Consider the following 57,671-nt stretch of genomic DNA (forward strand, 5'->3'; position numbering starts at 1 on the left):
TTCGATTGCCCTGGTGCGTTGCGCCCGCGCGCGCGCGATGTTGCGCGGCGGCGAATTCGTGGTGCCGGACGACATCAAGGGCTGCGCCCTGGCCGTGCTGCGCCACCGCGTACGGCTGGCGCCGGAGCTGGACATCGAAGGGCTTTCGGTGGACCAGGTGCTGGGGCAGTTGCTCGATCAAGTGTCGGCGCCAAGGTTGTGATGAAGGCGTCTGTGCCAGGCGTGCTTTTTATGCCAGGAATACCTTCTATGGCAGGAATGTCTTCTGTATCAGGAATGCTTTTTGTGCCAGGAAAATTCTTTGTGGCAGGCATGCTTTTTGTGGCGAGGGAGCTTGCTCCCGCTGGGCTGCGAAGCAGCCCCCAAGTTCTATCTGACACACCGCAAGGGGACGCTGCGCGTCCAGCGGGAGCAAGCTCCCTCGCCACAGGAAACCTCACTGCAGTAAATTTCTTTGCCAAGGCCAACATCTCCTGCAAGGGCACGCCCCCATGAAACCCTCCCGCCTGCTGCTCGCCTGGCTCGCGATCCTGCTGACCGTCGGCATTGTGCTGGGTGCACTGCGCGCGCTGGGCATCGCGGTGCCCTCGACTTTGCTGTCGATCCACTGGGGCTTGCTGTTGGCGCTGCTGGCCCTGTCGATACTCGACGCGGTGCGCGTCCGGCGCCTGCCCTCGCCCCGAGTCCAACGCCATTTGCCCGGCAGCCTGGCCCTGGGCCGATGGAGCGAAGTGCGCCTGGACATCCGCCACGACCTGCCCCAGCCATTGGAAATCGAGATTTTCGATCACGTGCCCAATGGCCTGGACTTCGAACAACTGCCTGTTTCAGCACAACTACAACCCGGCCGGCTCACCCAGCTCGGCTACCGCGTCCGCCCGCTCAAGCGCGGGCACTTCACCTTCGAACATTGCGAAATCAACCTGCCCAGCCCAATGGGCCTGTGGAGCGACAAACGCCTGATCGACGCGCTCGACAGCACCCGCGTCTACCCGGACTTCGCCCGTCTGTACGACGGCGAACTGCTGGCGGTGGACAACTGGCTCAGCCAGCTCGGCATCCGCCAGCGGCAGCGGCGCGGCCAAGGCCAGGAATTTCATCAATTGCGCGAATTCCGCGAAGGCGACAGCCTGCGCCAGATCGACTGGAAAGCCACCGCCCGCCACCGCACGCCCATCGCCCGGGAATACGAAGACGAACGCGATCAGCAAATCATCTTCATGCTCGACTGCGGCCGGCGCATGCGCAGCCAGGACGGCGAGCTGTCGCATTTCGATCACGCCCTCAACGCCTGCCTGCTGCTCAGCTACACCGCCCTGCGCCAGGGCGATGCGGTGGGCCTGAGCACCTTCGCCAGCGAACAGCCGCGCTACCTCGCCCCGGTCAAGGGCACAGATCAACTCAACGTGTTGCTCAACAGCGTCTACGACCTGGACAGCAGCCAACACCCCGCCGACTACCAGGCCGCCGTCACCCAACTGCTCGCCCGGCAGAAACGCCGGGCTCTGGTAGTGCTGGTGACCAACCTGCGGGACGAGGACGATGAAGAACTGCTGGCCGCCGTCAAACGCCTGGGCCAACGCCATCGCGTGCTGGTGGCAAGCCTGCGCGAAGAAGCCCTCGACCGCCTGCGCCAAGCGCCGGTGCACACCGTGTCTGACGCGCTGGCTTATTGCGGGACGGTGGAATATTTGAGTGCGCGGGCGACGTTGCATGAGCGGTTGAGTGCCCATGGGGTGGCGGTGTTGCAAGCTCGGCCCGGGGAGTTGGGGGCCGAGCTGGTGACGTTGTATCTGGGGTGGAAGAAGGGTGGGAATTTGTAGGCAACAGACGGTTCAGTCGTCATAAAAAATAAAGCACTGTCCCGGTAGCCATTGCCCAAAGCCAATGGAAGTGATCAAACATAACGTCAGGTCTTGCTCAAGACAGTGCCAGAAATTGGGGGAGACGGGGAAATCTCTCTGAATAAGGGCATCAAGAATTGCAACGCAAACGAATAGTCTCGCACCGTGTTGGTTGAAACAGTCCACCTCAACGGACTGCTCCCCCGCTCCATTACCAAAAGTTCTCCCAACGGCGGATCAAACACCAGGTTCTCGGACTCACTTCCCCGCACGTATTTAAGACAGACCTGGGCATCCGGAGCACCCGCTAAAAAACTGTCGCCGTATTCCAGCTCTATCGTGATCTCGACGGGAGCGGATAGAGTGAGATACGCATGGGGCCATTCTACAAAATGCCCCTCCACGAAAAGACTGAAGTGCCGAGGCCAAAAATTTTCGCTATTGACCGTTATCACCAGACTGGCTGATTCCCAACCAAACTCCCCTCGCACAGACGCACTCAACGTGCAATCGCCGCTCCTTGGCGGTATCACAAAGGTAATCTGAGCCTTGCCCTGCGCATCCGTAACAACCGGTTCCAGCACGACACCTTTGAAAAACCAGTGCACCCGCACCCCTTCGACCAATTCACCGGTAGTGGCACTGACCACCACGGCCTCGGCGGTGATCTCTTCTCCCGGCTCACCTTCAAGCCTATCGCTGGTCAGGCTTTCAATCACACAGGGCTCGTTCACATAGTAATCGAACGTCACAACTTCGCTGCCCCCGGCGGAGCGGGCCGTCACACTGCCCGACCCGGCTGCCGCTGCGATGAAACTGATACGAGCCACGCCATAAAAGTTCGTCGTTGTGGCGGCAGACTCCATCGTTTCATCGGTGCTTTCCCATGACACCGGGACCCTTCTGGCCGGCTGTCCCGTCAAAGCACTGATCAAGGTAACTTCAAACGACAAGGTTTCGCCCCAGTCGGCGACCTTTCCTTCCTGACCGCTGCTCGCCAGGACCTCCGTCGGCTCTTGGCTCCCCAGGGAAAAAGCATTCAACGGCGAACGCGCCAACAAGCGCGAGGCCGATAGCTGCAAGTAGAACGCGGCGTCGGTCTGCCCACTGGAGAGGAAGACTGACAGCTCCTCCTTGTCGTCCCAAGACCGCTCTATCCCCAAGCCCACCGGCTCGAACACCAATCCCGTCTCCAACTCGTGGGCGCCGCTCATCCCCAGCACCAGCCTTTGGTCGAGCAACGGACTGCCTTGCGGAACGCTGAGTGTCAATTCCGTTCTGTCCGGCAGACGAGGGAAGAATGCCTGATCCCCCCAAGGCCGTTCGCTGTTCGAAAAACTTCGCACCTTCAGGTCAAGCCAAGGATCTTCCTCATGGGCGTACACGTTAAACGTGTGCTTGATCTCGCTCCCGTCATAAGGATTGCGCACCAACGCCTCGACCTCATGGTCTCCCCCCGACGATGGCTGATAGTTGTGTTGGGCAATGCCGTCCGCCGCGCTCAGGGAGGATTCGCCATCGTCCCAAAACACGCTGACACCGCTCGCTGGTTTGCCAGTGAATCCCGATACGTAGCGCAGGGCCAACCGCGCGCTTTCGTCGTTGCTCAACACTGGATCAAACGCGACCTCATAAGGCGTATCGAGCCTGACCAGGTTGTGGCCCAGGTTCACCTCCAAAGCCGAGGGTTGGGCTAGCTCGCCAACGCCCAGGAGATTGATCGTCCAGCGATGCTGCGCGGCAATGCTCGCGCTGGTGAAATCGCAGTGAAACCGCACGCCGCCAGCTGTCATGGCGGCAGGCTCCGACAACGGTGGGTTGATGATCCAGTCCGAGGGCAAGCTGGGCTCCACGGTGGTTTCGAGCAATAACCCATGCAAACCGCCTAGGTTATTCAGGGGTACGACCGTCAGGTCGTGGGTCGTGCCGATGCAGGGATACAACGTGACATCGGCGTCCCAGTTTTGGGGCACCTGGTCGAAGTACAACTGGACCTCGGCACTCAAGTCGTCCGGGAGCAAACGAAACGCCAGGTCCAGCGCCTCCATATCGTCCGATATCACATGCAAATCAAACACGCCGCTGGTTTCTGCCACCGAAGCTTCGACGCTCCATTGCGCGCCAGCTTCGGTAATGGGAATCGGGATTTCCATATCGGCAATGCCTATCGACTCTGCACTGGCCAAATCTTGCCAACGCAGGGAAACCTCTTTGCCGATCAGAGAACTATCGGCCGCGACCTTCAGATGCAATTGATACGTCTGCCCCATTCGGCAAACCACACCCGCGCCCACCCGCTCGACCGCAACTTCATCGAGCATGAAACTCGCCGTGCTCCATGCACTGGTCGGCAATGTCTCGATCGCAAACTCATGCGCCAGCGCTGAGTCGCCCTCTTTGGGATTGACCCGTGCCACCAGGGTGTAATCACCGTCTGCCGTAGGTCGATCGACCACGCTGGCCCAGCCGCTCGCGCCGGTATAGGTGCGCTGTATTCCTACAGAGGTTTCCCACTCCACCGGCACATCCGCGACGGGCTCTTCACTTTGGTCCACCACCTGCAACATGCACCAGACGTAGTCTTGCTCATCCACCACCGGCACCCGGTTGGCTTCGCGGACGTCACCGATCTGGAGTTCAAGACCGTGGCGGGCCAACAACATGTGGTTTCGTACCGAAGGCTCCTCCAGGTCGGCGCTGACAAGGCGCAATTGGAACTCGTCGTTGTTCCCTTCTGCGGAAACCAGAGTCCAGACTAATGAAGTTTCGATAGGCACTTCATGTTTAAAGTCAGGCGAGACCGTGACGCCCATCAACGCAGGGTCGCTACCGTCATACTCCAGCCAGACACCGCCCCCGAGCAAAGGGCTGTCGTGGGGAAATATCACCTCGATTTCATACGTTGCGCCACGCTCAGGTCGGCCAGGCTCTTTACCCCAAGGAAGTGGGGTGTCCCTATCGGGGAACTTGACCAGCACAGCCTTCAAGGGATCTTCGTCATGGGCTCGCACCGTGAATGCGTGCGCTGCATGACCTCCGGCATGGAAGAGACTGTCAACGCGGGCCTCTATCTCATGCGTGCCCCCGATAGTGGGAGCGAACACGAATTCGGCGTAGCCGCCGGCATCGGTATGGCTGATACCAAGCTCCTCCTCACCCAACATCCAGGACACCGGATGATTTTGCATGGCCCCGCCGAGGTAATACGATTTCACATAAACGCCAATCGTGACCGACTGATCATGCTCGATCACTGGTTGGTGGGCCGGTTCCCTAGCACTCTCTACCAGTAACCGATGGTGCCCCAGCGACACGGCAATCTCATAAGGATCAGCGTGGTACTTGCTGTATATCGATAGGTTGAAATGCAGCGTGTCATTACTGGTGGGCGTCGGACAGTCGGCCAGCCACACCTCGTCGATCGATTGGGTTTCATCCCAGTCTGGGTCCAAGACCACCATTTCCTCAGGGTTGTCCAGGCTCCACAACAACACTTCGGTTCCAGCCCATGGGCTATCCGCCGCGAGCTCGAAGGATATTGGGTGGCTTCTATCGCCCGTCGCACCGTGACAAAGGTAAAGGGTGGGGTTGCCATTGACAGCGTGCACCTCGCCATCGTTGACGATGTGGGTGAGTTCAAGCGGTTCAAGTTCAAGGTGGAAATCGATCCGGGCGATGATGAGATCCGTGCTTTGTGTGGCCGTGGAGTCACTCTTTATTTCAAATTCGAACTGGTCGCCTTGATCGACATCAAACTGTACCAGCGAGGTGCAGCGTGTCAGCTCCAGTGCCAGAGGTTCGCTATCGCCCATGCGGCTGCCCGTCGGCGGCAGGGAGATTTCCAGGCAGTCCTCTGTGTCGATCCGACGTAGAGAAAAAGTACCGGCGGCATCGCCACGGTTTCCGTAGAGAAAGCTCAGTGTGTATTGCGCACCCGTCGCTTGCGTTGCAGGGGCACATACCTGTTGACGCAATGGTGTCCCTCTCCAGAGAGAACAATAGTAGATGCTCTGCCCCTCCCATTGGCCCAATTTCCTAGCAGGGGGACTGCCGAAGTTCCAATGTGCAGACGTCTCAAAATGCCCATTGAGGCAAATATTGGTCCGGGTGTTGATGGGTTCCTGGCTCATTTTTCACCTCTTGCGCGGGCGGTGTAGTCTTTCACGTACGTTTGGACTCGGCTGGAAAAGGCCGGCCCGCCCGTTTTGGCGGTGTACCGGATCTTCACGATGACATCAGTGAGGGCCTGCAACTGTTGTTCCGCGCGTGGTTGGTCTGCCCATGGGAAGGCCAGCGTCCATCGAGACACGGCCCCGGTGTTTTCAAAGGGGTTGCGCAACCCCTCCTCGGGTCTCAACGCAGCCATGCCGAAATCGTCCACTCCGGTGGAAACGGCCATGTGTTCACCGCTGCTGACGTTCAACAGTACGTCGGGGGGGGCAATCACGACGTCGTCTTCATAGAAATATTGCAACGACTGAAGCGAGGGATTGATGGCCGTCGCGCTGCTGACCTGCGTCAGCGTTGCACAGACATTTTCATGAGGGCCGAGCAACGTCGGCAGGGTGACGTCCACCGCGCTGATCTGGCGGCAATAGTGGTTGTGATAATCACGGTCATACAGCAACTGAGACAGGCTGAAATTCAACACACCGCTTTCGCGCAGCTGTTCCAGTGCGCCGGCCCAATCATCAGCGTCGTCTTGATCGTAATCGTCGAACAATTGGCGCAGAGACACGGTTTTGACCAATTCGAGGCGTCGCTCGTAGCGCAACAGATAATCGGCTTCCATACGGAGCAAATCGAGCCGTAGCGCATCCCCGGCGGTCAAGCCGTAATGATTGTCCAGCCAGGCATCGGTGCGTATGTGGGAAAGGCCAAACTCCGCCGTCTCCAGCTGCAAGGCTGTTTGCGCGCTGAGGCACAAACTGACGACTTGATCATAGGCCTGATAATGGAACGTCTTGCATCGCCCCAGGTACCAGCGATACAACTCGACACTTGTAGTCCGGGTAAGCAGGAAGTCATAGAGCACCTGGGTCTGGGTATTGGTTTTTAGGATGTACTCCAAATTGGCTTGCGCCGCCGCGACCGCATGTTCCTGGGCGATGATATTGTCATCGATCATCACCAGCTCAGAGGCTGCCTGATCTCGCGCCAGGGCCCATTCTTCACGTCGCCGCCGGTAGCTTTCCGAGGTTGCATCCTTCTCGGCGTCGCTGCGCACCACGTCGGCCCCGATTTGAAACCCAAAAGCTACGGCTCTGGGAAGGCTGCCAAGCTGATGCCCGCCGTTGGCCAGGCCGAACACGTTGGGAAAAGCATCGATGACTGCCGCAGCCATGTGGAAACCCGTGCTTACCGCCGATAAAGCCTTGGCGGAATCGAGGTCCGACATAACCTTGTATTCCGCACTGGAAATATTATCCAAGTGCAGCTTCGCGTAGTGGGCGCGGCGCTGTTCCGTGATCGCGCGGCTGCTGTGCAACGCCGCCAGGCTGGCCCTTAGCTGAGCGAGGTTTTCCTCTTGCATGGCTACGGTGAAATCGCCCAGTTCGGTCAGGTGGCGTTGCTGCAACAATTCCAGGTCAACGCGGTCTTGCTGTTCCAACAAGCGCATCACTTGATTACCGCACTCTTGCAGATATTGCGTGGCCCGCATGGCCGCATCGAACAATACGCGCCAACGGAATGCTGCCACACGCAAAGGCCCGCCAATGGGCCTGACCGGACCAACACCTCCTGCCGCAAGATGACCGAGCAGATCGGAAGGATTGATCGTGCTGAACAGCTCGACAGACATCGGCCGGCCATCGATGGTCAGGTTATTGCGCAGGTTGTACATGCGTTGGGCCGGCAGGTCATAAAGCTGCAACACTCGCTGGCTCACCGGCAAGCGGAAGCGCTCCGTACCGATCAAACCGTAGTCCTCGAAGAAGCGGGTCTTGACCGGTAGCCACCCTCGCTCCACCGTCACCTCGCGTTCAAACGCCTTGAGCGCGGCACTGTCTTGCAGCTCCTCGACCAGTTCATCCAAAGTGGCCGGCGTCCATTGGCTGAGAATGCGTGCATGCGGTGGTTCGCCCATCAGATTTTTCGCACGCAAATACTGCAGCTTCGCCGCAACCAGGCTGTCACGCGTCAACTGCCGGTACAGCCAGTCCCCCCAGGCCAGCAGGTTATCGACGTAGTCCAGATAGATCAGCATCTGATAATGCCGCGGAGTGGAATAGGCAATCGCATCCGGATCAGTCGGGCCGTTCGCTTCGCATCCCACCCCGGTTTCGTCGCTGTCCACACTCAATGGTCGGCAACGCCAATAGCGCCGTTTCGGGTCCGCCAACCGACCGCCCGAAGCAGCGGGGGCCTGGGGATCGAATATGAAATGCAACCATTGCTGGGCTTCGACGAAACGGTCTTCATCCTTGAGCCGTGTCGCCACCAGATGAGGCAAATGAAAGAACAGTTCCCAGAAAAACAACCCATTGGCACCGTCGAACGGCCCGTTGGGCTCGTCTCCTCCGGGTATGGGCGGCTCATCCGGGAACTGGGTGTCCCAATCCAGCACTGCATCGATGGAGACATTGGAACGGGTCACCAACTCTGCGCCGATCAGCGTGTTCAGGCGTACATACTCAAGCGTCAGTTCCGGATCGGTGAGATGCAGGAACTGCGCGCCCCTAAGGTTAGTCTTGAGCACTTCAGGAAGAGGAGGCTCAGCGGGAGCGCCGTTCATGCTCAGCTTAAAGGTTTTTGAGCCCTCGCCCTCCGCTTCCACGGTAATGGTTGCCGTCACATTATCGAAATTGGTGTGTTGCACACAAAGCCAATCAAAAGACCAACCGCCATTCGTGGAGGCGTTCTTTTTTTGCGGAGGCGGGTCGTTTGCTGAGGTATCGCACACCGTTAACGTGAAGTCCTTGGATCCTCCCGTCCCACCCAAGGCCAGCAAAGGGAAGTGCCCTTGTATATAGAGGTGCTGATTGTTACCTGGCATCTGTTTCACAAACGCTTTAAGCGTCATTTTTTGCATCAGGGGGGTCGCATCCGATGAAACGCTTTCGGTCAGGCTGGGAAAGTCCGCCGGCGCGATCCGTTGCTGAAGTGTCTGAGGCTTCAAAAAGCGGACCATGGCCAGATAGTCCATGATCGGATTCTCATCGGGCACTTTTCGAAACAGCGCATCGCGGGTCTCATAGATTTCCACCGGATTAGCTTGTGATTCCTCCAAGCCTTCCATCGCATTGGTCAAATGCACCGCCAGCCGGCCCTTGGGGTACAGCGGGTCGTCGTCATCTCGCAACATCACCGCAATCAGCCGAAAGTTGACGCTGATGTCTTTATCCCATTGCGAAAGATGCAACTGGATGGGCGGCGACCATTGCCCGCCCAAGTTGATGAAGGACACCTTCAGTTCCAACTCATAGGGTTTTTGCAGCTGGTTACCGTCGGACAACGCCGGTCGCCACTCGGCCCAGACCAGGCACAAGCGCCCCCCCCAAAAGACCAGACGGCTGTCGAGGACTTGCACATCGGACTGAATGTCTACCGGTTTCCACTCACTCCAGGCAGCCGGGTTTATCGCCTTGGTGTCCTCCTCCAGCTGGACGTCGGCCTTACGCCATAGGTAGCGATACGGGGCTATTCGCTCCCGTCCGACAAAGTAATAATCGGCACTGCGAACGTTGTGTCCATCGACATAACCATTGAGCACGTCGATATTGCATACGTCTTCGAAGGCGCGCAGGTACTGCTTAATGCCCAGTTGCACCGAGTCGGTGGTCAGGCGCGTCTGGTTGAGGTTGTTCTCAAGGGCCTTGAACAAGCTGGTCTTGCGAATACGCGCATAAGGGGTGATGTAATCCTCGGGCATACACTTGAGCAGCTGGCTCGCGGCCCATAGCGGGTATTGGCTGGCGATGTCCCAGTCTTTTAGGTCTTTGCGGTCGAATTCACGGTTGATGTAGCCCGGTTCGAGCTTTTGATACACCGCATGTATGTATTGTTGAAAACAACTGGCCGCTTCGGCGACCTTGGAGGTTTTGACCTGATGGTTGTCCAAGGGGTCGGTACGCAGCCACTCCAGCAAGTCGTCTGCTGTTGTAATTCCCCCCGGAATAACTTTATTGGCTTCCTTGTCCTCAATAGCCTTGATGCCTAAAGCAAATTCGATCAACGCGTCGCGACGCAACACGGTAGCCCGGGTGACATTCTGCGTTGCCATATTCGTCTCCTTATAGATCGGCGTCGATATTGTCGGGACGCCCACCGCAGTCGTTGATCGAACGTTGGTTCACTCTTTGAAAACGATGGGCTGGAACAGCAACCCAGCCCCCCCGAGATCGTAGTCAACCGTGGGGTCAACCGTCGCCGCTTCCAAGCTGGTAAACGTAACCTCTGTCAGCCCTTGCGCATTGGTTGAAACGTAGATGGGCAGCCCAGTCACTGGGGGGAGTCGCCACGTTACTGGTGCATTGACAATCGGGTTGCCCCGTCTATCGAGCAGTTGCGCTCGCAACGTCACGTCATTGCCGATTTTTTCTTCGGTGATGAGGAAGTCAGTTTCCACAATGTAAAATTCGATGCTGGCCGAGTCGTGCACCAAATTGATAATGACCCCCGGCTGTGGCTCGCGAGCATCGAGTCGATAGCTGATGACATCGCGCCCCATCGCAGTACCGGCACGCACGGTGACCCTGACGAGACCGTGCTCATTGGTCGTGGCGATCGGGGGCTCGACGGAGCACAGCTTGGCGCTAAAGTAGACATTGACGTTGCGCTGCGCCTCTCCTCCCTTGGTCACCGTGACGGTCAATTCCGTCGTTTGTCCGCTGTTGGCAACCAGCTCGGTGGGGCCTTCGATTGAACAGTCGACCGTCACCTCGTCGTTCACGGCGTCGATACCGTACAACGGCGATGACCGTTTTGGATCAGCCAGGACGGCCGCGACTTGCTCGGCCACGGTTTGATACGCCTCGAACCTTGCATCGGGAACCAGTGTGCCGAGCTTCAGCGTGGTCAAGGCATCGAGCGTGCTCTCAAGGCTGAACGCTCGTAGGCGCGTAAACAGATCGAAGTGCTCAAGATTGCGAATGTAGCCTTGCTTGGGGTTGACCCGAGCAGCGCAGGCGCGCACCTCTTCGACGCTCCAATCAAACAACTCGGCGAGCAATTGGGCGGTATGCTCCTGTACCAAACTGAGCCCGTGATTCGCCAAGTTATCAGGCAACTTGTTGACGAGCTCCAGATAGCTGAGCAACTGCGATTCGTCGGTCTGGCTCAGCGCCACGGCTCGGTTGTAAACCGTCAAGTAATACAGCGCACTTGGCAGGAAGGGGCTGGTCCCGGGAACGTTTCCAACACCGTCGCCGATGTTCAGGTACAAGGCCAGAAACTCGGGGCTCAACTTCAGCCTTTTCGCAACTTCACTGCGTTGTGCGAAGCCATCGAGCATACCGAGGAACGGATCGCCCGGCACATCCTCCTCTCGCGCAAATATCGCCGACGGATCGACTGCCGTGGTGCGACCCCAAATGTATGAAAGTACCCTGTGCACCGTTCCGCCCGACCAACTGAGTACCTGCAGGACCAAGGCCGATGCTAAACCGCTAAAGACGGCCAGGCCTTCCCGAACCACTGCCTGTTGGCCGGCACGACTGCTCAGTAACACGCCCAGGATTTTCTCGACGGTCTGCTGATTGCCCTGCCCGATCAATTGACCGACGACCAACTCAACCTGCTCCCGCGCATAGGTTTCGTAAGGCGACTCGTCGGTTTCGGCCCTGTGGATGACCAGTCCATCTCGATCAGCCAGACCCAGCAGGTGATTCGTCCATTGCCGCCCGTTGGACAATGGCTCGACACCGGCCATGTGCAGCGCCGCCTCGGTAAACAGGGACGCCGAAAGCTGCGCGCGAACCTGTTCGAAGAGCCGGCTCTGCACCTGGGAAGGCTCGGAAGGATCAAGCACCGACCTGACCTGCTCCAGCGCCCAGGCTTCGTCCAGCTCACTGTCGGCACACCAACGAATCCATCCCTCCAGGCGCTGAATCTGCGTCAGGGAATCCGGAGACTGCGCCAGGGAATCTGTGTTGATGTATGGCCGGCCAGCCAGCGCACCCTGCCAACTGTCGCCGCTCAGCAAATCCAGTATTTGCGCCGCTACACTCGGAGCGATGCCCAATACCTGCGGTAGCCTCGCCATGCGGTAGAAACTTGAAATAACGGCGAGGCTGCGCTTGAGCTCGCCATGGGCGCGTTCAATCAACGGCGCCAGCGCGAGATAGGTCGCCAGGTCGATATTCAAGCCGCTGCAGATGCGCATGACCGTGAAGGCGTCAGCTTCCTCGGCCGGTACCAACTCGAACTTACTGTCGTCCAAAACCAAGGGAGGAATCGCCAAGGTGTCCGGGTTGAACACCCGGTCAAATTGCGACAGCTCGGTACCGCGACCGTAAATCGAAACGGCGTCCAGGAAGGCTGCAAACTCTTCAGCCGTGCAGTGATAGCGTTCCCGTAACCGCTGAAACAGCCCCATGGCCCGAACCGTGTTGGATGTCATCCAATAGCTGGGCGCCGAGGTGTCTCTAGACGTAGGGTCTAGCTCCGCGCGGATGATCGCAATGAGCAATGCATCGGTTTCGTGGCTGGGCAACTGCATTGCGTTGTCCAAGCGGATTTTGCGGTTGAGGCGATCGACCCTGTCCTCCGAGTAGTTGCGAATAAAATTGAGTGGCTCGATTGCGCCGTAGTCAATGCTCATTGTGTTCGCCGGCCCGTCGTTGACAAACACCGAGCCTGCATGTCCAGGCGTCACCAGGTCATCTTCCCGTATCACATGCTCAGATACGGTTGTGGCGAACAATTCAACCGATAACAGAGCTTCCAATGCCGATTGATTGAGTTTGGTCCTTTGGTTGAAAAAATAAGCCTGGTTCAGATTCAGCGGTTCAACATCCAGCAGCCCGAAATTGGCTTTATAGAACGCCTCCTTTTCATCGTTGGTGTCGTTGTCGTTTGGGAAATGGCGATCTTCCGTCAGGATCTCTCGCAAGCCAGGATTAAGTCGGGCAGATTGAATCAGCGCATTATCGGCTGTCGCTCCCCAAGGCAACTCTTCCCGCAGGAAATAAGGTGACACCGGATCACACATCTCCACGACCGTCCCCACGGACATGCCCAGATCCCGAGCAAACTCGTCCAGTGATGTCCAGGGGTGGTGATAGGGCAGTCCGTTAGGGTAGCGACGCTCGCTCAGCGTCCTGTCGATATCAGTGCTCTGCCCCAGGGAGTCCTTGATCGATGCTTCCAGCACGCCGCTGACCACTTCCACGGATGACACAACACCATGGACGGCCACCGGATCGATGCTCATACGGCCGAGGTCGACCCGTCGGGTGTAGAGGGGGTAAGCCTGTTCGGTAGGCCTAAAGCGTTGTTCAGACCAGTGTTTGAGCCATACCGTATAAGCCACCGGAGAATGGATGGCTTCGATCGCATCCCACGGGCACCTGGCGCCAAATTTTGGCTTGAAGACATCCGCATAGGTCGGCCCGTCGACCAATGCCAAGAGCCCCTGGCGCAAGTGCGCGGGGAGTGGTTCGTCAAGAACCAATTGGCTTTCGATGAAGCGGCGCAGCACCCAAGTAGCCAAACCGTTGAGACGCAGTGAGATGGCTTGGGCGTCGTCAATGTCAAGCTCATACTCGCTCACAAGCCCCATGATGCCTTTACGCGCCAGCGCACAAATCGATCCGCCGTCGTCAAGATACTGGTCAAGCGCAGCCAATTGTCGAGTGTTCTGCTCATCGGCCAGCGGTGCATAAAAACTCTTGGCAATGTCTACCGGTGAAGCCTTCATCGTAGTGCTTCCTTTCGATGGGGTACGAAAACCCTCCAGACCTGTTTCGGTGGTCTTGTAAGGGTTATTTGAAGGTCAAAGAGACGGCGCATCTACTGTCAGATCTGACAGTAGATGCGCCTTATCACGACTAACCGATGTCCGGCGCGTCCTTGGCCTTCTCGACACGTAAGCTATCGCCCCAATCCGAATCGTCCTGCCGGGCCTTGAACCAATGAGGGCCGATGTTCAGCGTCACGGTAGGCGAAGCTGTCCATCGACTGTCGGTAACGGGAAGGTCTGCGACGACAATCTCATGGCTGTCATACCAGTGGGACAACTCAATGGTCTTGCCGGAGTCCCCCTCGCCTTCGAACAGCGGCGCACCCGCAAACCAGTGCCCGGCCGGCGGTGCCGTAAAGAGGGGTGCTTGGGAAAGCAACCGCACCGAATGCCCCTCGCTCCAACCGGATTCATACCCGTCACACTCCTGCCGTACGACCCAGATTTGCTGGCCGGCCGGTTTGTCGGCTCGCACCTGGAGCGACCAGGTGCGGTTCGCTTGCACCTGTGTGCGACCCAGCGGAGGGTCGAGTGCATCGCTCCACGCCACCTCGACCCAGTCGCCGGTAAAACCGAACCCGGAAATCGTCACCGTCGCGCCGGTGTGTTGTTGCAACGCTGGCGACTCGACCACGGGAATTGCCGGCACGGTGATGAACTCACGGTCGAGGAAATCCGACTCCTCCTTGCTGGCGCCAAAAATTTGCTTGGCGCGTAGAACATGCTTGCCCACTGGCAATGGGGACTTCACGTTGTACATCCAGTAGCCGTTGTGACTCGCGGCGCTTGCCGTTCCCAAATAGCAGCCGTCGAGCCACAACTCGACCTTTGCCGTATCGAGTTCGGATGCCTTTCGGGCATACCCATCGATGATAGAGCCTCGAGGCGCGTTGCCGCCGGGCTCGGGATGTTCGATGGTGGGTGGAAACAGGATCACCGTAAAGCCAACTTGCTGACTGCGAGGGGGAGACGGTAATAGGTTGTATTCCTGAACGGCTATCACCTGGCACGGACCAAATTGAAGATCCTGCGAGATAGTGACTGACCATTCGTTCGCTTCTACGGATGCCTGGCCTAGTTGCGCCTCCGACACCGCGTCAAGCACGCGCATGATCGCCCCGGGCACCCCGCCGGTGCCGTGAACGACAGGGTTGTGGTCCACGTCCACATCGATGGGAGCCGTGATGACCGGCGTCAAGACGGCTACATTGAAGGATCTCTCAACCGGAACGGAGGTCTGCAGGTTAATGGTCTGCGTCACGCTGACCAGATAAGGGCCGGGCATGAAGGCCTCTCGCCGGGTGAAGGACCAGTCTGTACCGTCAACGATCGCCGGATAGGGCGAATCGGGATCATCTTTAAAGCTGAGATTCACTTGCGCACCGGCCAGGCACGTACCGGAGAAGTTCGGTTCCAGACCGTTATCTCCCACATTTACCACGGGTGGCGGAGCAGGAAGGTCCAAGGTAACTTCGACAGTCGGGAGCGATGGCACGCCCTTGAACACTTGACGGGCTACAATTTCATAGCTCCCCGGAGGCCACGCAGCCGTTGGCGTATAGCGCCAGTTGGTTTCATTGACACTGATTTCACCGATCTCAGGCGTCACAGGTCCCGCGACGTGCAGTTCGATGTACGTAATATTGCTGCCCCAAGTTCTGCCGGTGCCGGAAAACTCCGGCTTGCGATCCTGGCCGGGTTGAACATATAGCGTCGGTATCGGAACGGGGATCGTGACCGGCACGATGTCAGCCCAATCAGAATAAATCCGGCCGCTCGCCCCATCGGTAATACTTTGCCGGATGTGCATCCGGTAACTTTCGGGGGGCTGGTCGCGCCAATCGATCCGCCATGTACCCGAGGCTACGTCAGTATTATCCTGCGGTGTACCGTTACCCTGAATATGTAGGTCTACTCTGGCACCGTTGTACCCGGTGCCCGAAAAGCTAACCGTATTTTCGCTGGAGTAGTCCACTTGTATATCGGTCAGTTTTGGTGGCTTTATCTTGAATGCGACTGGATTGCTACGGTCCGATATATCAACTGAATCTTTTTTTAGGCTGACTACCAGTGACTCGCCTCCAGGCGTCACCCTAACCTCACAGCTCCATTCATTTGCTGTTACTCGGCCGTTCCCGACCTCCGTACTATCATCACCCAGGTAACGATAAGCATGGATAAAGGTGCCTGGGACTCCACCGGTGCCTGACAAAGTAAACGTTTCGCTTTGGGGGATTGATGGGTCCGGTCCAGTGATAACAGGAGTCCCGGCTCGGACTCTTACGGTAACGGCAGTTGACAATTCTGAAGATACATCGCCGAAATATTGCCGAGCGGTAAGTGTGTTAGACCCCCATGGCAAATCGACGGTCAGCACTGTGTTCCATTCACGGTCCGTAATATTAGTCTTATTACTTACTGCGTCATTACCTCTGAAAACCTACACCGTCGCGCCATTTTCACCGGAGCCACTTACCCTCGGCCGCTGTCCGACTGTTTCGCCATTACCAGGCGCGGAGATAGTGGGTCCTGGAAAATGAACTGTGACATTGACGGCAGGAATCCAAGGCGACCATAGGCCAGCGTGTAGCTGCCTGCAAGTGATAGGAACACGCCCAGGATGCAGGTATTGGAGCAAAGAGGCTCTCCAGGATCCATTAGTTACAGTGACTGGATCAGCGAGCACTTGCCCTGACCCTTCCCTATGTATATGGATCTCGGCTCGATGTATACCGGTGCCGCTCATTTCAAAGTTTGGTAGAACTGTTTGTCCGTCCCGAGGTTCGTTCATTCTAGGCATGGGAACTTTGTATTCAACCGTAACATCTCCTGTGAGATTGACGTCGCCTACATTATCCCTATCGTAAATAAAACTAAAATCGACAAATACCGAACGCGCATTACCCTCTACCCTTTTGGTGCGTGGAAAATCATGCCATTGCCCGTTTTGATTACCTCCTTCATGTAGGATCTCCTCCCAATCGGTGTCGACTTTAGAGACAAGTCGCGGATGAATATTTCCTTTTTCTCGTCCATTGCCTAACGCCCAGTACCGCAGGGTATTTACAGTACAGCGAGCTCCATCGTCAGACCAGACAACCTCAACTTCGAGAATCGCATAATAGTTCCCATTTCTACCTATTATTTGATGTATAGATAGCAGGCCTTCATCACGGACCACTTCCGATGTAACAAGAGCTACCGTCTCATTTGCTGATGCGCCTTCAGCTTCGTTATTTTTATCGTCAGTTTCCATGGTCAAACTCCACCTTTTTCGACAGGGAGATATGAACGCAGTAAACGTGACGCTCGCCCCCTCCCACACCTGACAGATCTGACAGTCCCGACCAACGGCAACCCCAACCACGCCCAACCGACTACACCTCCTTGCGCAACGGACTACACATCCGCCAGAATCCGCCGGCTTGTGCGCCTTGGCCTTGCCCCGTAACGTGATTCGCGTCGCTGACCTCTCAGCGATCGGGTTTAGTCGCTCGGCGGTAGATACGGTGTGCACAAGCGTCATCCAGTCGGGCAGCCCTGTCCCGCACTCGATGGTGGCTGTTCGCAGGGCGCCTTCGGGCGCGCCGGATTTCGTGTCTCCGCCGGTCGACTAACCTGCGTCCAGCCGCCACCCACATTCGTTTAGTCGCGAACCGGGTGGCAGCACCATTAACGGAGACCGAACATGATCAAACCAACCCCAAATCCCCCAAAACCTGCTCCCCGCAAAACCGTCGACGAGCAAAAGCTCGACAAAGCCGCGAAAAAAGCCCTCGACCACTACCTGAAACCCAACCCCACCCAACCAGCCAAAAACCAACGACAACTGGACTGTTTCATCGTCGCCCCCGACGCCGACCCGGAAGGCTTGCTGGTACACAGCTACGAAACCTTCTGCTCGGTGAGCACGCTGATCCTGGATTTATCGGAAGAACTGGAAGGCGCCCCGCGCAACCTGGCGTTGGCGATTCATCAGATGGGCGAGATGGGGGTGTTGTTGCTGGAGAAGTTGTTGGATGGCGAGGCGAAGGTGCTGCGCTGATAGCAACGCGATACATCGGGCGATGAAGTCCCCGTGGCGAGGGAGCTTGCTCCCGCTGGACGCGAAGCGTCCCATGCGGTGTGTCAGTTGATAACCAGGGGCTGCTACGCACCCCAGCGGGAGCAAGCTCCCTCGCCACAGGGGTTATCGCAACGCGGTAGGGCTCACGCCGATTCTGGTAGCTGATAGAAGCTGAAGTACTGCCGCAATGCGGTCACCAGTTGTCCGTATTCCGGCGGTGCCCACTGCAGGCTGAAGCCCGCGTCGAAATGTTGCGGTGTCACGTCCTCGCGGCACCACAGGCAATGGGCTTTCAAACGGATCTGCTGCTGCGGTCCTTCCTTGGCGGGCAGTTTGAGGCGCAGGTCGAAATCCGCGCCGATCATCAAGGGCAAATGGCTGATGAGCATCAGGCCGTTTTCCGAAACATTGCCCAAAAACCCAATGGGTTTGCCGTTTATGCCGTTGAACACCTCAAGGCAATATGCCAGCTGATGTCGTGCAATCTGCCGCTCTTTGTACATGTGTTGTATCACTTTTTGAGTAGCCGATTACCCGGCCAATCCAGTGCTTCGGAACGGGCTCATCCCTGCCCGCTCTCCCCGACCCCGATGCCAGACACTCGCATACTGGCTGGCCAAATGCTACCGGTGACAGGTGACGCTTCGAAATTAGAGTTCTGGCTCTATTCACGATTTGTACAACTATAGCCCAAGCGGGAGCATCGGCCAGCCGGATTCGATACCAGTCATCGGTCGACAACTGGCTCGCAGAAGGGTTTCGAATAAATCAAATTCAGAACGACGTGGGACGGATCGCCGAGGCGCTGCGGGTGGGGTAATGACCCAGGCTCTGTAGGGTTTCGAGCCGGGCTCGGGCGCGGTAGGCGTACTCGCTGTTGGGGTATTGGGTGAGGATGAACTGGTAGGTTTGCGCCGCGTCGACGTAGAGCTTCTGCCGCTCCAGGCACTGGCCGCGCATCATCGAGACTTCCGGCTGCATGTAGCGACGGGCACGGCTGGCGCGGTCGACTTTGGACAGCTCGAGCATCACCTGCTCGCAGTTGCCCCGCTCATAGGCCTTGTAGGCCAGGTTCATGTGGTGGTTCATCGACCAACGGGTGCAGCCCGTGATGCTCAGGGCCAGGGCAATAAAAAGCACGAATCGCATGGGGAGGTTCTCCTGTCTTGAGCTCTGTATCGACCTGGCGGGGAAAATCTTCAGCACGAAAAACCTCCACGGTGAACACGTGTGTGGCGAGGGAGCTTGCTCCCGCTGGGCTGCAGAGCAGCCCCGGATTTTTGCGGTCGCTACGCAACCGAGCGGGAGCAAGCTCCCTCGCCACAAGAGCGATGTTCGGCTTAAGCAGTTAAAGGCGCAAAAATTTTCAGGAATGTTCATTTCGAAAAAGAAACGAATAAGTAGTGCATATGAACAATGACTACACCCAAAGACCATAGTAGCCTTCGCTGGCGCTTGAACTTGAGGAGTCTTGCATGTCCGTCCGTCGCACCAAAATCGTCGCTACCCTTGGCCCGGCCAGTAACTCGCCGGAAGTTCTCGAACAGCTGATTCTGGCTGGTCTGGACGTTGCCCGTCTGAACTTCTCCCACGGCACCCCCGACGAGCACAAGGCTCGTGCCAAGCTGGTACGTGACCTGGCCGCCAAGCACGGCCGTTTCGTTGCCCTGCTGGGCGACTTGCAAGGCCCGAAGATCCGTATCGCCAAATTCGCCAACAAGCGCATCGAGCTGAAGATAGGTGACAAATTCACCTTCTCCACCAGCCACCCGCTGACCGAAGGCAACCAGCAGGTAGTCGGCATCGACTACCCGGACCTGGTCAAGGATTGCGGCGTGGGCGACGAACTGCTGCTCGACGACGGTCGCGTGGTGATGCGCGTCGAGACCGCCACCGCCACCGAACTGAACTGCGTCGTGACCATCGGTGGCCCGCTGTCGGACCACAAAGGCATCAACCGTCGCGGCGGCGGCCTGACGGCACCGGCCCTGACCGATAAAGACAAGGCCGACATCAAGCTGGCCGCGGAAATGGAAGTCGACTACCTCGCCGTGTCCTTCCCCCGTGACGCAGCAGACATGGAATACGCCCGTCAACTGCGCGACGAAGCCGGCGGCACCGCCTGGCTGGTGGCCAAGATCGAACGCGCCGAAGCCGTGGCCGACGACGAGACGCTGGACGGCCTGATCAAGGCGTCCGACGCCGTAATGGTGGCCCGTGGCGACCTGGGCGTGGAGATCGGCGACGCCGAGCTGGTGGGCATCCAGAAGAAGATCATCCTGCACGCACGCCGCCACAACAAAGCGGTGATCGTCGCGACCCAGATGATGGAGTCGATGATCCAGAACCCGATGCCGACCCGCGCCGAAGTGTCCGACGTAGCCAACGCCGTGCTGGACTACACCGACGCGGTGATGCTGTCGGCCGAAAGCGCCGCCGGCCTCTACCCGCTCGAAGCGGTGCAGGCCATGGCGCGTATCTGCATCGGCGCCGAGAAGCACCCGACCGGTAAGACCTCCAGCCACCGCATCGGCAAGGAATTCACCCGCTGCGACGAAAGCATCGCCCTGGCGACCATGTACACGGCCAACCACTTCCCGGGCGTCAAGGCGATCATCGCCCTCACCGAAAGTGGCTACACGCCGTTGATCATGTCGCGCATCCGCTCCTCGGTGCCGATCTACGCCTTCACCCCGCACCGCGAAGCCCAGGCGCGCGCCGCGATGTTCCGTGGCGTGTACACCATTCCGTTCGACCCGGCTTCGCTGGAGCCGCACGAAGTCAGCCAGAAAGCCATCGACGAACTGACCAAACGCGGCGTCGTGGAAAAAGGCGACTGGGTCATCCTGACCAAGGGTGACAGCTACCACACCACCGGCGGCACCAACGGGATGAAGATCCTGCACGTTGGCGACCCGATGGTTTGATGATCGGTCGCTGAACACAAAAAGCCCCGCCATGTGAATGGCGGGGCTTTTTGTTTTTGCCTTTGGACGTTGGGTGTCTGGACGGGCGCTATCGCGAGCAGGCTCGCTCCCACAGGGGTTCTGTGTGCGCCGCAAATCCTATGTGGGAGCGAGCTTGCTCGCGATGGCGATCGGTCAGACGCCGCCATTGTCACGGGTAACAAACACATCCGCCAACAATTGATTCCTCGGCAACCCCGCCAGGTACAAGCGCTTGGCAAACGCCTCGACCCAATCCGGATGGCCGCAAACCAACGCCTGGGTCTGGCGCGACGCCAGGCGCAGCTGTGCGAGCGTCGCTGGCGCCTCGGCTGCGGTCAACAGCTCGATGCTCAGGTTCGGATGCTTGGCCGCCAGTGCCGCCAGGGGTTTGTCCAGATAATGCCCGGCGGCATCGCGGGCCACATGAACCAACCGGATCGCGCCCCGATGCTGTTGGCGCAACGCTTCGCGCAAGATGCCGAACAGCGGCCCCAAGCCCGTGCCGGAGGCCAGCAGCCATAGGGGTTTTTCATGCCAGTCGGGGTCGTAGTGCAACGCGCCGCCGCGCAGTTCCCCGAGACGGATCGGGTCACCACTGTTCAATTGTCGCGCCGCGTCGATGAATTGCCCGGGCGCGCGGCAATCGAGGTGAAACTCCAGGAAGCGGTCTTCCTCGGGCAGGCTCGCCAGGGAATATGGCCGGGCGACGTCACCAGCCCACAGCACCAGGTGTTGTCCGGCGCGATAGCGCAGCGGTCGCTCCGGGGTAATGCGCAGGCGCAGCACGTCGGAGCCCAGCCAATCCACCGCCGCCACTTTGGCGGCTTGGCCGTCGCGTTGTGGGTCGAAGGTGTGGATTTGCACGTCCTCCACCACCTGGCATTGGCACGCCAGTCGCCAGCCTTGATCACGCTGCGCCGGGGCCAGGGCATCGGGGCGACTGTCGCGCACGTCGCCGCTCAGGCATTGCACCAGGCACGCATGGCAACTGCCGGCGCGGCAACTGTAGGGCACGGCCACGCCTGCCTGGTTCAACGCATCCAGCAGGTTACTGCCCGCCGCCACCGACCATTGCCGGCCGGCGACTTTCAACTCAGGCATCGACGTTCTCCCAGGCGGCGGCACAACGGTTGCGGCCGTCTCGCTTGGCACGGTACAAGGCCTGGTCGGCGCGCTGCAAGGCGCTGTCCAGGTCATCGCCCATTTCCAGCATCGTCATGCCCACAGACAGGCTGAGAGTGCCCACCCGCAGGTCGGTCAATTCCACTTGGGTGAACGCCAGCCGCAAGCGCTCGCAACAGGCCGTCAGGCGCGCGGGGTCGCAGGCGGGCAGCAACATTACGAATTCTTCGCCACCGTAGCGGGCCAATACGTCGCCTTCACGCAGGCACGCCGTGGCGACACCGGCAAACGCCTGGAGCACCTGGTCGCCTGCCGCATGGCCGTGCAAATCGTTGATGCGCTTGAAATGGTCCAGGTCGATCAAGGCCAGGCCATGGGCGACGCCGGGCCTGAGGGTATTGAGTTCGCGGCTCGCCAGGCGCAGGAAATGCCGGCGATTGAACAGGCCGGTCAGTTCGTCGGTGGCCACCAGGTCTTCGAGCTGGCGCATCATGCCGCGCAGGGTGTCCTGGTGCGCCTGCAAGGCAAACCGGCGCTGGCGCATGCGTTGGCGCGAGGTCTGGACATAGCGGGCATACAACACCAGCCACACCAGCACGATGAACAGCACGGACACTTGCAGACCGGCCAGCGTTGGATCGGGCAGCCGAAAGAAGTAACCGTCCCACAGCGTGATGCCGGTAAAGCTGATGAAAACCAGCGTGGCGCAGCGCACAAAGGCCCGCCGCGTCAGGTGGAACAGCCCGAACAAGAGGATCAGCACATAGAACACCAGGAACACGCCGCGGGCCTGGTCCAGGTGCGCCATCATCCAGGTCTGCCAGCCCAGGCCGATCCAGACCTGTATTTCCGTCAGGCTGGGGTCGGCGAAGCGCAGGTTGCGATCGGTGATGAACAGCGCGAACAAACCAGCCTGGCACAGCACCACCAACAGCGTGCCGATGATGGCGCCACGCAACGAGTCGAGGTAATGGCCACTGAAAAACGCCAACCACAGCAACACCAGTGCCAGCGCATAAGTCGTGGCGGCCAGGGCGAAGCGTTTGAGCAAAAGACGTTGAATGGCGTTATGGGTCAATCGGTGACTCACCATGGAAAAGAGGAACTGATAGAGCTGTCCTACGCTACAGGCCAGACGCCACTTTAGTGGCGTGTTCGACAAATGACCATTCAATTCTGGCTCAGAAAAATGGCGTCAAAGCAATGGCCCAGATTGACGCATCTGCCGGCTCCGCCGATATCCCCTGTGGCGAGGGGATTTATCCCCGCTGGGCTGCGGAGCAGCCCTGAAAACCAGTCACCTCGGTGTGTCAGGTTGTTCGCCTTCAGTCATTTTGGGGCTGCTCCGCAGCCCAGCGGGGATAAATCCCCTCGCCACAAAGGCAGCTCGCTCCCACAGGCCCCCAGCCTGCGATATACTGCCGCGCCTTTTTAGCGTCGCGCCAGCATGCCCGGCGTGCCTTAAGAGGTGCCGTCCGTCGACCGATGCACCCAAGCGGGCGGCACCTTATTGAATGTTCCCGTCTTAGAGAGGAGCGCGACTCATGACCGTGATCAAGCAAGACGACCTGATTCAGAGCGTTGCCGACGCCCTGCAGTTCATTTCCTATTACCACCCCGTGGATTTCATCCAGGCGATGCACGAGGCCTACCTGCGCGAAGAATCGCCGGCGGCCCGTGACTCCATGGCGCAGATCCTGATCAACTCGCGCATGTGCGCCACCGGCCATCGGCCGATCTGCCAGGACACCGGCATCGTGACCGTGTTCGTGCGCGTGGGCATGGACGTGCGTTGGGATGGCGCGACCATGAGCCTGGACGACATGATCAACGAGGGCGTGCGTCGCGCCTACAACCTGCCGGAAAACGTCCTGCGCGCATCGATCCTCGCCGACCCGGCAGGCGCGCGCAAAAACACCAAGGACAACACCCCGGCGGTCATTCACTACTCCATCGTTCCGGGCAACACCGTGGAAGTGGACGTGGCGGCCAAGGGCGGCGGTTCCGAGAACAAGTCGAAGATGGCCATGCTCAACCCGTCCGACTCCATCGTCGACTGGGTCCTGAAGACCGTTCCGACCATGGGCGCCGGCTGGTGCCCACCGGGCATGCTCGGCATCGGCATCGGCGGTACCGCCGAGAAAGCCGCGGTGATGGCCAAGGAAGTGTTGATGGAATCCATCGACATCCACGAGCTCAAGGCCCGCGGCCCGCAAAACCGCATCGAAGAGATGCGCCTGGAGCTGTTCGAGAAGGTCAACCAGTTGGGCATCGGCGCCCAGGGCCTCGGTGGCCTGACCACCGTGCTCGACGTGAAGATCATGGACTACCCGACCCACGCCGCCTCCCTGCCGGTGTGCATGATCCCCAACTGCGCCGCCACCCGCCACGCCCACTTCGTGCTGGACGGCACTGGCCCGGCCTCGCTGGAAGCGCCACCGTTGGACGCCTACCCGGAAATCGTCTGGGAAGCCGGCCCGTCGGCACGTCGCGTGAACCTCGACACCCTGACCCCGGAAGACGTGCAAAGCTGGAAACCGGGCGAAACCGTGCTGCTCAACGGCAAGATGCTCACCGGTCGCGATGCGGCGCACAAGCGCATGGTCGAGATGCTGAACAAGGGTGAAACCCTGCCGGTGGACCTCAAGGGTCGCTTCATCTACTACGTCGGCCCGGTCGATCCGGTGGGCGACGAAGTGGTTGGCCCGGCCGGCCCGACCACGGCCACGCGGATGGACAAGTTCACCCGCCAGATCCTCGAACAAACCGGCCTGCTGGGCATGATCGGCAAATCCGAGCGCGGCCCGACCGCCATCGAAGCGATCAAGGACAACAAGGCCGTCTACCTGATGGCCGTTGGCGGTGCCGCTTACCTGGTGGCCCAGGCGATCAAGAAATCCCAAGTCCTGGCCTTCGCCGAACTGGGGATGGAAGCGATCTACGAGTTCGAGGTCAAGGACATGCCGGTGACTGTCGCCGTGGACAGCAAAGGCGAGTCGGTACACATCACAGGCCCGGCGATCTGGCAGCAGAAGATCAGCGAAAGCCTGGCGGTGGAAGTGCAGTAACACGCACTTTCTCGCGCTGAAGAAGGCCGGTGAGCGACACGCTCATCGGCCTTTTTTATAGGCGCACAACAACCCCCTGTGGGAGCGAACCTGCTCGCGATGGCGGTGGGTCAGTTGGTGAAGATGTTGGCTGTACCGCCGCTTTCGCGAGCAGGCTCGCTCCCACAAAGTCATTGAGCACACCATTCATCGGGCAAACCCACCGACCTGTCAGATCTGACAGGTTACACCCCCGCTCTCCCTTGGCATCCTCATCCTGGCCGGGAATCGCCCCCGGCCAAGGTCAAAGGGATGAACGACAAATGGCCGAACAAGCCCCCCTTCAAATCATCACGCCAACAATCGCCGGTAGTGCGTCAATCGCCACCTTCGGCAACAGCCTCGGCCCGGTCGGCACGCGGGGCGCCGCTTCCTTCGAGTTGCCCCTGCCGATATCGAGTGCCCGTCACCTGACGCCGGCGCTGGCCCTGCATTACAACAGCCAGGGCGGCAACGGTGTGTTCGGCATCGGCATGCAACTGTCGATCCCCAGCATTCGGCGCAAGACCAGCAAAGGCGTCCCGCATTACAGCCAAGACGACGTCATGGTCGGCCCGGACGGGGTGGATCTTTGGCCGGATCTTGAAGCACAGACCAGCCGCAACGTCCGCGACGATATTTTTGAGGTCGTGCGTTATTACCCCAGAATCGAAAGCACCTTCGACATCTATGAACTGTGTACGAGCTTCAACATCCCACCGTTTTGGCGAGTTCAGGGCAGCAACGGCCACGTGTATTGCTATGGGAAAAGCCCGAACTCGCGCATTGCCGACCCGCAAGTCCCCTCGCGTATCGCCGAGTGGCTGTTGCTGGAAGAGGTCAGCCCCCTGGGCGAACACATCTACTACGAGTACCAGGCCGACCCCGGCCCTTCCGGCGGCCCCCACGACTACAGCACCCAGCGTTACCTACGACGGTTGTGCTACGGCAACGCCACGGCCAGCGAAACCTTGTACTGCATGGAACAAGAAGACCCGGCCAGCCTCCCCTGGCACTTTCACTTGCTGTTCGACTATGGCCAGCGCACCTGTGAACTGGCGGAAAAACCCACTTGGTCGGCCTCCGACGAAGATGTCTGGAGACTCCGTAGCGATCCGATCCACGCGTACCGATACGGCTTCGAAGTGGGCACGCGGCGCCTCTGCCACCAAGTGCTGATGTTTCACCAGTTTCCCGCCGAAGCCGAAAACGGAAACGAACCCGCGCTGGTACGACGGCTACTGCTCGAATACAGCGACACTCAATGTAGCTACAGCCTGTTGACCACCGCCCATTACCAGCATTGGGACGCCAAGGATCGGGTCGAATACACGCCGCCGATCGAACTCCAGTACACCGACTTCAAACCCAACTACGAACCTGAAGCTTTTTTTGCCCTGGAGACCATGCCGGCCCTGGAAGACAGCCGCCGTTATCAATGCGTCGACCTTTATGGCGAAGGCGCTCCTGGTTTCCTGTGCCGCTACAGCAACGGCTGGTATTACCGCGAGCCCCAGCGCGCCCCGGGGGACGATCCTGATAAAATCGAGTACGCCCCGTGGACCCTTCTGCCAAGCAGCCCAATCGCCGCCGACAACACACTGGTGATGCAGGTGCTGACCGATCTATGCGGCGATGGCCGCCTCAATTGGGTCATCGCCCAGCCCGGCATGAGTGGCTTCTATACGCTCAACCCGGACCGCAGTTGGTCGACCTTCACCGACTTCAAGCGCTTCCCCACGGAGTTCCTGCACCCCGCCGCGCAATTGGGCGACCTGACGGGCGACGGCCTGCGCTCCCTGGCGATGGTCGGCCCCAACAGCGTGCGGCTGTACGCCAACCTGCGCCAGGACGGGTTCGCCGCCGGCGTGGACGTTCCCCATGAACCCGACAGCACCCTGCCCTTGTTCAGCGATGTACGCAGCGAACTGGTGCTGTTCGCCAACATGCTGGGGAGCGACAGCAGCGAGCTGTGCCGTATCCGCTCCAATGAAATCAAGTGCTGGCCGAACCTGGGCCATGGGCGTTTCGGCAAGGGCTTTGTGATGAGCGCGCTGCCCTTCACCTACACCGAGTTCAACGCCGAACGGGTGCGGATCGCCGACCTGGACGGTTCCGGCGCGCCGGCGCTGATCTACCTGCGCAGCGACTGTTTCGAAATCTACTTGAACCATGGCGGCAATTGCCTTGAACAGACACCCGTGCGGGTGCCCTGGCCGCAAGGCATGCGCTACGACAACCTCTGCCAGGTCACCCTGGCCGATCTGCAAGGTTTGGGCTGCGCCAGCCTGCTCCTGAGTATTCCCCATCACAGCGCGGACATGAAACCGCGCCATTGGCGCTACGATTTTGTCGCCGCGCGGCCCTACCTGCTTAACGCCACCAACAACAACATGGGCTGCAACAGCACCCTCGCCCACCGCAGCAGCGCGCAGTTCTGGTTGGACGAAAAAGCTCAGCGCGCGGCGAAGGGCGAAGCGCTGGACTGCTACCTGCCCATGGCTTTGCCACTGGTGGCCCGGCAACAACAGGAGGACGAAATCACTGGAAATTGCCTGACCCAACGCTTCACCTACTACGAAGGCGACTACGACGGCTATCACCGAGAGTTCCGGGGATTTGGCCGGTTGTACCAGCTCGACAGCGAGTTGCCTTCGGTTGAGCGCGACAGCGGTTTCACCGCACCGGTGCTGGTCAAGACCTGGTTCCACACCGGTCGCACCGTCGACCAAACCCTGAAGGACTGTTTCGACGCCGACCCCGACGCGCCGCCCCTGGGCCGCACATTGCTGACCCGGCTCCACGAACAGGACAAGGCTGACGAAGTTATCTTTTCCGACCCGGACACCGCTCGGGACATGGCCTACGCCCTGGGCGGTCACGTACTGCGCAGCGAGACCCACGAGGGCGAGTCGCCCGACATGACCAAGCCCCAAACAGTGGCCCGGCGACGTTATTTACTGCGTTCCCCCCATGACCGCCAGAAGAGCCTTCAGGTACTGGAACTGGAAATGATCAGCCATCAATACGATGGTTTTATCAACGACCCCCAAACCCAGCACATCGTCAACCTCGGCTGGAACCGCTACGGTCAGCTGGAGCACGGCTTCGTCGTCCACTACGCGCGGCGCCTGAGCGCGGCGGACGATCCACCCTTCGGGGACGAAGACCAGGATATCTGGTGGCGCGACGCCCACGACGATCAGCAACAGGTGTATCACCTGACCGAAAGCCTGGCCGCCTATAAGCACTTTTTCGAGAAAGAAAGACCGCCGCGTCAACGGCTGGGCCTGCCCTGGCGCGCTCGGACCAATGGGTTCCAATTGCCAAAAGGCTCACTCCCCGCAGGGCTGAACCCGCAGCAGGTCAGCTACGAGTGTTTCCTCGAACACCACGAGAGCGAGCACTGGAACACGGCCCGCGTGCTGATCGCTCTCGAGGAGCAAACCTACTTGAGTGATGCCCCGTTCCAAGCCTTGCGCGGTCCGTTGGAAGTGGCCGAGTTCGACAAGCAGGCGCTGGAGGCCTACGACGTCGTGCCCGAACCGTTCGATATCCGTGAACAACTGGAAATGGTCGGCTACGAGCCGATGAGGCTGTTCCTGCCTGAAGACCCAGAAGAGGACGAGGCCCGGAATCTCTGGTCGAAGAAAGTCGGTTTCGCCACCTACCGGCCACTCGCAGGCTTCTTCCATATCAGCGCGTTGCAAGAAACCCAGAGTCATGGCCTGACAAGCACCGAATACGACTCTTTTCACTTGATGCCCATCACCGTCACTGTGCCGGACGGCTGCGCGACCCACGTCGAGTACGACTATCACTCGCTGTTGCCCTGCCGCATCATTGACGCCAACGACAACGTGCGCGAGGCGCTTTATGGTCCCTCCGGCGTGCCCTTGGGCGTCAGTTTCCATGGGACCGAGAACGGCATCCCCGCAGGTTTTTATCCCATCGATGGCTATGAGCCACCCGATGATTTGTCGCCCGGCCACGCCATCGAGGACCCCGAAGCCACCCTGGGTGATATCGCCAGCGCAGCGCGCATCGACAACCTGAGCTGGATGGGCGAGCTCGATTTGTCGCTGGTCCTGCCGGCGCAGCGCGACGAATGGATCAATGCCCGATATCTGCTGCCCAGCGGCCACATCCGAGCCTCGGCGCGGGTGCGCCTGGCCCGGCTTAAAACCCGCACCGCCGGCGAAGAACTGCTGTGGGCGCTCATCCAGGCCACCACCCAAGAGCCGGCCCACAGTGTCGTGCTCAGCGCCGATCGCTACCCGGACGACCCCTTGCAACAAATCCGCATCGCCCTGAGCGCCGTCGATGGATTCGGACGCGCTTTGCAAACCAAACAACTGGTGGAGCCCGGCGTCGCCTACGCCGTCGCCGAGAACGGCACGCTGCTGTTGGGCCCCGATGACAAACCGATACAGCACGAGGCCGACCCGCGCTGGCGCGTCAGCGAACGGGTCGAGTACAACAACAAGGGGCTGGTGACCCGTGTCTATCGCCCCTACTTCGCCGATGCCTGGCGCTACATCAAGGACGCCTCGCTGCGCGAGCACGGCTATCACGACCAGCAGTTCTATGACCCGATCGGACGCTTGGTCAAGGTCATCAATGCCAAGGGGCACGAGGCTTGGCATGTCTACCATCCGTGGTACCGGTGTGATCACGATTACAACGATACCGATCCGGGGCCAGCCCAATGACCCCCCAGGTTCATCGAAAGACGCCGGTCGTGGCGGTGTTCAACGGCTGGGCTGGGCCGGTACGGCGGGTGGATCACCTGCGCGGTTCGACCAGCGACGAAACCCAACGGCTGGTCACGGCCCAGGCATATGACCTCGCCGGACGCATCGTCGACCAATGGGACCCTCGCTTCCACGGCACGAAAACCGTCAACCTCCACAGCATTTACAGTCTGTCGGGCACACCGCTGCGCACTGAAAACATCGATGCTGGGCTGCGTTGCGAACTGCCTGGCCTGGCCGGCCAGCGCCTGCACAGCTGGGATGCCCGTGGCAGCGAGCAGCAAACCGAATACGACTCGCAATTGCGGCCCACGCTGATCCGCGAGCGCGGCCCGGACCAAGCCTGGGCCACGGTTGGCCGCCTGCGCTACGCCAGTCGTTCGACCGAAGACGCCCTGCACAATCGATGCGGTCAATTGGTGGAGCACTACGACACGGCCGGGCTGGTCACCGTTGACGACTTTTCGCTGGCAGGCTTGCCGCTGGATCAAGGGCAACGGTTCCTGGATACGCTGGAGCTACCCGACTGGCCGGACGATGAAGCAGGCCGCGAGCGTTTGCTGGAGCCTGCCCGCTACGACACACGCTGGCGCTACGACGCCGTGGGGGGAGCCCTGAACCAGACGGATGCCAAGGGGCATAAGCAAAGCATCGAGTTCGATGTGGCCGGCCAACCCAAGCGCGTGCATTTGCAATGGGCCGGCAGCCCGACTGAAGAGCTGATTGCTCATGAATTCCAACACAGTGCCGAGGGCCAGCGTCAAGCATATACAGCCGGTAACGGCATCAAGACAACCTTTGCCTACGACCCGGCCGGCGGACATCTGATTGAGCTCAAGGCCACGAAAGGCAGCGATATCCACCAACACTTGAGTTACCTCTACGACCTCGTCGGCAATGTCACCTCCATTACCGATCACACCCATGTCGTGCGTTACCACGCCAACCAGCGCAGCGAAGGCGTTCGGACCTTTGTGTATGACAGCCTCTATCGCCTGGAAAGCGCCACGGGACTGGAAATGTCCGGGGCAGGTACGCAACCGCAATTGCCGGGGCTCGTCCCGCCCTCAGACCTGACCCTGCGAACTCCGTACACCCAACACTACGAGTATGACCACGGCGGCAATCTGGAGAAACTGATCCACAGCAGCGCCACGCCGGGGCAGGCGCACACATTGCGCCTGACCATGGACCCGTCAAGCAACCGCTGCCGGCAATGGCAAAAGGGCGACGCAGCTCCCGGCGACAATCTGGACTTCGATGCCGGTGGCAATCAACTGAGCCTGCCCTCCTCCAGACAACGCTTGACCTGGAACTGGCGCAATCAATTGCAGAAGGTGACCCAGGTCCACCGTCACAACGCCGAGGACGACGCCGAACACTACAGCTACGACGCTCAGGGCATTCGCATGCACAAGCGGCAGACCACCCAGGCCGCATCCGTCGTCCATGTGCGGGACGTGCGTTATTTGCCTGGCCTGGAAATCCGCATCCTGGATGACAGCGAAGAACTGCACGTCTGCACATTCCAAGGCCCTGCCTCCAACGTGCGCGGATTGTATTGGGTCAAAGGCCGGCCGGCTGAAATCGAACAAGGCCAACTGCGCTATTGCCTTGAAGATCATCTGGGCTCGTTGGTCATGGAACTGGACCAGGATGCGCAACTCATCAGCCATGAAGGTTACTACCCCTTCGGCGGCACGGCGTGGTGGGCGGCGGATTCCCAAGTGCAGGCCAGTTACAAGACCGTTCGTTATTCCGGCAAGGAGCGCGATGCCAGTGGGCTCTATTACTACGGGTTTCGTTATTACGCAGCATGGATGATGCGTTGGATCAACCCGGACCCGGCGGGGCCGGTGGATGGGTTGAATTTGTATGCGATGGTGGGGAATAACCCTGTTCGCTATAGCGACAACCTGGGGCTGATAAAAGGAGAGCAGCTCATGGACAAGATGACCCGGCGCACTCAGCACATCTTGAAAGGCGGAGATGCCCCGTTTGATGAGAACCAGATCAAGGGTTCAAATGCCAAAAAACTCAAGGCGCGGGAACAGCATTACCAAAAACATCCAGAGGCAGAGTCATTCGCTAAAACCAGTAGAGACATACTGAGTGCCCATGCTGGCTTTGAAATTCCTGGCAATAACCCTGACGAAACCCGTTACTTGACTGACCTCTACAACATTCCACTACCCGACTCATTGGAACTTATGTCCGAGGGGGTTCGGGTGTCCCGTGATCCCGTTCAGAACACCGAGGAAGATTTCCTGACCTCGGGGGGCATATTCCAGTTTGGAGATATCACCCGTTACGAAGCTTTCCTGGAAAACAAGCTCATTGAAACGTTCAGGGACGCCAAACGCCCCATGAAACTCTACACGGGATCAAACCCAACGCCGACGAACTTGACGGGGATTGAACACGAAGCCCCGGTGTTGCATCCCTTGGTCAAACAGCGGCTCGAAAATCACATCAGTGCGGGCAACAACTACCTTCCCAAGGTCGCAGGACTTCCCGGCCTGCATGCTGAAAGCATCGGCGCGAACGTCGCGCTGAATATCCAGCAGAACATCACCGGGGCGACGGATCCATCGCAGATAATTGTCGTCACCCAAAAGATTGCCGGCAGCAAGCGAGAACTGGGTCGAGGCTTTCCCGCCTGCTTCAACTGCACCAATATCCTTAGAGGCCCCTCGGACGCCGCAGACGATCTGCTGAAATTTGACATCGTGACCGAATGGGTGCAGACAACTCATTCACAGTGGAATGACCTGGCCAGGCCGTACACCAACTAGGCCCTGCCATCGCATCTAATGTCAGTTGCCGTAACAAGGCCTTCCGTTCATGGGCCAGTTCACTCATGCCTCGTTCGTAGTCGGCTTGCGAAAGCGAGCCCGCGACTTGCTGATCCAACAGGGCCTCGGCTTTCTGCTGATACACCGAGGCATTGCGCTCAAAGGCGTGTGGGTGCCGACCTTTAAGATAGGTCCGCCAAAACCGCTGCCCAATGATTTGGTCCACCAATCCGTCGCCGGTTTCCAGTTCCAGGACCGATTGATAAGCCAGGTCCATGGCAGCGTCATCCACGCCGGAAACACCTCTGAACAACATCCCTTGCGATTGCCATGGCAAACCCAGACGCTCCGCTAATCCGGTCTCGAACGCCAGGTAGACCTCCACCTCATCGATGCTTCCCGAGAACTCCCCGTCCTCGTCCAGGGTGATAAACGTCTCACCCGCCTGCAATCGATTCTGAATCGTCGCGCGGGCAATTTCATTGACCTGATCCAACCGCGACTTGCCCTTGGCCAGCGCCAGCAGCTTGGCCTCGACCTGAGTAGCATCGCTCGCCCGATACGCTTCATGGACCAAAACCTTGATGCCCATTTCGTTGAACAACTGCGCCCCGGCGTCGGCACAGGAATCCGGGTTGATCGCCATGCGGAACAGCTCCTCGCGCAATGTCGCGTCTTCGGACACGGCGTCGAGCATTCTCCAGACTCGCCCTATCAATTGAGGACGATAGTCCTCTTCGACGTAATCGGCGGCCTCTGTCAGTTGCTCCAACATCTCAAAAAAACCCTGGGCGCCAGGTTCGCGCTCAAGCTCGTCCCAGGTACGCTGACGGGAAACTCGCGCGTCATCGGCAAGGCTCTCAAGCCAGTATTGGCTGGTTTCCTCGCCCTTGGGTGGATAGCTGCGCGCCGGGTCATAACCCACCGAACGCATATAGCCTTGGAATTGGCGCAAACTGTCTTCTGGAAGCTGGTCGCGACTCAAGCGAGTCCGGGCGATCAACCGGGCCTGTTCGGAGCCGGGCGTGACCTCTGGAATACGGTCTATGGAATTACCCTCCAGATTCAGCTCGAAGGAGCGGGGTCGTGTGACAGTCAGTAAACCTGGCGGCCACTCAGTAACACCAGTCTGTTGCAAGTCAAGCATGGCGAGCTCCGACATGCGAGTGATGTCGGGCAGCAGGTTCAAGGCGGGGTTGTTGCCCAACTTCAACACCTCAAGGCGACTCAAGCCTCCCAGGTCAGCGACGTTTTGAGCGGTGAGACTCAATTGATTATGTGCGAGGTCCAACACCCGCAAATCTGCAAGATGGGGCTCTAGCCGTGGTAACACCGTCAGATCGTTATGACTCAGGTCCAGCGTCTTGAGATTGGGGAAATAACCGAGAAACGCTGTCAGATCAGTATCCAGCGCGCCATGGCGCCACTTCAGTTCGCTCACATGGGGGAACGCCGTTTCCAGGGTTGGAAAGCAATCGAAAGTGTTACTTGACCAGAAGTAATCCAGATTCAGAATATACCCCTGAGGCGGCGTATCCACTCCAGCCCGCCAACACTGCTTGAGCGCCGAAGCAAGTTTTCCCTTGTGGTAGAGCTGATCAATGGCAACCACATCGCCCCTCTTGATCGCCACCCAGTTTTCCAGCGAGTTGCTCAGCCCCTCAAACTCCAATTCGCGACCCACGAGGTTTTGTATTGCCAACTGTTCAGAGTGGAATGACTCAACAAACCGGGCAAAACTCTGAGTCGACGCTTCCGGATACAGCACCTTGAACCGCGCCTCCAGACTCAACGCATCACCGGTTCCAAGCAATTGCTCATCGAGCCGCCCATAGCCCGGTTGCTCCCCGAGCAAACGTGCGACTATCGGTGGATCCTCCGCCGTCCCGGCAGCGTTCAGAAGGACTTTGCGAAACGTCGTCCGGTCTAGCGGCGCTTGTTGAACAGCCTTCCCCAGCAAGGACCCATCGCCGAGCTTGTAACCCAACGCCCGACGCTCGGCCTCGGTCAAGGCGCTCAGGATTTCGGTATAGAAATCGTCGGCACTGTCCACCGAGTTACCTTGCTCGCCAAACAACCCAGGCGTCGCTTCTTCCACCGGCACGAGCACCTTGCGCACCACCGATGACGACGGTCCGACGCTGTCGAGCAGCGGCCCCTCCAGCGCCCCGTCGCGAATCTCGATACGCACCTGCGCCGGCCAACCCGGCAGATGCTCCAGGCTGTGCAACGCCAACCGCCAGGTGTCGGGGTTGCCCTTCGTGGGCAAATACAAGCCTTCGTAGGCCTGGACAATTCGCCATTCGCCCATGGCCGTACGGGCCGCCTGGCGCAGGCGCAGAGGCAAGTACCCTCGCTCACTCATCTGCCGGCGCTCCACCTCGGTGACGTCAACCAGCAGCTCGTCCGCCACTGCGCGGGGCAACTGGGGAAACTCGCTGCGCAAGACCTGGGCGCCAGCACTGCCCGCCTCGTCGACCGGCTCGATACCGGTTGGACTGCCCTGCGCGGCCCGGAAGCGCTTGACGGTTTCGGCCAGCAACACCGGAGGTCGGGCATGTTCGACGTGGAGTTGACGCAGGCTTGCCTCTTCGACGCCGCTGACGATACGGATCTGCTCCAGGGTTTCATCCGAAAAAGACTCGACGCTGTGCCCCAGGCGCCGCATCAGTGTTGGCCCTTGCCAGCTCAGCGGGCGTTCGCCCTCATGAACCCAGGCACCCGCCTCGTTATGGGCGAGCTTTGGCGCATACGCATCGACGCGCACGGGATGTTGAATCCGATACTGCCCAGTGTCCGCGGCCTGCTCGACCACGAACGGCCGGTCGCCGAGCAACAGCACCTCTTGTCCCTGATGAAGATAAAGGCCATTGGCTTGTGGCCGAGCGTTCGTCTTGAGGTCCAACGACTGCTCGTAGGGCGCGAGATCGGGGTGCCATAGACGCGACTGCCCATCGTGGCTCTGGACCACTTTCATCTGCTCGACAAACGATGAAGGCCGCGTGGAACGCACAGCCCCCACCACTTTCCCCCCCGCCACGAAAAGCCCCATGAGCGCCATGTTTTCGGCCACCCCGAGCAAATGCGCGGCCGCTTCGGCACGTCGGCCTTGGGACCAATCGACGATGCCTTCAAACGTGTCATCGAGGAGTTGATAGGCGGTATAGGCCATCAATGCTTCGCCCAGTACCGGCACAAACGACGCTGCCGTAAAAGCGGCCATTTCCAGCACCGTCTCGGCCACCTGCATGAAACTGTCCCAGCGAGCCCACCGGGACTTGAGATCTTCGTCCCCCGTCGGCACGGCTATCAGGCGAGCGTCCTGGAAGATCTGGTTGAGTCGTTGTTCGAACCCATGGTCCCAAAGATCGTCCTTTACCCGCCGGCAAGTCATCCGCAGCGTGGGATTTTCCACCGGCTCACGCCGGGCCTTGAACAACCGGGCATCCAGCGCGGCGAAAAAACGTTCGCGGTGGGCCAGGGAAATGAAGCGGCTGAAAAACTGCTGGTAACGTTGCGCGCGCAATCGAACGGCCAGCGCTGCCAGGAACGCCGCCGTGGAGCTGTACTGTTTTAGCGGATGCTCGGGATCGTGAGGGATATAGACCACGACCGGTTCGACTTGCCGGCTCTGCTCAAGATCCGGGGCGATCATCACGATGCCGGTCAGGCGAGTGTCGAGTAGGTAAAGGTCGTGGCAATACTGCGTCTTGCCGCCATGGCTGACACTTCGCTGGCCAGTCATCAAGCCTTGCAAAGCTTGGTAAACCTGCGGGCTTATATCGCCTTTGATTCGCGCCAACGTCGCGGCCGTCCGGAAGGCATCCCTGTCATCGTTCTGGAAACACTCCTGCGCCACGGCACTGCCGACAGGCTCGTCAATCAGAAGGCTCTTCAGGTACGCCTGATAGCGCCCGCCAATGTCCAAGTCCCGGCAAAGCGCGACGAACACCGGCAAGGTCAAGGTGGAGCCAATAGACAAGATATCGAACTGTCCACTCGCGGTGGGTTGGCTAATGAAGCAGGACGCTTCGTCGAAGTAGCCCGGGCGCGCCTCTTTTGCCTCGAAATTTTGCAGGGCAGCATCCAGCAGGGAAATCGTGCGGATCCTGTAGGCGGCGGCCACCCCCTCGGGAATGTAGAGCCGCACATAGGTTTGCCTGACGTCCAGCGTCAGGTTGCAACGCTTTTTCAACGCGGCGACCAACAGCGGCTCGGCGAATGCCTCGATCGACCGGAGCCGGCCGAGCATTTGCGTCAGTTTGCCGTGGGATGTCCAACTGGCTTGCAACGCGCTTTTAAGGTGATCCCGATCCGCGGCGCTGGCCTGGGCGAGCCCCGGTGGTATCGGGCCTACGGCTTTTGCCAGTGCCGTGCGTTGTTGTGATGAAAGCCCGGACAGCCAATCGGGCATCGAATGGACGAGCCATTGCTGGGGGTTGGTCAGTAGGGAGGTCTTCGTGACCAATGTTTGCAGGGTAGTCATGTATTGCCGTCGTCCGTGACAAGTGAGCCCGGGAAGCTAAACGATGCGGCCCGTCGGAACCAGCCGAAACTTGTGTCTGGACACAACACGGCGGCGCGGACAATCGGGCTACAAAAACCATCGGGAGCCAGCACGCCAAGCCTGTTTGGCGCACGCAAGCAACATGGTATGGTTCGGCCCCGACTTCTACCGGTTCGCGCCTGCATGCTGCCGACTCCCCGTACCTTGCGCCTGTTACTTGCCATCGCCCTGATCCTCATCGGCGCCGCCCTGGCCGCCACCCTGGCCGTGCGCCACGCCGAGCGCGTGGCCCTGGAAGAAGACGCCAGCCGCGCGAGCCAGCAATTGGCGCTGTACGCCAACTCATTGCACACCTTGATCGAACGCTACCGCGCCCTGCCCGCCGTGCTGGCGCTGGACCCGCAGTTGCGTGACGCCCTCAAGGGGCCGGTCAGCGCGGCGCAACAGGATGCCTTGAACCGCAAGCTGGAAAAAATCAACGGCGCCGCGCAGTCCTCGACCCTGGAGCTGCTGGACCACACCGGCCTGGCGATCGCCGCCAGCAACTGGCAGTTGCCCAGCAGCTACGTTGGCCACAACTATGGCTTTCGTCCCTATTTCCTCCAGACCCGCACCCAAGGCACCGGGCGCTTCTATGCGGTGGGCGTGACCAGCGGCATCCCGGGCTATTTTCTGTCCAGCGCGGTCACTGGCGATAGCGGCGAGTTCCTCGGCGCGATGGTGGTGAAGCTCGAGTTTCCCGAGCTTGAGCGCGAATGGCGCCAGGGCAGCGACACCCTGTTGGTCAGTGATGCGCGCGGGGTCATTTTCATCGCCAATCGCCCCGGTTGGCGTTATCGCCATTTGCAACCCTTGACCGACAGCGACCGCGCCGAGCTCAAGGCCACGCGCCAGTACGACAAGCAACCGTTGCAACCCCTGGCCTTCGATCCGCTGCGACGCTTTGACGACAACAGCCACCTGACCCTGGTCGAGGCGCCCGAGGGTACGGCGCAGTACCTCTGGGAATCCCTGCCGTTGGCCGGCGAAGGCTGGAGCCTGCATTTGCTGCGTCGACCACAGATCGCCTTCGAAGACCTGCGCAACGCCGGGCTCGCCGCCGCCGGGTTGTGGCTGGCGCTGGTGTTTCTGTTGCTGTTTCTGAACCAGCGTTGGCGCCTGGCGAAACTGCGCCAGCGCAGCCGCCAGGAACTCGAACGACTGGTGGACGAACGCACCCGAGAATTGCGCACCGCCCAGGACGGCCTGGTGCAATCGGCCAAGCTGGCGGCGCTGGGGCAGATGTCGGCGGCGCTGGCCCACGAGATCAACCAGCCGTTGACCGCCCAGCGCATGCAACTGGCGACCCTGCGCCTGCTGCTGGAGCACGGCCGCGTCGACGATGCCTATAAAGCCCTCAAGCCGGTGGACGACATGCTGACCCGCATGGCGGCCCTGACCGGCCACCTGAAGACCTTCGCCCGCAAGAGCCCCAGCGGCCTTCGCGAACGCCTTGACCTGGCGGCGGTAGTCGACCAGGCCCTGCAATTGCTCGACACACGCCTGCGGGACGAAAACGTCAGTACCGTCTTGCACCTGACGCGTCCGGCGTGGGTGCGCGGCGATGCCATCCGTCTCGAACAGGTGTTGATCAACCTGCTGCGCAACGCCCTCGACGCCATGGTCGAACAGCCCCTCAAGCGCCTTGAAGTGCGCCTGCAAGCCGATGAACAACTGTGGCGCCTGACCGTCAGCGACAGCGGCACCGGGATCGCCGAAGAACATCTGGCCCAGGTGTTCGACCCGTTCTTCACCACCAAGGCGGTGGGCGATGGCCTCGGGCTGGGGCTCGCGGTTTCATTTGCGATCATCCACGAATCCGGCGGGCGGCTGACAGCGGACAATCATGACAACGGCGCGGTATTCTGCGTGACCTTGCCCATCGATCAGGAGGCGCAGCTGCATGCTTGATTCGGTCATAGTCGTCGATGACGAAAACAGCATCCGCACGGCCGTGGAGCAATGGCTGAGCCTGTCGGGGTTCCAGGTGCAGTTGTTCAGCCGTGCCGAAGACTGCCTGGCGCGGTTACCGGACAACTTCGCTGGCGTGATCCTCAGCGACGTACGAATGCCCGGTCTCAGTGGTCTCCAGCTGCTTGCGCAAGTGCGCAAGCGCGACGCGGACCTGCCGGTGATCCTGTTGACCGGCCACGGCGACGTGCCGATGGCCGTGGAAGCCATGCGCGACGGCGCCTATGACTTTCTCGAAAAACCGTTCAGCCCCGAAGCGCTGCTCAGCAGCCTGCGTCGGGCCTTGGACAAGCGCTTCCTGGTGTTGGAAAACCGTCGCCTGCACGAGCAGGCCGACGCTCGGGTCAGGCTCGACACCACGCTGCTGGGTGTCTCCCGCGCCTTGCAGAATCTGCGGCGCCAGGTGCTGGACCTGGCGACATTGCCGGTCAACGTGTTGATCCGTGGCGAAACCGGCAGTGGCAAGGAATTGGTCGCCCGCTGCCTGCACGACTTCGGCCCGAGAGCGAGCAAACCCTTCGTTGCGCTGAACTGCGCGGCGATCCCCGAACCGCTGTTCGAGGCTGAACTGTTCGGTCATGAAAGCGGCGCCTTTACCGGCGCCCAAGGCAAACGCATCGGCAAGCTCGAATACGCCGACGGCGGCACGCTGTTTCTCGATGAAATCGAAAGCATGCCGCTGGCCCAGCAGGCCAAGTTGCTGAGAGTCCTGCAAGAGAAGAAACTCGAACGCCTGGGCTCCAACCAGAGCATCCACGTGGACCTGCGCATCATCGCCGCGACCAAGCCGGACTTGCTGGACGAAGCCCGGGCCGGACGATTTCGTGAGGACCTCGCCTACCGCTTGAACATCGCCGAGCTGCGCCTGCCGCCCTTGCGTGAACGGCGCGAAGACATTCCATTGCTGTTCGAGCATTTCACCCACGGCGCCGCCGAACGCCTCGGCCGCCCCGCCGTGCCCTTGAATGGCCCGCAACTGAGCCATCTGCTCAGCCACGATTGGCCGGGCAACGTGCGCGAACTGGCCAACGTCGCCGAACGCCAAGTGCTGGGACTCGACCAGCCGCCTGCCCTGGACACCGAACCGGGCCAGTCCCTCGCGGCCCAGCAGGAAGCGTTCGAAGCCCAATGCCTGCGCGCCGCGCTGACGCGGCATAAAGGCGACGTAAAAGCCGTGCTCGAGGAACTGCAACTGCCGCGCCGCACCTTTAATGAAAAGATGCAGCGGCATGGTTTGAGTCGGGAAATGTTTGTGCGGGACATCTAAGGAGGCGTGGCGGCTGGCCGCGAAGCCATCGCCAAGCCTTGCACGAACCTCCAGCGCCGTCGGCTAACCCGAGATCAGACGGGCGATCATGCGCTTGCGCCCCGCCACATCCAGCGCGCGATAGCTTTCCAACAACAGCTCTTCATCAGGCGCCAGTGCCGGCGCGGCCTGGACGCGCTCGCCCGTCAGGACGTATTGGACATCCACTCCGATAGCCGCCAGTTTTGCCACCAGATCGGCTGGACATTTCTGCCGCCCGGAGACGACTTCCTTCAAGCGCTGCGGGCTCGCTTCGCCCGCCCCACGGGAGGCGGCAGCCAGCGAAACACCACAGCGATCAATCTCTTCGCGCAGCCGAACGTGGATATATTCCACCAAAACTATTGACATGGTGTATATATCCCACCAAAATCGCCGACATAAACAACGGCCATCATTGCCTCACAGAGAATCGGCACCATGGCCGTGCTGAGACTGCGCGCACTCGGAATCCTGTCCATTTCGCAGTAACACGCACGCTGGGTGCATTGAGCATGAATCTACTCCGGAAATTTCCTACAGAAAATAGCGGAGAGTGAAAGTGACAAAAAAAACGAAAAAAAAGGGGCCCGAGGGTCGTTGTCCAGAGGCTGGCTTTGCTTGCCTGGCGCCGGTCCGGTCGAAGCAGGCCACCCGCACTCGGTGCATAAAAACAGTGACCGTCCATCTTCCTTGTTTGAGGTTTGAAATGCATTCGAATCAAACGTTTATCCATCGCTGGGCTGTCATGGGCAAGCTGGCGCTCATGGCGCTCGCCGTCACCCTGTCGTTTCCGGCAGCCGCGAACATGGTGGTCTACCCGATGAACAGCACCATCGGCGCCGAGCAGGACGGCATTGGCCAGATCCAGCTGCACTCCAAGTCCGACAAAGTGCAATACATCAAAGTCAGCGTCACCCAGATCCAACGTCCCGGCACGCCGGACGAACATGAAAGCCCGCTGTCGCCGGCCGATGCGCTGGGTATCGTCGTATCGCCGCAGCGCACGGTACTGGCCCCCGGCGCCAGCCGCACGGTGCGGATCATCGCTCAGTCGATGCCCACCGAGGAAACCGTCTACCGGGTCTATTTCGAACCGGTGGGAGCACCCGACCTGATAGATGAAGACGTCCTCGAACAATCCGGTGTGCAGCCCAGAGTCGGCGTAAACCTGGTCTGGGGCGCCTTGGTGCGCCTGCTGCCCGATGAGCGCCGTACCAGCATCAAACTGCAACCCAAAGGCAACGAATTGCGCAACGACGGCACCCTGCGCGTCGGCGTATTGCAAGTGGGTCGGTGTACCGACGCAGCGGGCGAGAAGGACTGCATCTGGAATGACGTCAACCGCAGCCTGTATCCCGGCAGTACCCTGCCCGTCTCCGCCCCCGGCGCGAACGGTAACGTAATCGTACGTTTCGTGACCAGCGACGACAGGCGTCCGCGCACCCTCGCCATCTTGCCGTAACCCCCATTTTTTTGATCCGAGCTACGTGCACCGCACGTGGTTGGGCCCCCGTTCACCCACAGCAAAAGAGGAACACCCATGAAACTGTTGAAATTCGCCCCATTGGCACTGGTCGCCCTGACCTCGCTGCCCGCCATGGCGGTGGAAAAGAGCCTGCTGGTCTACGCCGACGTCGACCCGACCCTGGAGATCCTCCAGTCGGACGGCAGCCCGCTGCCGGCGTCCATGGAGATGAGCCATTTCCCGGGCGAAGGCCTGAGAGCGACTCAGGTGGGCACGCGGATCTTCACGAATGACGTCAACAAAGACATGACCCTGCGACTGACCACCGATCCCGTCCTGGCCAACATGACCAACCCTCAAGGTACAGACATCAATCTGAGTGTCAGCTATGGCGGAAGGAAATTGAGCATGAACGGTGTCCCGCTGCTTGCCGCCGACCTGTTCCCTGGCGGCGATGCCAGCGGCGGTTCGATCGAGCAACATCTGAAAATCGAGCAGGCCACCCCAGGCACAATCACCGAAGTCGGTCGCTACGAAGGCATCGTCAGCCTGCTGCTGACCCAGCAGCCTTAAGTACTGCCGGTTTTTCCTCAAAAAGGGAGGTACGGCGCCGTCGTACTTCCCTTTTCCTTCGTCAAGGCCCTGTATGAAACGCCACTTCACCGCACTCTCAATCTCCCTTACCTGGGCGCTGGCCGATGCCGTATCGGTCGCGTCCACCGATCTGCCCCAGGTGCCGGCCGGTTTCGAGGCCCTGGTTGAAGGTCAGGTGGAACAACTTGAACTTCAATTGCTCAACCGTAATCTCGGCCTGCACCCTGTCGTGGTGCGGCCTGGTCGTATCGAATTCCAACAGCCCGAACGAATCGCGGCCCTGCTGATCGAGGCAGGGGCTTCGGCGTCATCCGAAGAGTTGCTGCCGCTGCTGTCCGAACCGTTGCCCAGCAACAGCCAGTTGGCGTGCTCCTACGGCCTGGCCAGCGAAGCGAGCTGCGGTTACCTGGACACCGACGCGGTGGCAGTGATTCTCGACGAGGCCAGCGCGCGCCTGCAGATACTCATGCGCAAGGATTGGCTGCCGGCCAGCGATACAGCGGCGCTGCGTCTGCATACGCCTTCCGAGGCAGCGAACGCCCTGGTACATCGACAGAACGTCAACATCGCCCAGGCCGACAGCTATCGCGCCCTGGGCGCCAGCGGCCTGGGCGCGGTCGGCCTGGGTGACAGCAGCCACGTTGGCTTCACCTGGAACTACCAGGCCTACCAGAGCAAGCGCGGCAGCGACAGCAGCCTGGAATTCAATAACGCCTATTACCGCCAGGATTTCGAGCGCGAACACTACGCCCAGGCCGGACGCATGGACATGAGCAACCTGTCCAGCGCCGAGGGCGGCAACTTCAGCTTCAGCCTGTTGCCTCTGGGGCGGATCGACGGCGCCCGCATCGGCACCACCCTGGCCTACCTCAACCGCGAGGTTGTCGGCCAAGGCACGCCGATCTCGCTGATCCTGACCCAGCGCTCGCGCGTCGATGCGTTCCGTGGCGAGGAGCTGCTGTCCACGTCCTATCTGGATGCCGGCGTGCAGAATGTCGACACCCGGACCTTCCCCAACGGCAGCTATCCGGTGACCCTGCGGGTGATCGAAAACGGTCAGGTCACCCGCACCGAGACCGTGCCTTTCAGCCGTACCGATGGCAATGGCCTGGGGGACGACACCGTGCAATGGTTCCTGCAGGGCGGGCGCACGGCGGAGCATTCGCTGTACGAACAGGACCCTTCCGGCGTGGCCCAGACCGGCCTGCGTATTCCGTTGCGCGATGACCTGGCGCTCACCAGCGCGATTACCTGGCTGGACTCGGCGTTCTACAACGAAAGCCGCCTGGATTGGGCCGGCACGCTGGGCGCCAGCAGTTGGTCGTTGTCAGGCGCCCTGCTGCGCGGCAACAACGGCGCGACCGGCAACAGCCAGCAGATGACCTTCACCCACGGAGTCTCCTGGAGCCTGTACCGCTACTCGCTGAAGAGCCCTTCGTGCGAACACAATACCCGTGCCTACCAGCAGAGCGGCTGCAACGAATCATTGACCGCCAGCGCCTCGTTGCCCCTGGCCGGTGGCACCCTCAGTGCCGGCTACAACTACAACCGCTACGCCCAGGTGAATCCGTTTTCCTACTGGAACGACTTTCCCGAAGAAGACGACCCGACCCGCGATCTGACCACCTCCACCTGGGCCAGGACATTCCAAGTGGGCTTTTCCCGTGGACATGCCCTGGGCCCGTTCCAGCTCATTCATCGCGTTGGCGCGTTCCGCAATGCCAGCGGCAACCGCGAGACCGATCATGGCCTGTACCTGAGCCTGAGCCTGTCCCACAACGAGCGCTCGCCCACCGGCGGCTACCGCCAGAGCAACATCGGCCTGGACGCGCGCCGCGAGCAGAATGCCCCCGACAGCCTGCGCACCAGCCTGGGCCATACCCGCGCCTGGGACGGCGAACAAGGCAGGAACGAAGTGAACACCGGGGTTGGCTACGATGACCTGGGCCGTTGGGACGCCGAGTTGGGCGGACGGATCGAGCGCAACTGGGGCGAGTCCAGCCTGACGGTGGCCCAGCGTGGCGGCGACCAACAGGATTCGCGACCTGGGTTCAGCGGCAACCATTCTTCGTCCCTGGCCCTGGGCCGCGAGGGCTTTTTCTGGGGCCAGGGCCAGGGCGGCACCGGCCCAGGCGCAGCCGTGGGGATCATCGCCGCGCCGCTGGAAAACGCCACGGGTGCGGCGGCCAAGGTCAGCGGCGGCTACGGCGCCCAGACCAGCATCGGTTTCGGTGAGAAGCGGCTGATCCCGGTCAACGGTTTCGAAGCCACCCACACCCGCATCAGCGACGCCGATACTTCGCGCCAGAACCTCAGCACGGTGAACGTCGGCAACGGCAACCGCGAGTGGTTCCTGCCGCCGGGCAAGCTGGCGGTGCAACGGATCGAGTCCACCCTCAGTTATACCTACGTCGGCCGCCTGGTGGATGCTCGGGGACAACCGCTGGCCCAGGCCGCGATCCTCAATGCATCGATGATGGAAACCGGCGAGGACGGCAGCTTCGTCGTCGACCTCAATCACCACCCCGATCCGTTGTTCGCCCTGGATCTCAACGGCGTACACGCCTGCACGGTACAAACCCGTGCCGCCCAGAGCAGCCTGCGGCGGGTCGGCACGCTGACCTGCGAAAGCACCACCATGGATGCGTTGCCCAAGGATTTGAACGACCCGGATCGCCTGGGTCGCTGGACTGCGCGTCGCAGTGCCGCGTTATCACTAGATAAGAGGAGCCAGCCATGAGCGGAGCTTTCGTACATTGGGGGCGGCGCCTGATCGCGCTCATCGCTGCGGTCATCGCATTACCAGCCTTCGCAGGCGTCCATCCCAGCGATCACTACCAATCCGTGGTCGACAAATTCGACCGAGGGACACAACCTCCCGATCTCATCCTCTGGAGACAGATGCTCCATGGCTGGAGTGAGCAGTCCTTGGCTCCGGCCGCCGGTTACACGAACATGCATTTTGTCTGCCAGTCCAACACGGATCCGGCAACGGGACAATGCCATACATCCTCGTATGGACGGCTCGGGACGACCGACATACCTCTGCGCTTCACCGAGCGGCGCAGCCGTCTCAGCTACGTACTCGTGGTCAAAGGCTATCTCCAGCGCAAGTACCCCCTCAGCGCTTGCGATGGAGTAATGGATGGCCGTCAGTTTGTCTTAACCACCACATCACCCACTTATTGCAACGAGGACGAAGATAACCGTCGGCAGCGATCAGAAGGAACAGCTACCACCCTGTGGATCCCCGGATCGGAACTCGCCAAGCTGCCCAGCGGAGGCATCTGGACGGCGAAAATGATCCTCAAGCTCAAGATGTATCACTCACATCAAAACCCCTACACCTTCACCGTCGACTTCAAGCTGGACGTCACCGACCGCGACAACATGCAGATCTACCTGCCCGCCTACGGCATGAGCACGCCGCAGGTCGACCTCAACCTGCGCACCCGCCCGTTGAGTACCGCCCCGGGCGGCTTCGTCTCCGGGCGGTCCGTGGTTGATGCCTGTCTGTACGACGGCTACAACGCCAACAGCCAGAGCTATGAGATTCGCGTCACTGGCACCAACCCGGTGCCCGGCATGGAGGGTCGCTTCTTCGTCCGCCATACGTCCGGCGGCAGAGGCGAGCGTGACCGCATCGAATACAAGGTGCGCACCCGCACCGCCAACCTCGGCGAGACGCAGCATGTGTCCGGGCAACCGGTGACCTTCAGCGGCATCAACGATGCGGACATCCGCACCGTGAAGCTGCCCAATGTGCCGTTTCCGGTGGTGTGTACGCCTTGGCCTATCACCTTGGACACGCCTGCCTTCAACCAGATCGACAAGAACACCGGCCAGTACCGGGGCGAGTTGAAGCTGGAGTTCACGCCCTCAACCTCTTCGCCCTGAGGTATTAGTGGTGCCTGGACTGGCCTCATCGCGAGCAGGCTCGCTCCCACACTGGATTTGTGGATACCGGGCGAATGTGGGAGCGAGCCTGCTCGCGATGGGGCCGGTGGAGCCGCCGATTATTTCCATTCAACAATGCAGTCATAAGAGCCCGCAATGAACACAATTTTTTACCCGTTGGGCCCGCCGGCTGAGCGCGCTCATCGTGGCAGCCACCGCATTGCCGACGCTTGGGAACATCATCCCCAGCGACCATCATCAGTCCGTGATACTCAACTTTGACCGTTCGGCGCCACCGGCCGATCACTACCTTTGGACCCGAATGGTCCATGGCTGGAAAGAGCAAGATTTGCCAGGCGCAGGCTATACGACCATGCACTTCGTTTGTTTGTCCGATACCAACCCAGCCAACGGCCAATGCCAGACCAGAGGCGATACAGGGAGGTATGGCATCACGGACATTCCGCTGCGGTTTACCGAGAGACGTAGCGGCCTGTCGACTGTCCTGTCGGTCAAGGGTTACGTCACCCGCATGCATGCACTGAACAGCAGTTGCGGAATCTGGGAGAAGGACTACGTACTGAACGCAACCGCGTCAGGCTGGTGCGACGAGGTCAGAACCACGGGCACCGCGTCGACTGTCTGGATTCCGCAATCGGAACTCGCCAAGCTACCTTCAGGTGGTATCTGGTCGGCGAAGTTGATCATCAAGCTCAAGCGCTATTACTCGGAGCCGATTGGCGCCGCCAGAACCTTCACCGTCGACTTCAAGCTGGACGTCACCGACCAGAACAACATGCAGATCTACCTGCCCGCCTACGGCATCAGCACGCCGCAGGTGGACCTCAACTTGCGTACTCGCCCGTTGAGCACCGCCCCGGGCGGTATCGTCTCCGGTCGGTCCGTGGTCGATGCATGCCTCTACGACGGCTACAACGCCAACAGCCAGAGTTATGAAATCCGTGTCACCGGCACCAACCCCGTGCCCGGCATGGAGGGCCGCTTCTTCGTCCGCCATACGTCCGGCGGCAGCGGCGAACGTGACCGCATCGAATACAAGGTGCGCACCCGCACCGCCAACCTCGGCGAGACGCAGCATGTGTCCGGGCAACCAGTGAGTTTCAACGGCATCAACAATGCGGAAATCCGCGCCGTGAAGCTGCCCAATGTGCCGTATCCAGTGGTGTGTACGCCGTGGCCCATCACCTTGGACACGCCGCCGTTCAATCAGATCGACAAGAACTCCGGGCAGTACCGGGGGGAGCTGAAGCTGGAATTCACGCCTTCGACTTCGTCGCCCTGATTTTTTGGTGCCAGGACTGGCCTCATCGCGAGCAGGCTCGCTCCCACACTGGATTTGTGGATACCGGGCGAATGTGGGAGCGAGCCTGCTCGCGATGAAGCCAACCCATTACTTGTTGATAAGCGGATCCCCGCCCACACCCCTGGCTGCTATAAGCGGATTTCCGCTCACTAAACAGCCACATCCCCTCTAGACCGGCCTTCTTCCACCTGGCACAGCTCCTGCTATAGCCCTGGCAGGCTGCGTTCCTACGCGCTCCACAAAAACAATTAAATGAAGGATCCTTCAATGGATAACTCAAACGCCCTTCCCATTGGGTCGGCTGCCGCGCCCGCCCGTGAAAGAACCACCGCCAGCCGGATCAAGTCGATCTTCAGTGGCTCGGTCGGCAACATGGTCGAGTGGTACGACTGGTACGTCTACGCCGCGTTCTCGCTGTACTTCGCCAAGGCCTTCTTCCCCAAGGGCGACACCACCGCCCAGTTGCTCAACACCGCCGCGATCTTCGCCGTCGGCTTCCTGATGCGCCCGATCGGTGGCTGGCTGATGGGCCTGTACGCTGACCGCGCCGGTCGCAAACGCGCGTTGATGGCCTCGGTGTACTTGATGTGCTTTGGCTCGCTGATCATCGCCCTGAGCCCCGGTTACGAAACCATCGGCGTCGGCGCGCCGATCCTGCTGGTGTTCGCCCGCTTGCTCCAGGGCCTGTCGGTGGGTGGCGAGTACGGCACCTCGGCAACGTACCTGAGCGAGATGGCGACCAAGGAACGTCGCGGTTTCTTCTCCAGCTTCCAATACGTGACGCTGATTTCCGGACAGCTCATCGCCCTCGGCGTGCTGATCGTGCTGCAACAATTGCTGACCACCGAGCAGCTGTACGCCTGGGGCTGGCGCATCCCGTTCGCCATCGGCGCGCTGTGTGCAATCGTTGCGCTGTACCTGCGTCGCGGCATGGAAGAAACCGAGTCGTTCACCAAGAAGGAAAAGGCCAAGGAAAGCGCCATGCGCACCCTGATGCGCCACCCCAAGGAATTGTTGACCGTGGTCGGCCTGACCATGGGCGGCACCCTGGCCTTCTACACCTACACCACTTACATGCAGAAATACCTGGTGAACACGGTGGGCATGAGCATCTCCGACTCCACCACCATTTCCGCCGCCACGCTGTTCCTGTTCATGTGCCTGCAACCCGTCATCGGCGGGCTCTCGGACAAGATCGGTCGTCGGCCGATCCTGATTGCCTTCGGCATCCTCGGCACGCTGTTCACCGTGCCGATCCTCACCACCCTGCACACCATCGAGACCTGGTGGGGCGCGTTCTTCCTGATCATGGCCGCGCTGATCATCGTCAGCGGCTACACCTCGATCAACGCGGTGGTGAAAGCCGAGCTGTTCCCTACCGAAATCCGCGCCCTGGGCGTCGGCCTGCCCTACGCGCTGACCGTGTCGATCTTCGGCGGCACCGCTGAATACATCGCGCTGTGGTTCAAGAGCATCGGCATGGAGACCGGCTACTACTGGTACGTGACGGCGTGCATCGCGGTTTCGCTGTTGGTGTACATCACCATGAAAGACACCCGCAAGCATTCGCGGATCGTGACTGACTGACAGGCCAGTCGTACAAAAAAAGGGGCGAACCTGCACGGGTTCGCCCCTTTCGTCGTTCCGGGACGGCGTCATTTCCTACATTAATTTCCACTTAATGGCTGCACTCCACCCTCGCGCTCATCAACTATCGATGCTTGGAGTATGACCATGAAAACCAAACTGATCTTCGCCCTGACCCTCACCGCACTGGCCAGTAGCGCGTTCGCCGACGACGGCTTCGAGCGTACCGGCACGGCCGCTTTCATCGCCAGCAGCCATGAGCGCGCCGGTTCCGCCGTCGTTGCCAAGAAGGACGAGAACCACGCCATCGAGCCCACCGTGGCTGCCGACGGCTCCGACCCTAGCGATGCGGCATCGACCAACTGATCCCAACCGGCAACACCAAGACCTGTGGGAGCGAGCAACCTCCCACAGGTTTTTTGTGGTGCTGACAAAAGGGTCAGGGCGCTGCACTATCGTCGGATCCTTCTGACACGCACCGGACCTACCTCCTTCATGCCCGACGACATTCACTACTACGAACCCGCCCAAGGCCATGGCCTGCCCCACGACCCGTTCAATGCCATTGTCGGCCCCCGGCCGATTGGCTGGATCTCGTCACAAGATGGCGAAGGCCGCCTGAACCTGGCGCCCTACAGTTTTTTCAACGCTTTCAACTACGTTCCGCCGATCATCGGGTTCTCCAGCGTCGGTCGCAAAGACAGCCTCAACAACATCGAACAGACCGGTGAATTTGCCTGGAACCTGGCCACGCGCCCACTGGCTGAGCAGATGAACCAGAGCTGCGCGATGGTCGCGCCGCAGGTCAACGAATTCGAGCTGGCGGGCCTGACGCCGGCGGCATCGCGGATCATCCAGGTGCCGCGCGTCGCCGAGAGTCCGGTGTCCTTCGAATGCAAGGTCACGCAGATCATCCAGTTGCAGCGAGCGGACAAGGCGCCTGTGCCGAGCTGGTTGATTCTGGGCGAAGTGGTCGCCGTTCACATCGCCAAGTGGCTGTTGAAGGACGGGGTATACGACACCGCCGCCGCCGAGCCGATCTTGCGCGGCGGCGGGCCGGCGGATTACTTCCAGCTGGGGCCGGAGGCGTTGTTCAAGATGCATCGCCCGCGATAAGGATGGGCGGTGAGATCACTTGTGGCAATCCTTGAAATGCTGCTTACCAGACCAATCCGCCTTCGTCGTCGACACCCTTGAGGTGAGTCAACTGCTGGGCAGCCGCTTCATCGGCTTTGAAAGCGGTCTCGAAGGTCTGCTCTTCGAGCACTTTATTGAAACGCGGCTTCTCGGCACTGCCGATGGCCTTGGTGGCGATGGCTGCGTAGTAGCCGCCACCTTCCTTGGGAACAACAGCGGAAACAGCTTCAAAAGTTTCAAAGGCTTTGCGTGCCATACTTCGCATCCTGGCGGTGGGAAATGCCTGTCATTAAACCTTCAACCGGCCAGTTTGTGTACCTTCGCCATGCACCCTTCGGTCGCCTGGGCGGCGGACACTTCCCGAAAGGTGTGGAAGTCCAGGCTGCTGACCACCAGGTCTTGAACCAATTGGGCGAAGATCGCCATGGCCGGTGAGTTGAAATAAGCGTCCATCGCCTGTTGGTTGACCCACAGCCCGGACACCAGCCACAAATCGGCGTCGCATTGCGATTGTTGCAAGGCAAAGTGCAGGCAACCGGGCGCCTGGCGCGAAGGTACGATCAAGCTGCTGAGGCGTGCGCCCAATGGCTTGGAGCAACCGGCGCGGGCCCGGACAAAAGCCATGTGACTGACGGGGATCTGTGTAGTCATGTTCAACCCTCCCAGGTCATCCGTTGGCAGCCGGGGACAGGCTGCGACAGGATCAAAGGTTAAGCGCGCTGCCGCCAGCTTCGTTAGTCGATTCCTGCCGACTCATTGCACGATTCTGCGCCTGGGAATTCACCCATCCGTGCCTGATGGGTGGGAATTGCCGGGAGTTGAAACAAAAGGTTTCAAGCAAGTTTCGGCCAGGCTGCACAGCCCTTCACCCCCCCGCCTTGCAGGATCAGGCAAGCTTTCAACAGGATGTGACTACCGCCATGCCTTGCACAAACATATGCTTTGTCCTATCGCTCCCTTCGCCATGAGGATCCCGGCATGTCGCCACTCGATCACGCCCACGCCCCGCTGGACACGTACCTGGAACAGCAGCGCGCCGAGCTGGCTTCGATCATCGACCGCAACACCAGCGAGGACGGGAGCTACGCCACGGCCATCGGCTCGCTGAACCTGTCGCGCCACAGCCAGCCACACAAGTTTGCCCCGGTGCTGGCGCAACCGGCGCTGTGCATCATGGCCCAGGGCAGCAAGCAGGTGCGCCTGGCGGACGAATTTTTCAACTATGACCCGCTGCATTACCTGGTGGTCTCGGTCTCGATGCCATTGAGCGGTTGCATCGCCGACGTCTCGCCCGAGCAGCCGATCCTGGCGCTGCGCCTGGACATCGACCCGGCGGAAATCACCGCGCTGATCGCCGATGCCGGCCCACTGGGCGTGCCGACTCGCCCGGCCGGCCGTGGCCTGTATGTGGAACGCCTGGACACGCCGATGCTCGACGCGGTGCTACGCCTGACGCGCCTGCTCGATACGCCAAAAGACATCGCCATGCTCGCGCCCCTGGTGCGCCGGGAAATCCTTTACCGCCTGCTACGCAGCCCGCAAGGCTATCGGTTGTATGAAATCGCCATTGCCAATAGCCAGAGCCATCGCATCAGCCAGGCGATCAAATGGCTCAACGGCCATTTCGAACAACCGTTGCGCATCGATGACCTCGCTCGGGAGGTCAACCTCAGCGTTTCGACCTTGCATCACCGCTTCAAGGCCATGACGGCCATGAGCCCGTTGCAATACCAAAAGCAATTGCGCTTGCAGGAGGCTCGACGGTTGATGCTGGCCGAAGGGCTGGAAGCGTCGGCGGCGGGGTATCGAGTGGGGTATGAAAGCCCGTCGCAGTTCAGCCGGGAGTACAGCCGCTTGTTTGGCGCGCCGCCGTTGCGGGATCTGGCGCGGTTGCGGATGACTGTCTGATCCTGGATTTGCACGGCATTAGCCGCCTCGGCTTCGCATCCTTCAGACCGCCCGGATCACGTGTTTGATTTCCTGGAACGCGGCCAGTCCCCAAGGTCCCAATTCACGACCCAGGCTGCTCTGCTTGTAGCCGCCCCAAGCGGCCTGGGGGAAAATCACTTGCGGTGCGTTGATCCACACCAGCCCCGCCTGCAAGGCGTCGGCGACCTTCCCGGCCGCCTCGGCATCGCGGCTGACCACGCTCGCCACCAGGCCGAAACGGCTGTCATTGGCCAGGGCAATCGCCTCTTCCGGGTGGCCGAAACGACGCACGCACAACACCGGCCCGAAGATCTCCTCGCACCACAGCGCACTGTCGAGGGGCACGTCGGTGAAGATCGTTGGCTGTAAAAAAAAGCCGCGTTGCAGATGCGCAGGTCGTTGACCGCCGCACACCAACGTTGCGCCGTCGCTCACGCCTCGATCGATGTGCCCGAGCACCCGTTGGTATTGCGCCTGGTTGACCAGCGAGCCCATCTCCACGTCCGGATCGAATGGATCGGCCACGCGGATCGCCTCGGCCCGCGCCTTGAGCCGTCGCATGAATTCATCGGCCAGCTCATCGGCGACCAACACCCGAGTGGTGGCCGAACACATCTGCCCCGCGTTGAAGAAACCGCCGCCACAGGCCAGCTCCACCGTCAGGTCCAGGTCGGCGTCGGCCAGCACCAGCAAGGACGATTTGCCGCCCAGCTCCAGGCTCACGCCCTTCACGGTTTCCGCCGCCCGTTGCATCACTTGCACCCCCACCGCGTTGCTGCCGGTGAAGGAAATCTTCGCCACGCGCGGGTCGGACGCCAGCGGCGCCCCGACCGCCAACCCCGTGCCGCAGACCAGGTTGAACACGCCATCGGGCAAGCCGCATTCGGCGATGATCGAGGCCAGCGCCAGCTCCGGCAGCGGCGTGACTTCCGAAGGCTTGAGCACCACGCAGCAGCCGGCGGCCAAGGCCGGGGCAAGTTTCCAGGCGGTGGTGACCATCGGGAAATTCCACGGCACGATCAAGCCGACCACCCCACAAGGTTCGCGGCGTAGACGTGCGCTGAAATCATCGCTGGGTAACGCCAGCGGACCGTCCTGACGAACGTCCAGTTCTTCGGCCAACCCGGCGTAGTACTCGAAGGTCGCGACCACGTCGTCGACGTCGATGGCCGCTTCGAACAACGGTTTGCCGTTGTTGCTCGATTGCAAATGCATCAGCCGCTCACGAGCATCCCGCACGCTGGCAGCAATACGCCGAAGCACCGCGCCGCGCTCGGCACCCGAGGTGTTCGACCACGGGCCGAAAGCCTGGGTAGCGGCCTCCAAGGCTTGATCCACGGCATATTCATCGCCGCCGTAAACAGTGGTCAGCAGCGCCTCGGTCGCGGGGCTGATCACCCGCAGCGGTTGATCGCCCGCCAACCACTCGCCGTTGATGTACAGGCCGTCTTGCGTCGTCGGGAAATTCATTCGGCCACCTCCGCCATCCAGCGCGCCTGGTCAATCTCGAGCAACGTCGGACCCTGGCGGTGACTGGCGGCCAGCAATGCGCTGCGCAGGGAATGCACGCCGTCGATCGTCTCGGCGCCGCACCCCAGGGCTTTGGCAACGCCGATGAAATCCGGCGTGTAGATGTCCACGCCCACCGGTTCGATGGCGCGGTTGACCATGTATTTCTTGATCTCTTCGTAGCCCTGGTTATTCCACAGCAGCACGATCACCGGCGTGCGCGCTTCCACCGCGCTGGCCAGTTCCGGCAGGGTGAACTGCAACCCACCGTCGCCGATCAGGCACACCACGGGCGGGCGGCCATGGCCGTTGTCGACACCACCCAGCCAGGCACCAATGGCCGCCGGCAACGCGTAGCCGAGGGTGCCGTAGCCGGTGGACGAATTGAACCAGCGGCGCGGGCGTTCGGGATTGAAGGTGAGGTTGCCGGTGTAGACCGGCTGGGTGGAATCGCCAACGAAAACCGCGTCGGGCAAGGCCTGCAATACCGTATCGAGGAACACCGTCTGGGCGCGGGTCGGGACGTCCCATTGCTGATCGAGTTCGGTCCGCAGCCGTTCGACACGAATCGCTCCCCAACTGTCGTCTCTCGCGCCGGACACGCCGCGCTTCAACGCATCGAGCAATGCCCGCGCAGCACTTTGTGCGTCGGCCACCAGCGCCAGTCTTGGCGCGTAGTTGCGCACGGTCTGGTCGGGGTCGATGTCGATGCGCAACAACGCACCGGGAATCTCGAAGCCGCCGGCAAAGGTGACGTCGTAATCGGTCTCGGCCAGCTCGGTGCCGATCGCCAGCACTACATCCGCTTCGGCCACCAGGGCACGGGTGGCCACCAGGCTCTGGGTGGAACCGATCAGCAACGGATGACGGGACGGCAGCAGGCCCTTGGCATTGATGGTCAGCGCCACGGGGGCGCCGAGGCGTTCGGCCAGTTCGGTCAATTCAGTCCCGGCGTCCATCGCCCCCCCTCCGGCAAGCACCAACGGCCGCCGGGCCGTCGCCAGCAAGGCTGCCATTTGCTCCACGGCACTGGGCGCGGCCCCGGCGCGATTGATGCTCACTGGCGTGCTGGCGAGCAGGTCATCGGCTTGTTCAACGAGCACATCCAACGGAATCTCGATGTGCACCGGCCGCGGACGCCCGGCCTGGAACAGGGCAAAGGCCCGGGCCAGCACACCCGGCAATTCGGCGGCCGACATCAGCGTGTGGGAAAACGCCGCGACCCCGCCCACCAGCGCGCTCTGGTTCGGCAGCTCATGCAGCTTGCCGCGCCCACCGCCCAATTGGCTGCGCGACTGCACGCTGGAGATCACCAGCATCGGAATCGAATCGGCATAGGCCTGGCCCATGGCAGTGGTGATGTTGGTCATGCCCGGGCCGGTGATGATGAAGCACACGCCCGGCTTGCCGCTGACACGGGCGTAGCCGTCGGCCATGAAGCCGGCGCCCTGTTCATGGCGCGGCGTCACATGGCGGATGCTTGAACGGGCCAGCCCGCGATACAACTCCACGGTGTGTACGCCAGGAATGCCGAACACCTGCTCCACGCCATAGCCTTCCAGTAACTTGACCAATACTTCGCCGCACGTCGCCATTGCCATTGCCTTTTTGTTGTCTTGAAAAGGACCCCGCACGACACCTGCGGGCCGCTTTTGCTCTGAGGGAATGGCGTTATTGGACGGCCAGGCCGTAGCGGCAACAATGGATAAAAAGTCATACTAGCCATGTCCTCACGTCATGGCTTGGATCCAGATGAAACGACTCCCACCGCTGCCGACGTTGCATACTTTCTTGATCACGGCCCAGTGCTGCAACTTCACTCGCGCCGCCGAACAGCTGCACATCACCCAGGGCGCGGTGAGCCGGCAGATCGCAGGGCTGGAGGATCATCTGGGTTATGCGTTGTTCCAGCGCCAGGCACGCGGGTTGAGCCTGACCGCCGAGGGCCAGGCGTGGCTGCCCCGGGTGCAGCAGGTGTTCGGCCTGATCGGCGAGGCGGTCGAGCAGATCGGCGAGGCGGTCGAGCAGATCGGCGAGAAGCGCCAGACCCTGAAGCTCAAGGCCCCGACCTGTGTGATGCGCTGGCTGCTGCCGCGCCTGTTGCAATGGCAAAAAGAGCGCCCGGACGTGCCGGTGGAGCTGACCACCACGGTCCGGCACGGCGTTGATTTCCAGCGTGAGGCATTCGACGCGGCGGTGGTTTACGGCCCGCCGCCCGACGCCTCGCTTGACTGCCTGCACTTGTTCGACGAACAGCTTACACCGGTGTGCTCGCGCCCCTTGCTGGAAGGTCCGGTCCCGTTGAATTCACCCCTCGATCTGCAACAACACCTGCTGCTGCATCCCACCACCGACGAGCGCGACTGGAACGCCTGGCTGGCCGCGGCCGACGTGCGTTTGAGCAACGTCAGCAAAGGCCAGCATTTCGAAACCCTGGACCTGGCGATGTCCATGGCCTCCCAAGGCACCGGCGTGGCGATTGGCGACTGGTCGCTGATCGGCGAAGACCTCAGCGCCGGCCGGCTGGTGATGCCGTTCGAACTGAAGGTCAGGACCGGGCTGGGTTATCACTTGGTCTATCCGCGCCGGCCGCAGGTGTCGGGCCAGTTGCAGGAGCTAATGGACTGGTTGGTGGAGCAGGCCCAAGCACGGTAGTAGCGCCACAAAAGCCCCACCCGGTGTCAGTTAGAGCACATTCGGCGCCTGCGCCGGCTCGATCTGCGCCCAGTGCGAGGTGTCTTCGCGGTGTTGCTGCAAATAGGGCAGCACCGCCCCCAGCAATGGTTCCTTGAAGGCCTCTTGAAAGCGATGGGCGAGGCCCGGGATCAGCTTCAACCGGCTGCCGCGAATATGCGCCGCGAGATGCACCCCATGCATCACCGGCAACAAGGGATCAGCGGTGCCGTGGACCACCAACGTCGGCACCTGCAGCTGATTGAGCAGCGCCACCCGGCTTGGCTCGGCCATGATCGCCATGATCTGGCGCTTCACACCCTCGGGGTTGAAGGCCCGGTCGTAGGCCACCGCAGCCTGGTGCAGTAGAGCCTGTCGATCGTCGACCACCATCGGGCTGCCCAGCGCGGCCAGCAGGTCGGCCTGCTGTTCGATCGCCACTTCACGGTTCGGCGCACTGCGACGCGACAACAATTGCACCAGCGTTTCACTGGGCGCCGGCAAGCCCGCGGCGCCGGAGCTGGTCATGAGCAATGTCAGGCTCTCGACCCGCTGAGGCGCCATGGCGGCCATGTGCTGGGCGATCATCCCACCCATGCTGACGCCCAACACATGGAAGCTTTGCACCTGCAAGGCGTCCATCAAGCCCAGGCCATCGGCGGCCATGTCCGTCAACGAATAAGGCGCCGCCACGGGCAGGCCGAGCTTGTAGCGCAACGCTTCGAATGTCAGGTTGGCGCTGCCGGGCGCCTGGCGCCAGGTGGAGAGCCCGACATCCCGGTTGTCGTAGCGGATCACCCGAAAACCCTGTTCGCACAGCGCCACCACCACTTCATCCGGCCAGTGAATCAACTGCCCACCCAAGCCCATCACCAGCAGCAACGCAGGGTCGGACGCCCGCCCGATGCTCTGGTACGCCAGGCTTACCTGATCCAGGTCGACCCGTTGGGTCGCGACATTGACATCACAACGAGAAGCCGCCAACGACGGCAAGCCGCACAACAAGGCGGCCAGGAAAATGAATACACGCATGAACAAACACCAAAACGCAGAACCCCAGTAGAGCGCGAGTCTGATGAAGTTCGTTCAAGCGCGCTGCCACAGTTGCGTGACAGTTTGATGAAGATTGCCGAGTGGTTGTGTGAAGCCATAGGCCGGCGATGGTTCAAGCCCATTGGCGACGCTGACCCAAAGGTTGTCGCCGAACCGTTCCTGGGCCGGGCGCAACTGCGCC

The 57,671-nt window shown here is 60.6% G+C and carries 35 protein-coding genes and 1 pseudogene (2 of these 36 running past the window's edge); 19 read left to right on the top strand and 17 right to left on the bottom strand.

Annotated features, from left to right (window positions below; genetic code table 11):
- Together J3P92_RS19765 and J3P92_RS19770 are read left to right on the top strand one after the other, a co-directional pair.
- Positions 1–202, top strand: partial view of an AAA family ATPase gene (locus J3P92_RS19765; RefSeq protein ID WP_434607474.1) — the 3' portion only. Its footprint begins 806 nt before the window's first position; the window shows 202 of its 1,008 coding nt (coding positions 807–1,008); the start codon falls outside the window, past its left edge; the stop codon is at positions 200–202.
- A 289-nt stretch (positions 203–491) separates the two neighbouring features.
- Positions 492–1,823, top strand: a complete 1,332-nt coding sequence (locus J3P92_RS19770) for a DUF58 domain-containing protein (RefSeq protein WP_434648750.1) — start codon at positions 492–494, stop codon at positions 1,821–1,823.
- 86 nt (positions 1,824–1,909) lie between these two features.
- Here J3P92_RS19770 and J3P92_RS19775 read toward each other — a convergent pair whose 3' ends face one another.
- The 5 genes from J3P92_RS19775 to J3P92_RS19795 form a co-directional block, all read right to left on the bottom strand.
- Complete coding sequence (locus tag J3P92_RS19775) at positions 1,910–5,974, bottom strand: Ig-like domain-containing protein (protein ID WP_434648752.1); 4,065 nt, start codon at positions 5,972–5,974, stop codon at positions 1,910–1,912.
- Positions 5,971–10,068: a neuraminidase-like domain-containing protein gene (locus J3P92_RS19780; RefSeq protein WP_434648754.1), complete on the bottom strand. Its 4,098-nt coding sequence runs from the start codon at positions 10,066–10,068 to the stop codon at positions 5,971–5,973. Before J3P92_RS19780 ends, J3P92_RS19775 begins: the two co-directional genes overlap by 4 nt.
- A 69-nt stretch (positions 10,069–10,137) precedes the next feature.
- Positions 10,138–13,704: a Tc toxin subunit A gene (locus tag J3P92_RS19785; RefSeq protein WP_434648756.1), complete on the bottom strand. Its 3,567-nt coding sequence runs from the start codon at positions 13,702–13,704 to the stop codon at positions 10,138–10,140.
- A gap of 130 nt (positions 13,705–13,834) precedes the next feature.
- A complete protein-coding gene (locus J3P92_RS19790) occupies positions 13,835–15,721 on the bottom strand; it encodes a hypothetical protein (RefSeq protein ID WP_434648758.1) in 1,887 nt (628 codons plus the stop codon).
- A gap of 465 nt (positions 15,722–16,186) precedes the next feature.
- Entirely contained in the window at positions 16,187–17,002 is an 816-nt protein-coding gene (locus tag J3P92_RS19795) for a hypothetical protein (protein WP_434648760.1), read from the bottom strand.
- A gap of 432 nt (positions 17,003–17,434) precedes the next feature.
- Between J3P92_RS19795 and J3P92_RS19800 the strand changes: the two genes are divergently transcribed.
- Positions 17,435–17,791, top strand: a complete 357-nt coding sequence (locus tag J3P92_RS19800; protein ID WP_434607478.1) for a DUF6124 family protein — start codon at positions 17,435–17,437, stop codon at positions 17,789–17,791.
- A 164-nt stretch (positions 17,792–17,955) separates the two neighbouring features.
- On the opposite strand, the gene J3P92_RS19805 is transcribed toward J3P92_RS19800, so the two are convergent.
- Together J3P92_RS19805 and J3P92_RS19810 are read right to left on the bottom strand one after the other, a co-directional pair.
- A complete protein-coding gene (locus J3P92_RS19805) occupies positions 17,956–18,315 on the bottom strand; it encodes a PilZ domain-containing protein (RefSeq protein WP_434648762.1) in 360 nt (119 codons plus the stop codon).
- Positions 18,316–18,586: 271 nt separating this feature from the next.
- Positions 18,587–18,961, bottom strand: a complete 375-nt coding sequence (locus J3P92_RS19810) for a tetratricopeptide repeat protein (RefSeq protein ID WP_420765293.1) — start codon at positions 18,959–18,961, stop codon at positions 18,587–18,589.
- Between the two features lie 326 nt (positions 18,962–19,287).
- On the opposite strand from J3P92_RS19810, the gene pyk reads away from it, so the two are divergent.
- Positions 19,288–20,739 (top strand): pyruvate kinase, encoded by a 1,452-nt coding sequence (gene pyk, locus J3P92_RS19815; protein WP_039591415.1) that lies wholly within the window; start codon positions 19,288–19,290, stop codon positions 20,737–20,739.
- Between the two features lie 174 nt (positions 20,740–20,913).
- On the opposite strand, the gene J3P92_RS19820 is transcribed toward pyk, so the two are convergent.
- Together J3P92_RS19820 and J3P92_RS19825 are read right to left on the bottom strand one after the other, a co-directional pair.
- Complete coding sequence (locus tag J3P92_RS19820) at positions 20,914–21,861, bottom strand: iron-sulfur-binding ferredoxin reductase (protein WP_434607483.1); 948 nt, start codon at positions 21,859–21,861, stop codon at positions 20,914–20,916.
- Positions 21,854–22,960 (bottom strand): GGDEF domain-containing protein, encoded by a 1,107-nt coding sequence (locus tag J3P92_RS19825; protein ID WP_420765296.1) that lies wholly within the window; start codon positions 22,958–22,960, stop codon positions 21,854–21,856. The genes J3P92_RS19820 and J3P92_RS19825 overlap by 8 nt, the downstream gene beginning before the upstream one ends.
- Before the next feature lie 466 nt (positions 22,961–23,426).
- Here J3P92_RS19825 and J3P92_RS19830 point away from each other — a divergent pair, with 466 nt between their 5' ends.
- The 3 genes from J3P92_RS19830 to J3P92_RS19840 all read left to right on the top strand — a co-directional run bounded on the left by J3P92_RS19830 (position 23,427) and on the right by J3P92_RS19840 (position 32,517).
- Positions 23,427–24,950: a fumarate hydratase gene (locus tag J3P92_RS19830; RefSeq protein ID WP_434607486.1), complete on the top strand. Its 1,524-nt coding sequence runs from the start codon at positions 23,427–23,429 to the stop codon at positions 24,948–24,950.
- 302 nt (positions 24,951–25,252) lie between these two features.
- Positions 25,253–29,680 carry a SpvB/TcaC N-terminal domain-containing protein gene (locus J3P92_RS19835; protein WP_434648764.1) on the top strand — a complete coding sequence of 1,476 codons (4,428 nt, stop codon included), beginning with the start codon at positions 25,253–25,255 and terminating at the stop codon, positions 29,678–29,680.
- Positions 29,677–32,517, top strand: a complete 2,841-nt coding sequence (locus J3P92_RS19840) for an RHS repeat-associated core domain-containing protein (protein WP_434648766.1) — start codon at positions 29,677–29,679, stop codon at positions 32,515–32,517. The genes J3P92_RS19835 and J3P92_RS19840 overlap by 4 nt, the downstream gene beginning before the upstream one ends.
- Here the strand turns inward: J3P92_RS19840 and J3P92_RS19845 are convergent.
- Positions 32,405–37,003, bottom strand: coding sequence for an NEL-type E3 ubiquitin ligase domain-containing protein (locus tag J3P92_RS19845; RefSeq protein WP_434648768.1), 4,599 nt, complete (start codon positions 37,001–37,003; stop codon positions 32,405–32,407). The genes J3P92_RS19840 and J3P92_RS19845 overlap by 113 nt on opposite strands.
- 204 nt (positions 37,004–37,207) lie before the next feature.
- Here J3P92_RS19845 and J3P92_RS19850 point away from each other — a divergent pair, with 204 nt between their 5' ends.
- Together J3P92_RS19850 and J3P92_RS19855 are read left to right on the top strand one after the other, a co-directional pair.
- Positions 37,208–38,974 (top strand): sensor histidine kinase, encoded by a 1,767-nt coding sequence (locus tag J3P92_RS19850; protein ID WP_434648770.1) that lies wholly within the window; start codon positions 37,208–37,210, stop codon positions 38,972–38,974.
- The gene (locus J3P92_RS19855) at positions 38,967–40,301 is read left to right on the top strand and encodes a sigma-54-dependent transcriptional regulator (RefSeq protein WP_434648772.1); all 1,335 of its coding nucleotides are present in this window, start codon (positions 38,967–38,969) and stop codon (positions 40,299–40,301) included. The genes J3P92_RS19850 and J3P92_RS19855 overlap by 8 nt, the downstream gene beginning before the upstream one ends.
- A gap of 63 nt (positions 40,302–40,364) precedes the next feature.
- Here the strand turns inward: J3P92_RS19855 and J3P92_RS19860 are convergent, their stop codons facing one another.
- Entirely contained in the window at positions 40,365–40,691 is a 327-nt protein-coding gene (locus tag J3P92_RS19860; protein ID WP_420765304.1) for a hypothetical protein, read from the bottom strand.
- 337 nt (positions 40,692–41,028) lie between these two features.
- Between J3P92_RS19860 and J3P92_RS19865 the strand changes: the two genes are divergently transcribed.
- From J3P92_RS19865 to J3P92_RS19900, 8 genes are all read left to right on the top strand, one after another.
- Positions 41,029–41,784, top strand: a complete 756-nt coding sequence (locus J3P92_RS19865; RefSeq protein ID WP_434648774.1) for a hypothetical protein — start codon at positions 41,029–41,031, stop codon at positions 41,782–41,784.
- 78 nt (positions 41,785–41,862) lie between these two features.
- Positions 41,863–42,360 carry a CS1 type fimbrial major subunit gene (locus J3P92_RS19870; RefSeq protein ID WP_434648776.1) on the top strand — a complete coding sequence of 166 codons (498 nt, stop codon included), beginning with the start codon at positions 41,863–41,865 and terminating at the stop codon, positions 42,358–42,360.
- 73 nt (positions 42,361–42,433) lie between these two features.
- Positions 42,434–45,121: a TcfC E-set like domain-containing protein gene (locus J3P92_RS19875; RefSeq protein WP_434648778.1), complete on the top strand. Its 2,688-nt coding sequence runs from the start codon at positions 42,434–42,436 to the stop codon at positions 45,119–45,121.
- 215 nt (positions 45,122–45,336) lie between these two features.
- Positions 45,337–46,278: a CfaE/CblD family pilus tip adhesin gene (locus J3P92_RS19880; RefSeq protein ID WP_434651161.1), complete on the top strand. Its 942-nt coding sequence runs from the start codon at positions 45,337–45,339 to the stop codon at positions 46,276–46,278.
- A 373-nt stretch (positions 46,279–46,651) separates the two neighbouring features.
- Entirely contained in the window at positions 46,652–47,581 is a 930-nt protein-coding gene (locus J3P92_RS19885) for a CfaE/CblD family pilus tip adhesin (protein WP_434648780.1), read from the top strand.
- 288 nt (positions 47,582–47,869) lie between these two features.
- Positions 47,870–49,189 (top strand): MFS transporter, encoded by a 1,320-nt coding sequence (locus J3P92_RS19890; protein WP_420765310.1) that lies wholly within the window; start codon positions 47,870–47,872, stop codon positions 49,187–49,189.
- A 147-nt stretch (positions 49,190–49,336) separates the two neighbouring features.
- Positions 49,337–49,555: a hypothetical protein gene (locus J3P92_RS19895; protein WP_420765311.1), complete on the top strand. Its 219-nt coding sequence runs from the start codon at positions 49,337–49,339 to the stop codon at positions 49,553–49,555.
- Between the two features lie 129 nt (positions 49,556–49,684).
- Positions 49,685–50,305, top strand: a complete 621-nt coding sequence (locus tag J3P92_RS19900; RefSeq protein WP_420765312.1) for a flavin reductase family protein — start codon at positions 49,685–49,687, stop codon at positions 50,303–50,305.
- A 43-nt stretch (positions 50,306–50,348) separates the two neighbouring features.
- Here J3P92_RS19900 and J3P92_RS19905 read toward each other — a convergent pair whose 3' ends face one another.
- Positions 50,349–50,582, bottom strand: coding sequence for a hypothetical protein (locus J3P92_RS19905; protein ID WP_434560385.1), 234 nt, complete (start codon positions 50,580–50,582; stop codon positions 50,349–50,351).
- A 41-nt stretch (positions 50,583–50,623) separates the two neighbouring features.
- Entirely contained in the window at positions 50,624–50,977 is a 354-nt protein-coding gene (locus J3P92_RS19910) for a putative quinol monooxygenase (protein WP_420765314.1), read from the bottom strand.
- A gap of 327 nt (positions 50,978–51,304) precedes the next feature.
- Here J3P92_RS19910 and J3P92_RS19915 point away from each other — a divergent pair, with 327 nt between their 5' ends.
- On the top strand, positions 51,305–52,234 hold the full coding sequence (locus tag J3P92_RS19915; RefSeq protein WP_420765315.1) for an AraC family transcriptional regulator: 930 nt from the start codon (positions 51,305–51,307) through the stop codon (positions 52,232–52,234).
- Positions 52,235–52,276: 42 nt separating this feature from the next.
- On the opposite strand, the gene J3P92_RS19920 is transcribed toward J3P92_RS19915, so the two are convergent.
- Both J3P92_RS19920 and J3P92_RS19925 read right to left on the bottom strand, forming a co-directional pair.
- Positions 52,277–53,725, bottom strand: a complete 1,449-nt coding sequence (locus tag J3P92_RS19920) for an aldehyde dehydrogenase family protein (RefSeq protein ID WP_434648782.1) — start codon at positions 53,723–53,725, stop codon at positions 52,277–52,279.
- Positions 53,722–55,359 carry a 5-guanidino-2-oxopentanoate decarboxylase gene (locus J3P92_RS19925; protein WP_434648784.1) on the bottom strand — a complete coding sequence of 546 codons (1,638 nt, stop codon included), beginning with the start codon at positions 55,357–55,359 and terminating at the stop codon, positions 53,722–53,724. The genes J3P92_RS19920 and J3P92_RS19925 overlap by 4 nt, the downstream gene beginning before the upstream one ends.
- A 157-nt stretch (positions 55,360–55,516) precedes the next feature.
- Between J3P92_RS19925 and J3P92_RS19930 the strand changes: the two genes are divergently transcribed.
- Positions 55,517–56,419: a LysR substrate-binding domain-containing protein gene (locus J3P92_RS19930; protein WP_434648786.1), complete on the top strand. Its 903-nt coding sequence runs from the start codon at positions 55,517–55,519 to the stop codon at positions 56,417–56,419.
- Positions 56,420–56,449: 30 nt separating this feature from the next.
- Here J3P92_RS19930 and J3P92_RS19935 read toward each other — a convergent pair whose 3' ends face one another.
- Positions 56,450–57,469, bottom strand: a complete 1,020-nt coding sequence (locus J3P92_RS19935; RefSeq protein ID WP_434648788.1) for an alpha/beta fold hydrolase — start codon at positions 57,467–57,469, stop codon at positions 56,450–56,452.
- 123 nt (positions 57,470–57,592) lie between these two features.
- Positions 57,593–57,671 (bottom strand): annotated as a pseudogene (locus tag J3P92_RS19940) (5-methyltetrahydropteroyltriglutamate--homocysteine S-methyltransferase) (its annotated part continues 506 nt past the right edge of the window); the annotation flags it as partial.

Source organism: Pseudomonas sp. D3-27, assembly GCF_051132165.1.
Taxonomy (GTDB): Bacteria; Pseudomonadota; Gammaproteobacteria; order Pseudomonadales; family Pseudomonadaceae; genus Aquipseudomonas.

Coding starts and splice junctions, on each gene's coding strand:
- J3P92_RS19880 (WP_434651161.1), top strand. CDS start 45,337: ATGCATTTTGTCTGCCAGTCCAACACGGATCCGGCAACGGGACAATGC.
- J3P92_RS19890 (WP_420765310.1), top strand. CDS start 47,870: ATGGATAACTCAAACGCCCTTCCCATTGGGTCGGCTGCCGCGCCCGCC.
- J3P92_RS19810 (WP_420765293.1), bottom strand. CDS start 18,961: ATGCGATTCGTGCTTTTTATTGCCCTGGCCCTGAGCATCACGGGCTGC.
- J3P92_RS19780 (WP_434648754.1), bottom strand. CDS start 10,068: ATGGCAACGCAGAATGTCACCCGGGCTACCGTGTTGCGTCGCGACGCG.
- J3P92_RS19910 (WP_420765314.1), bottom strand. CDS start 50,977: ATGACTACACAGATCCCCGTCAGTCACATGGCTTTTGTCCGGGCCCGC.
- J3P92_RS19835 (WP_434648764.1), top strand. CDS start 25,253: ATGGCCGAACAAGCCCCCCTTCAAATCATCACGCCAACAATCGCCGGT.
- J3P92_RS19860 (WP_420765304.1), bottom strand. CDS start 40,691: ATGTCAATAGTTTTGGTGGAATATATCCACGTTCGGCTGCGCGAAGAG.
- J3P92_RS19925 (WP_434648784.1), bottom strand. CDS start 55,359: ATGGCGACGTGCGGCGAAGTATTGGTCAAGTTACTGGAAGGCTATGGC.
- J3P92_RS19840 (WP_434648766.1), top strand. CDS start 29,677: ATGACCCCCCAGGTTCATCGAAAGACGCCGGTCGTGGCGGTGTTCAAC.
- J3P92_RS19830 (WP_434607486.1), top strand. CDS start 23,427: ATGACCGTGATCAAGCAAGACGACCTGATTCAGAGCGTTGCCGACGCC.
- J3P92_RS19820 (WP_434607483.1), bottom strand. CDS start 21,861: ATGCCTGAGTTGAAAGTCGCCGGCCGGCAATGGTCGGTGGCGGCGGGC.
- J3P92_RS19805 (WP_434648762.1), bottom strand. CDS start 18,315: ATGTACAAAGAGCGGCAGATTGCACGACATCAGCTGGCATATTGCCTT.
- J3P92_RS19845 (WP_434648768.1), bottom strand. CDS start 37,003: ATGACTACCCTGCAAACATTGGTCACGAAGACCTCCCTACTGACCAAC.
- J3P92_RS19785 (WP_434648756.1), bottom strand. CDS start 13,704: ATGAAGGCTTCACCGGTAGACATTGCCAAGAGTTTTTATGCACCGCTG.
- J3P92_RS19770 (WP_434648750.1), top strand. CDS start 492: ATGAAACCCTCCCGCCTGCTGCTCGCCTGGCTCGCGATCCTGCTGACC.
- J3P92_RS19905 (WP_434560385.1), bottom strand. CDS start 50,582: ATGGCACGCAAAGCCTTTGAAACTTTTGAAGCTGTTTCCGCTGTTGTT.
- J3P92_RS19850 (WP_434648770.1), top strand. CDS start 37,208: ATGCTGCCGACTCCCCGTACCTTGCGCCTGTTACTTGCCATCGCCCTG.
- J3P92_RS19900 (WP_420765312.1), top strand. CDS start 49,685: ATGCCCGACGACATTCACTACTACGAACCCGCCCAAGGCCATGGCCTG.
- pyk (WP_039591415.1), top strand. CDS start 19,288: ATGTCCGTCCGTCGCACCAAAATCGTCGCTACCCTTGGCCCGGCCAGT.
- J3P92_RS19885 (WP_434648780.1), top strand. CDS start 46,652: ATGCACTTCGTTTGTTTGTCCGATACCAACCCAGCCAACGGCCAATGC.
- J3P92_RS19930 (WP_434648786.1), top strand. CDS start 55,517: ATGAAACGACTCCCACCGCTGCCGACGTTGCATACTTTCTTGATCACG.
- J3P92_RS19875 (WP_434648778.1), top strand. CDS start 42,434: ATGAAACGCCACTTCACCGCACTCTCAATCTCCCTTACCTGGGCGCTG.
- J3P92_RS19800 (WP_434607478.1), top strand. CDS start 17,435: ATGATCAAACCAACCCCAAATCCCCCAAAACCTGCTCCCCGCAAAACC.
- J3P92_RS19915 (WP_420765315.1), top strand. CDS start 51,305: ATGTCGCCACTCGATCACGCCCACGCCCCGCTGGACACGTACCTGGAA.
- J3P92_RS19870 (WP_434648776.1), top strand. CDS start 41,863: ATGAAACTGTTGAAATTCGCCCCATTGGCACTGGTCGCCCTGACCTCG.
- J3P92_RS19895 (WP_420765311.1), top strand. CDS start 49,337: ATGAAAACCAAACTGATCTTCGCCCTGACCCTCACCGCACTGGCCAGT.
- J3P92_RS19920 (WP_434648782.1), bottom strand. CDS start 53,725: ATGAATTTCCCGACGACGCAAGACGGCCTGTACATCAACGGCGAGTGG.
- J3P92_RS19795 (WP_434648760.1), bottom strand. CDS start 17,002: ATGGAAACTGACGATAAAAATAACGAAGCTGAAGGCGCATCAGCAAAT.
- J3P92_RS19775 (WP_434648752.1), bottom strand. CDS start 5,974: ATGAGCCAGGAACCCATCAACACCCGGACCAATATTTGCCTCAATGGG.
- J3P92_RS19935 (WP_434648788.1), bottom strand. CDS start 57,469: ATGCGTGTATTCATTTTCCTGGCCGCCTTGTTGTGCGGCTTGCCGTCG.
- J3P92_RS19855 (WP_434648772.1), top strand. CDS start 38,967: ATGCTTGATTCGGTCATAGTCGTCGATGACGAAAACAGCATCCGCACG.
- J3P92_RS19865 (WP_434648774.1), top strand. CDS start 41,029: ATGCATTCGAATCAAACGTTTATCCATCGCTGGGCTGTCATGGGCAAG.